The sequence below is a fragment of the Brevibacillus sp. RS1.1 genome (assembly GCF_013284365.1).
GTDB classification, from domain to species: Bacteria; Bacillota; Bacilli; order Brevibacillales; family Brevibacillaceae; genus Brevibacillus; species Brevibacillus brevis_D.
Map to the genome: position 1 here is coordinate 979,348 of NZ_JABSVA010000002.1, position 57,671 is coordinate 1,037,018.

The window sequence follows — 57,671 nt, forward strand, 5'->3', positions numbered from 1 at the left end:
GCAATTCAGACGAGATTGTTTCTGAACAAATCAAGAGCTTTGCCAAGTGGCTGGAGGCGCCTCACTCGGAGTTGCGCAACGGGGCTCTGGCTTATGACGCATCTGAGCTTATTGACATCGTCAAACAGCTTGAACGAGAAAACGGAATACACACCCCTGACGAAGAAACCGTAGCACGGATGAAAAGCAATTTATTCACAACCATGCCACAAGAGCAGTCATCCGGTTCCCGTATCCGCATGAAAAAGATTTTCATGGCCTCTGCTAGCGTTGCGTCCTTCCTGCTTTTCACCCTCCTGACGCTCGGATTTTCCTCACCCACATGGGCAGAAAAGTTGAAGCATGTACCGGTCATCAGCTCTGTCTTTGCACTGTTTCAAGAAGATGCTCTACAAATCGCCAACGAAAAAGGGCTAATTACCGCAGTCAACCAAAGCGCAGTGGTCAATGGCATTACGATAACGGTCAACGAAGTATTTTACGATGGGATACAATTGGGAATTGGCTATTTGATTCAAATGCCCGAAACGACCGAAAAAGCAGCCGCCCAGGAAATCGCAGAAAGAATCGTACTAAAGGATTTTACCTTGGCTGAGCCCATCGTTAGCACCGGAGCTGGCTGGAGCAGTGAGGTCAAACAGATGGAGGATTATTTGTTCGCAGGTGTTACTACCATTACCCTCAATGGAACTTGGCCCGATCAGTTTACGATGCAGGCGCAGTTATATGACTATCAAAATGCACAAAGCACATGGAACCTGAAACTTCCTGTTGTAAAGCAGTTTGCGAAGATTGACAGCAAGACCCTCACGCCTAACATCAGCCAAACCTTGCGGAGTAATTTTGCATTTCAAATCAAAGAGGTTACACTCACGCCGGTATCCACAACGGTTGTATTAAAAGAAATTCCGCCTGACGACAAGCTATATGAGCCTTCGTATACTCTCCTCGATCCCAGCGGAAAGGAAATTCGTATTGAGGAGGAAAGTACGAATTACGACGAGAATGGGATTTCGCGAAAATTTATCGTTTCCTTCAAGGAAAAACCCGCGTACATCCAATTAATCCCGCATATGAGCGGAGAAGCAGAACCGGATAAAGCAGTAAAAATTTCGTTACAGTAAAGGAGATCGACCATGAAAATACAACCTTTTCAAGTAATCGGCAGTTTATTGTTGGCAGCTGTTATCGGTTTGTCAGGAGTCGCGACTGTAAGTTCGGGGCATGCTCCCGCCGCGCAGCCAAGTGATGCAAGCAAGCAGGAATCAATACCTACTCTCGTAGAAGCCAGTTTTCAAAAGCTGCTTGAACTGGAGCCCTCACTGAAAACGTGGAAACTCATGGGGATGCATAAGTCTCCCATATCAATATCAGGAGACATTCGGGGAGTATGGACGTTTACCTTGCACGAGACAGGGAATGCAACGGATAAAGGGAAACGTTTTGCCGAAATGCAATTCGACAGCACGACAGGCATTTTGCTGCACTATCATGGTGGTCCCTTTCCCGCAGCGAAAGTAGCGTCCCGCCAAAAGGATTACTACCAGCAACGTGGACAAGAGCTTATGAATCAAATACTTGGCAGCGAAAATACGAAGCAGTTTAAAACCGTTAGCAACCAATTCATTGAAACAGGAGATACGAACGGATTTACACGAGAGCTAGGCGGGATTACTTTTAAAGCCGAGAAAGAGCAAATTGAACTGTCCATCGACTCAGACGGTCGCCTGGAGCAATACCATCGCGTTCGTCTTCCTACCCAGAAAAAGTAATCCATTTCAAACTCGTTTAGACACCAGCTACAATGGTGTCTGTTTTTTTGCTTCCTGACACCCTCCATGGACGATTGCCATATGCTGTAGGGTTAGCAGTTACCCCACTTACAAGGAGAGGAAATCATGACGAAGCCCTCCTATACCCGCCCCTCGTACTTTTTTGGCGGAATACCAGATGTCTATATGCAGATGGGGTACTATCCGTTTCCCACTCCTTCTGCTACGGAACAGCTGAGCCGGAGTGTTCACATTCCGTATGCGATGTCGATGGCGGATCAATGCAAATACTTCATGGGGCAATCGGATAAAATCACAGTGAGCGATGGAGCTCACGGGATTGCTGCCTTGTCGAACCCATTACGCTCTGGCGTTCATTTATTTGTCAACCATTGGATGATCACCAATCCATCCCCGCACCCGATAGAAGCACATTTCTTGTTTGGCAAAGCCTCCTCAATCACAGGTACGACTCTCTCACGTCAAGTGACTTCTGGTTATGTTCAACTCCCCGCTTGTCCAGCCGCCCAAGGGCAAATTTTGCATGGCACTGGTATGACAGATACCTTTTCCGATCACATTCATACTGCCACACGAATCATTCCGGCATCCTCTACCGTTGAGGCGACCCCTAGCGGACAGTGGATTCTCGGACCTGGCATGTCACTCATCGTTCGCGTTCCAAACGCAGATGAGAAGACATCCTTCTCCTTTTCAATAGACTGGTGGGAACAACCCGTATATGGGTAGCTCTCACTGGAACACTTGACGGACAAGTCTAACCGCAACAAAAAAGGGAACCCCCAAAGGAGTTCCCTGTCATTTCACTTTGTATTTTTCCTATACCATGTTGAAAAGCCAATTTTCACGTGTTAAAATGAGAATTGGTCTGTTCGTCAATCCATCATATGTAACTATTTTATCTCCAATATAATAGTATCACATTCACTTTCGATTGTCAAACCTTCAGGCCAAAAATGGGGAACGAAAAAGGAGCGGTACCATGAGCGTGACTGATCAAGATCGGCAAAACGAACAACAACGTGTTGAACAAGTCATCTCAGAGATAAAGAACCGAATAGATGACCTGAAAGAGCATGTGAATGTCGTGAGCGAGGATATTATCGGCATTCGCAAGCATTTTTGGGACGACGTGACAGTCAACTTCGAGGATGCCATTGAAGCTGTCGAGACTTACGCCAGTATCAAGCAGCAAGCGGAGGTCCTGTCCGAGCGTGAACGCATCCATCGCCATGCCCAAAATCAGTTGCGTACGCTACAGCGATTGTTGCAATCTCCCTATTTTGGCAGGATTGATTTTCAAGAAGAGCTGGAATCGAAGCCAGAAGCCATCTACCTTGGCATTGCTTCTTTGCTGGATAAAAACGACGAGGAATTTCTCGTTTACGACTGGCGCGCTCCGATCTCCAGTCTGTATTATGACTACTCGCCGGGGCCAGCCGAGTACAATACACCAGGCGGTAGCGTAAATGGAGAGATTACGTGCAAAAGACAATACATCATTCGCGACGGCAAATTGCTGCACCTGTTCGATACGGGCGTGACGATTGGCGACGAGCTGCTTCAGGAGGTACTCGGCAAACAGGCTGACTCGCAGATGAAAAGCATCGTGGCCACGATCCAACGGGATCAAAACCGCATCATCCGCAATGAACGCAGCCGACTCGTTATCGTCTCTGGAGCCGCCGGTAGCGGAAAAACGTCTGCGGCACTGCAACGAATCGCTTATTTGTTATACCGTTATCGCAAGACATTGACCGCAGAGCAAATCGTCTTGTTTTCGCCCAACTCTTTGTTTAACAGCTACGTCTCGACCGTTCTTCCTGAGCTCGGCGAGGAAAATATGCAGCAAACGACTTTTCAGGAATACGCGGAGCATCGTCTCGGTGACGGCTTCCAGTTGGAAAATCCGCTTGAACAGATGGAGTATGTACTGACAGCAAGTGATCAGTCTGGATATGAGGCGCGGCTGGAAGGGATCCGTTTCAAGTCAAGCGCCTTGTTTTTGCAGGCCATGGATGAATACGCGAATAGCTTGAAACAAGCTGGAATCATGTTTCTCCCTGTTACATTTAGGGACCAGACGCTAATCAGTGCGGCTCACATCCATGAACTGTTTTATTCTCTCGATACGAATCTGCCGATCCCCAATCGGATGGTACTCGTTGCAAAATCACTGCTGACAGAGCTAAAAAAAATGGAACAGCGCGAACGATCAAAGCCATGGGTAGAAGATGAAATGGAGCTGCTTGACCGAGATTCGTATGTAGCTGCCTATCAATCGCTGCGCCGCAAAAAGCAGTTTCGGGAGGATACCTTCGATGACTTCGAACGCGAGCAGGAGCTCTTAGCCACATGGATCGTCAAAAAACAGTTTCAGCCTCTGCGCGATTTTATCCGGGAGCTCCAATTTATTGATACTCGCGCTATTTACCGCCAGCTCTTTTTATCACCTGACTTGCTCGGGACGCTTGCGCCAAGCACTCTCCAACACGATGTATTAGACAAGTGGCCAGCAGTGTGCGAACAGACAGCAGAGCGTTTAGAGCAACAGTATTTGGCATGTGAAGACATCCCTCCTTATTTGTATTTGCAGGAACGATTGGAGGGCAAGCAGACGAACAACCTCGTCCGTCATGTCTTTCTCGATGAAGCCCAAGACTACTCCGCCTTTCAGTTCGCTCTCATCAAGAGCTTGTTTCCCCGTGCCAAAATGACCGTGCTGGGAGACTGGAATCAGGCGATTTACGCCCATGCGTATCACCAAAATAGCTTTGATGCTGTCACATCCCTGTTTGAGCACGAAGAGACGGAGACCTTCGTCCTGACCAAAAGCTACCGCTCCACCTATCCCATCGTCTTGTTTACGCGGCAACTATTGCGAAACGGGAAGATGATTGAGCCTTTTATGCGCGATGGTCGCTTGCCAACTCTAACCAAAGTGACATCCCCTCAGGCTCATACCGATCAAATCGAAGCACGCATACGTGAGCTCACTGATCGTGGTCATCAGACGATCGCTGTTATCACAAAAACGCTAGAGGAAGCTCAAATCGTTCATGACGCTTTGCAAGAGAGATTGCCGATTCGCTTGATCAAGCCCGCTACTCTTTCCTTTGAGAAAGGAATCTTGATTATTCCCTCTTACTTGGCAAAAGGAGTCGAGTTCGATGCGGTCATCCTTTATGATGCTTCCGCTACATGCTATGGCGAAGAAAGTGAACGCAAGCTTTTTTACACGGCATGTACACGTGCCATGCATGAGCTGCACCTTTACTATTCGGATGAAAAAAGTCCATTTATAGATAACGTTTCTCCTGAGTATTACGAGCTGTTTGTTTAAAAAAAGAGATCCAGCTGACCGCTTACTTGTTCAGCCGGATCTTTTTTTCACTTTTTTAGACCCACACAAATCATGACAAGCAACAGGATCAAATCCATCTCATAACCGCCCACAAAGCCTTTCGCCCATTTCACTGTCACAATCGCACCTGCCATGATCGCAGCTAATCCCCATGCGGCATATCTCGCCCCAACTCCAATGATCAGCGCGAGGCCGCCGAGTAGTTCTACGATCAACACCAGATACGCCAGCCACCCCGGCAAGCCGAGATCACCAAACGTCGTCACAACATTAACCATCCCTTTTTGCAGTTTGGCTATGCCATGGATGAAAAATAAGATTCCCGTCACGATTCGTAATAAAGAAAACGCTTTTTCGTAAGCCATCTTCTCTTATTCTCCCTCCCCTCCACCACTACCATATGCCCACTTGCGTACAATCAGTCTTGTGCTCTTCGGCGGGACAACAGCTCAAAGCTTTGGTGCTTGCAACGAGGGCAGCCGCGTTTTTTCAATTGTTCGATCGTCACTATTTTTGCCTGTGCCCCTACCTGGATCGATCTTTTGCAACGTTTGCATTGATACTCACGCTTGGAAGGAGTCTTTTCACCTGTGTACAGCGACTCCAGAAATGGATGCTTGATCGTCGGAGTCGTCAGCTCTGTTGTGGTAAGCACGATCATCTGTCCCTTGTTTCCAATCATTTGCGCCGCTTCGTATTCATTGAAATGACTGAGCACCTCTCGTACGGTCAAGCCTGCCAGCACGAACTCCCGTTGCATATTTAGCGTAAAATCAGGTGATTTATGCGCGAAGGACAGGAAGATGGACAGTCCTTTTTGCTTTTGCAGCCCACTGATTCCGCGGGATAAAAACAGAGCCATTCCTTGCAGCGTGTAAGGTGGATCAGTAAAAAAGCAATCGTACCCACCCTGTAGCTTCTTCGGCAGCGGCTGCCGCAAATCAGCCTGATGGCAGGCAACGGTCAATGCTTTTTGCTTGGACACCTCCGTAATGTACTGAAGAAAACGTTCATCGATATCGACTACGTCAATTTGCTCTGGACGTTGTTGATTCCCTGGAAACAAGCGCTTGAGCAAAAGTCCCAGCGAGATGCTGACCAAATCATCATCCCCGACACATAATATTTTTTTGCCCACCAAGCTCTGATGCCGCAAGCATAAGATTGCCCTGCGCAGGCTCGTCTCGACTGTGCATTTGGACTGATCGATCTGTACATCGACTTGCGGACGCCCAGCAAAAATCATCTCCATCTCCGCCTGCAAATCAGCCAGCTCGGTTTTCCAAGCTTCGTCGTCTCTCATCAGCTTTTCGTACAGCTCTCGATCCAGTCCACCATACCCAAGCTTTTGCTCAATGAACGCTTCCCCTTCTGCGGTGCATCTCACCCCGCTCCCCTGCTGTATGGCACCTGCCTTAATCAGCTCTTTTTTGATCGCAGTCGCCACAGGTACAGGCAAGAGTACTTTTCTTGCCAACTCTTTCGTAGGCAAATCCGGATGAAAATAACATGCAAGCAGAAACTGTTCGATCACTTGTTGTCCTTCTTGTAAACGCACTTGTTTATAGGTGTCTTCGATATAATTTTTCAAGTAGAATACCTCTTTTCAAAAGGGATGGACCCATCGATGCATGCAAAAAGGCAGAGCATGAACATTCGTTCATCTCCGCCTTGAGGGCATACGTTCGCTACGTGCGCGTGGATAGTCCCGCAAAAAAAACCGTGCGTAAGAGCACGGTTCCCGTAGTCGAGCAAATGGGTAGATGGATGACCGTAAGTTCTTAACTAATCAAGGCCTCCTCTGTTCCATAGCAAATAAACTCACATGACATGAGATTTTTGCCAAAAACAATGGGAGTACCCTATCCAGTTGCTTAGTTAAGAACACACACCGACATCAAAACGTCCCCTTTTGAAAAAGATACTTTCCATTATACGGCAATATCAATCAATCGGCAAGAAGCTACATGGCAGTCTCTACAATCGCATTTCTAGGCTGCTTCCGCTGTTCATGCATTCTGCGTCCCAGCCAATAAAAGATCAAGCTAACCAGCGCCAATACTCCCATGACCCCAAACATCACGGGGCCACCATATGCTGTGAGCACCATACCACCTGCCCATGGACCAAGGAAGCTGCCGAGCATGGTTGCGCTTTGTGCCCCATAGTAAGTCCCTCTCATATTCGCGGGACTGATCTCATCGATTTGCGCATACTCCGCTGGTATGATCAAGATTTCCCCGAGCGTAAAAACGATCATCGCTGTAATAAACCAAACCCAATTTGACGAAAAAGCAAAACCAACTTCTCCTATGGCCATCAATACAGCACCGCCTGCTATCCTCGCAAACAAGGAATAACGCTCAACCAGCCTCGTTACTGGAATTTGCAAAAGCAAGACGGTAAATCCGTTGACGCTCATCAAGGTTCCAAACAAGGCGACACCCTCCGAAAAGTTTTCCCGCAAGTATTGGGAGAGTGTAACAGACATCTGACCGTACACCGTCACTAACAGGATTCCGCCTGTGACAAAGGTAAGAAGGACGACATCCCTTCTGAGCACTTGCCAGATCTCACCTAAACTGGCTCGCTCCACCTCTCCGTTCTCCCCACTGTTATCGGTGACGCCACATCTCCGACATGCCACTACTAAAATGACGGCAAAGCTCACCAAGGATACCCCAGTCAGAACAAACGCCAGATTGCTGCCGGAAATCCCCCAAAAAGCACCGAGCATAGGACCAATCGCGAAGCCCAGATTGCTCGCAAGATAGCGATTCGAGAACACACGAAAACGTTTTTGCTCGGGCGTCAAGTCGCCCATCAACGCTTTTGAAACCGTCGCAAAAATCGATGCCGCCAATCCCATAACCATGCTGATTACCAATAAACCGATCGGATGTGCTAGTGTAATGAAGCCGATCATCGAGCACGCCATAGCAAGCAAAGAAAAAAACATCAGCTTTTGTCTGCCAAACAAATCTGAGAGAATCCCACCAACAAATCCCCCTACTGTTCCAGCCAAAGGACCTGCCCCGATAATTAGTCCAATATAGGCGTGGGAGAGCTTCGTCGTTTCACCGAGATAGATAGCCAAAAAAGGGATACTCATCGATTGGGTGAGCTGAACGAACACCGTCCCTGCCATCAACAGATGAACAATCGGATGATACGCCTCCAACACTTGCCTCATTTTGCTCATACTGATTCAACCTACCCTCTCAACAAAATCATGCTATTTCCGTAAGCAAAATCACTCTGATGCATGGAAGAAGGAACGAAGCAAGACCGGGAGACGCTCGACAAAGGCTTCTCGCAGACTGTAGTAGGAAATCGTCGTACTTCCTGTGTAGTGAGCACGAATCAGCCCCGCTCTGCGCAACGCCGTTACATGATGATGGACGGTGCTTTTTGCCAAAGATACTTGCTTCTGTAATTCACCGAGCGTGCACGTCTTTTTTGCCAGACAGCGCAAAATTTGCAGGCGCTTTTCATCTGCCAGACACTGTGTGATAGGCAACAGCTCCAAGAGTGGCTGTGGTTTGGTCGTTGCCGCATCTTTGACAGGGTACATGCAAGTGGCAAGCCCCCGATAAAAGTCGAGAACAGAAGAATGGGCACAATGATATTGCGGGATCAGTACAACCTCCCGCAAATCTGCCATCGGCTCAATCCAGATACCGTTTGTAACATGATCGACCAAGTCGATTGGAGGCGTTTCTTTGGCGCGGGCCGTCAGCTCATCGGCGCTCCGTTGCAGACTCTCCAAAATGCGTGGGTCCATCTTCGAAAAATAATGCTCATTCCACCGGGTAAGCAACGATAGGCTGCGATCACGGATTTCTCCCAAGTTCAGCGGGATTGTCTCCACCCACGGCGCGAGGCGCTCATAAATTTCACCGGGAGGAATGCTTTCCAGCCACCCAAGAAATTCTTCGACGGATTTGGTCTGGGGCGATTGCGCTACAAGCAGCACCAAGCGGTGGAGTACCTCCCAACGTTCGTCTACGAGTTCATCTGCAAAAGACGCCGGGAGCTTTTGTTTTGTTTCCTCTAACCAAGCCGTACCAAGCAAACTATGCTTGCGGTCTTTCTCGTAAATGTAAGTGTAGAGGCTAATGATACATTCATACGCAGGAGACCATTCCACTCTGATCGAATATAAGTTATTCATTCTATCACCATCGAACGTTTAGTTTTTTTCAGTGTATCATTCTTGTTGGATTTTGCATAGCGCCATTTCGTTAGAATAGCTTTAAAGGTCCTTAATGGGGTCAACATAGTGGAGGAGAAGAAAAAGCACAGTTCTCTTCGACTCTGACACGCCTGCAGGGGGGATTCACTGTCCGTCTCCACTTTCAAAAGGGGACCGTCGAGCCAAAGCCACCCTACGGGCGGATGTATCTCATGGAAGAAGTGTTCGACAAGCGTGGTCCCCTTTTGAAAGTTCCAACTGGGGAGGCGTTGTCAAGGTCTACGATCCCTGTGCTTTTTCTTCTTACCAGCTTTGTTGGTTTATCGATACCACTTAAACCTTTGGCAAAAAAAAACGCTATCTAGGCATTTTCAAGGGGGGAGCAGAAAGTTTTACTGAAACAATGCAAGAAGCAGACGCTGAGGCTCCTTGTTCACACAAAAAAAGTAAGCCCCCAGTTTCACTAACTGACGAGGCTTACCTATACTAGCTTCCCTTATACAAACGGTGGGTCCCACGCTTTTTTTCGCCAACCTAACCGATGATCAACGACGTTCAAATCACGATCCAAGACAACATCTACGCCAAATGGCAGCTTGCGGTTGTACCAAAAGCGCACATCGCTCCACGTGACTTCATAACCGTCGGCAATTTCCTTCCACGTGACGTGGATTCGTTGAGCAAATCCGAGAAAAGCACGAACGCCATCCACACCGACAGTAGCCTGGATGATCGCATCACGCTGTTGCTTCGGATATACATCCTCCAGTATCACACGCGTATACTCGATTCTCCCTGTGTAAAACAGTTCCTCCGTCTCAACGACGAATCTCCAGTGAAATGGATGTATGCTCGGGAACACATGGGATATGCCCTTTGTTTCCAATGCCCTTACTACCCGTTTGACGTTACGGTGATGCTGCCAAGCCCGCACGCCAATATACACGAGCGTCATGGCATATGCAACCGGAAATAACACGCTAGGATCTCCTCTAAAAGCAATCCACCAGATCGCTGCTGCCAGATGAACCGCGAACACCAGTGGCTCAAAAATCGCGAGCACATCCAAATGCACCCAACGCTTGCTAATAGGACGAATACATTGGACTCCATAGGCGTTTAGCATATCGAGAAAAACATGCAGCACAACAGCTAACAGCGTCCAACCGTACAAAATACCGAACTGCCCCATGAGCCCAAACCCCCAGGCAAGAGAAAGGCTGATGATGAGGGGCCACAGAAATAAGGCGGGAATCGAATGCGTAATTCCTCGATGAAAGCGAATGTAAAAAGAAATACCGCGAAGTCTGGCCACAGTGTCGAAATCCGGGGCATGAGAACCCACTACCGTTGCGATCATCAGCGCCTGTGCAAGCGCCGGATCATTCGCCACTGCCGGCGTGATATGAGCTAACCCCGCCAGTGTGACACCCAACAAAAGATGACTGCCAGTGTCCATTACGATGCCTCCCTTTGCAAGTACTCCCTTCCCTTTTACTGTACGAAAAAATAGCGAGGATTCGATAAACCGCAGGTAAATGTTATCCGAAGATTTCTTCTGCAATGTTAACAATCTCTCCACGAAAAAAGCAGCCTGTCAGAATAGTGACAGACTGCTTTGAACTAATTTATTCGTACATTTATGCTTCTTCTGTCAGGCGCAGGAATTCGTCGATGTCTGCCACAGCCAGGTCAACAGCTTTTTGCCAGAACTCAACTGTCGTCATATCCTCGCCGAGATGCTTCTTCGCCAATTCTTCCACCATTAGGCGGCCTGTATCTTGGAGCAGTGCATCGTATTTCGGCGCGAAGCTCTCCCCTTCTTCAAGCGCACGCGCATAGACACTCATGCTGAACAAGTACCCGAATGTGTACGGGAAGTTGTAGAACGGGTACGACGTGATATAGAAATGCAGCTTAGATGCCCAGAAATGCGGCTCGTAATCTGCCAAAGCGCCGTTGTACGCTTGCTTTTGCGCGTCTTCCATGAGTCGGTCGAGATCAGCCGCGCTCACGAGACCTTCTTTGCGCTTCTCATAGAAGTTTTTCTCGAAAATAAAGCGAGCGTGGATGTTCATGAAAAACGCGACGATGGATTGCAGCTTATCTTCCAAGAGCACCAGTTTTTCATCATCATTGGCTGCATTTTTCACAGCAGCGTCAGCGAGGATCATCTCTGCGAAGGTCGATGCTGTTTCCGCTACGTTCATCGCGTAGTTTTGGTTAAGGGCTGGCAAATCCCACATGACTTGCTGATGATATGCATGCCCCAGCTCATGTGCCAATGTGGATACATTACTTGCGCTTCCCGCATACGTCATGAACACGCGCGACTGCTTGCTGACTGGGAAGCTCGTGCAGAATCCGCCTGGGCGCTTGCCAGGACGATCCTCTGCCTCGATCCAGCCCTCATCGAATGCCTTTTGCGCAAACTCAGCCATGCTCGGATTGAAACGGTTGAAGTGCTCAACGATCAGGGCAGCTGCTTCATCGTAGGACACTTCTTTATGTACATTCCCGACCGGAGCTCCTACATCGTACCAGCTCAGCTTGTCTACACCGAGTAGCTTTGCCTTGCGCTCCAGGTAGGTAACCAGACGATCCTTGCGATTGTCGATGGCCTGCCACATCGCGTCGAGAGTTTTTTCCTGCATCCGTCCAATATCCAGTGGTTCACGCAGGACGGAATCCCAGCCGCGATGACGGTACAGAGAGAGACGGAAACCACCCAAGTGATTCAGCGCTTGTGCGCACAGCTCCGTTTCCTTGCCCCAAGCTTCATTCCACTTTTCAAAAACATGGGAACGCACAGCACGGTCAGGACTGCTCATCAGGTTAGAAGCTTGCCCCACGGACAGCTGCTTCGTCTCCCCATTGACCTCAACCTCAATGCTCATACGTCCCACAACCGCATTGTACAAGTCTTGCCAAGCATGATAGCCGTCTACAGCTAAATCGTTTGCCAGCACTTCTTGTTCAGGCGACAGCTTTTCCTGTGCACGGCGGCGGCGCTCATTCAGCACAAAAGCAAGCGATTGCAATTCTTCGTCTGCCAACAAATTCTCCCATGCAGCCTCGTCGATAGCCAGCAGCTGTTCTTCCCATCGCGTCAATACTGCCCCAAACGCAGCCGAGATGCTTTTTACACGCCCACCCATCAGCTTGGCAGGCTCATCCTTTACATTTTGAGCAGTCAGGCAGGAAATGAATGCACCTGCTTGTCTCACTCGCACGGCAATGCTTTGAACTTGAGCGACAACTTCTTTGAAAGCGGCTGTTTCATGCAAACCAGCGCCAGATTGCTCGAAACGCGCTTTCAGGTTCGCAATATCCCCTTCCACTGTCACTAAAAACGCCCGAAAATCCTCTGATTCACTGCCACCAGGAAAAATCACATCCATATCCCAGCGTTGCGGCAATGCTTTTGTCATATGTACCCCTCCTCAAAAAACTCCTTCGATAAAAATATTTCTATAATAAGGTAGCTATTCCCTCCCCATTTATTCATATCGTTAGAAAAGCGACTGCCATGTAAGCAGTCGCTAGCTTTTCACACCTATTGAACAGGGATCGAAAACGTCTCCCCTTGTTTTTCAACAACGATCCTATCCCTCTCGTCCCCCGCTGCTACCAACAGACGCTCGAACGGCTCATCAACTGGCTCACGCGATAGCACAAACGTATTCCAATGAATAGGCACCAGCCACTTGGCTTTGGTCTCCTTGAACATTTGCCACGCTTGCTCAGGCGTACAATGCGCCGCTTGATACGAGTCTGGCTTGTAAGCGCCAATCGGCATGAATACCAGATCGATCAGCCCGAATTGCTTCGGCAAATTTTCCATGGAGATATATGCGGTATCGCCTGGATAGAGGATGCGCACACCATTTTTCTCAATCATATAGCCATTGTAGCCATACTCATGATTCCATGGAAAACGGTTGCCCCAATGTCGGACAGGAATCGCCGTAATCGTCAGTCCTTCTTTGGTTGTAACGGCTTCACCTGGCTGCATTTCCTCATACGAACCAAATGGCATATGCTTGAACAGTTTGCTCGTCTGGTGCGCTGTAATGACATGTGTGGATCGATTCGCTATTTTCTGCAAGGTTGGCAGATCGACATGATCCAAATGGGCATGCGATAGCAAAATGATATCTACCTCGCCAAGTTCAGAAAAGTCGAGGGCAGGAGGTGTAAAGCGCTTGGGACCAAAATGGACACCTGCTAGCTTAATCCCCAGCTTCTCGCCCAAAACCGGATCTGTCAGTATTTTCGTACCAAACATATTCAACAGAATCGTCGAGTGGCCGATCCATGTAAATGTAACCTCATCGTGACTCCAGTCGGCAGGCATTGGTTTTTTCGTATCCAGATGACGAAACTCCGGCTTCGGTAGCTGTCCCATATGGTACCAGTAGCGGTAAACCACATAGCCAATCAATCCGAGTGTGAGTACCCCCACTATGGAGCCTACCCATGTAAAAAAGTTGAGCATCAGACAACTCCCTTTATCCAGCTGTGATTTCCCCATTATAGCAAAAGGCATCATTGCTGTAGCAAGCCTAAAAAAGCGGCAAACTGCTTTTTACGATTGCTTACTTCCTCCTGCCGGGCTTGCTATAATTGCTAGAGAAAAACGTAGAGAATCGAGGAGAAACCCATGATCCTGCACAAGGGAGAAGTCCTGTTTCGACAAGGCGAAGCTGGACCGCTCTACCATCTGAAGAGCGGTCTGTTAAAAATCGTTCGGGTACATGCAGACGGAGCATTGACGCTGGTCAACATCATCGTGCCAGATGAGATCATTCCGCATCATTCGTTGATGAGCCCGAATCCCTATTACGGGACAGCAATCGCTCTCGTGACCTGTGAGATCGAAGTGCTGTCTGCCCCGGATTGGTATCGCCATCTGGATGACCATCCTGAAAAGTGTCGTGATATCGCACTACAGCTGCAAGGGAAGCTTCGGATGATGCAGCAGCGTATCGACCAATTGACCGAAGTCTCTCCTGCTGAAAAGCTTCGCAAGCTCCAGCTTTGGTTTCAGACATTCGTTCCTGTCGCCTCGCTTTCGGAGTTGCTGACTCAGGATGAAATCGGTCAACTCATCGGACTTCGCCGCGAAACGGTAAATCGACTGCTGCGCGCTCAAGCTGCGAATCGCGAGTAAGCTTACGCTTTTTTCGTGGTTGCCTTTATACCAAGGTCGCTGCCGGTCCAAAAAACTCAAAATGAATATCTTCTGCTGGCACTCCCCATTCCAGCAGAGCACCGTTGATCGTCTTCATGAATGGAATTGGACCACAGAAATAGTAGCTCGCCTCTTTTGTATCGATGACCTTTTGCAGCCACGGCAAGTCGATATATCCTTCTTTCTGGAAAGCACCGTTCAATCGATCCTGTTCGGTCGGCTGTGTATAGCACCAGTGAACAGAAAGCTGGGGATGTTTTGCGGCCAACTCCTCTACTGCCTGCTTCATGGCATGCACATTTCCGTTTTTGGATGCGTGAATGAAGGTGATCGGACGGTCTGTTCCCGATTTGATCAGTGTGTTCAGCATGCTGATCATTGGGGTCAATCCAACACCACCACTGAGCAGCACAACCGGACGGCTGTCCTCTTGCTGCAAGGTAAAATCTCCAGCCGGAGCAGACAACTGTAGACTATCTCCTTCCTTCACTTCCTCTGACAAATAAACGGATACTTTTCCTGCTGGCTTATCCTGCATCGCGTCCTCGCGTTTGACAGAAATGCGGTAGTACGCATTCCCAGGTGCATCAGAGAGACTGTACTGGCGAATATGCGTAAATTGCTCGCCCGGTAATTCTACCTTGATGCTGACATACTGTCCTGGCTCATAGCTGGAGATCGGTTGACCATCCGCCGGAACCAGATAAAAGGAAGTGATTACGTCGCTTTCCTTCACCTTGCGTTGGACGATAAACTCTCTGAAATCTACCCATCCTCCAGGCTGTCCGCTCGCCTCTTCATACATTTCGTTCTCTACACCGATGAAGGCATCCGCAATGACCCCGTACGCTTCCGCCCACGCCTGTAAAATCTCGTCCGTAGCCGCATCCCCGAGTACGTCTTTGATTGCAGCTAGGAGATTTTCCCCGACGATCGGGTAGTGTTCGGCCTTCACTCCCAAGCTGCGGTGCTTGTGTCCAATTTGCTTCACAACAGGCAAAATCGTTTCCAGCTTATCAATATATAAAGCCGCAGCATACACCGCATTTGCCAGAGCTGCTTGCTGTCTTCCCTGCTTTTGATTGGCGTGGTTGAAAATATGGAGAAGCTCAGGGTGCTTAGCAAACATCATTTGATAAAAACGTTTTGTAATGGCAGTTCCGTGCACCTCTAGCACAGGAACGGTTGATTTTATGATTTCAATGGTTTTTTGACTTAACATCGTAGAACCTCCTTGAAGTGCTTCGTTCTTTCTATATTTCAAGTGTACGGAAGGTTCACAGATACACATGTGATTCTGGTCACAGGAAATCGAAACGATTTGTGACAATTTCAAAACCCCCTAAGAAAAAGTCGTCCTCCAACCGTCTTGTTGCAAAAAAAATGATGGCCATGATAGCATAGCAACCAATGGATTGTTATTAAATTCCACCAAAAACAGTGAAGGTGAATGAATGCTAACCGTAAACCGAGATGACGAACGTCCAATCTGGCAGCAACTGCTGGACCAAGCGATCCATAATATTACCTCAGGAAAATGGCAGCCAGGTGAATTGCTACTACCCTCCCGCGAACTCGCTTCTTTAATTGGCGTTTCCCGTTCAACCATACAGATTGTTTATGAGGAGTTATTCAGCCGCGGCTACACTGTCACCTCTCGCCGCGGTGGAACGCGAGTTAGCGAATGGATTTATGCAACTCGTCCTTCAGAGGATGCTGCGCCCGAAGGACCTGTCCCTCCCGAATTGCCTTTATTAAACGCTACAATCGGTCATTTGCACGGTTGGTTCGGGGACAGAGATCGTCAAAAGGTTGAGGTCGATTTTAGTCCCCATGAGCCATATTTGGACGAGCATTTTCAAAAGATTTGGAGACGTTCGTTTTTACAGGCTTCCACAGAAACGAATCTGGACAGTTGGGCTTATGGCAATGCCTATGGATACCAACCGCTACGAGAACAGATTCAACGTTATTTGTCACTTGAACGGGGCGTTCATGTAAATATCGATCAAATCATGTTAACCTCAGGTGCACAGCATAGCATCGATTTGATCGCCCAAGCCCTTTTACATGAAGGGGATACCGTTTCTGTAGAAGATCCTGGCTTCCCTGCTGCCTGGATGGCAATGAAGTATCGGCGTATGCAAGTTGTCTCCGTTCCAGTTGACGAGTACGGGTTATACGTAGACCAGATTCATCCGTGCTCCAAGCTTGTATATGTTACGCCATCGCACCAGTGTGCGGTTGGAGTCATTATGTCGGAACCTCGCAGACAACAATTGTTACACATGGCTGCCGAGCAGCAGTTTTGGATTGTTGAGGATGATTACGATAGCGAATTTCGCTATCGCGGCGACCCACTTCCAACCTTGTTCAGTCAGCGACCTCAGAACACATTGTATATGATGAGTTTTTCCAAAATGATTGCACCTGGTATACGAATATCAGCAATCGTTGGCCCCAAAGAGGCCATTCGCCAGCTCGCCCAAGTCCATGAATTAACCTATCGGCATCTTCCGATTATGGAGCAATTAACGCTTACTCATTTTATTGAGCATGGTCATTTCATGCGCCATATGAGACGGGTTCGGAATGTATATCGGCGCAGACACGAAGCCATGACGAAGGCCATCATCACGACAGGACTCGGCGAACACTTCACACTAAGCGGCGTAGAAACGGGATTGCATATCCTTCTTGAAGCTGATCAATCTTTTGATGAAGAAGCCGCGACGATCCTAGCACTCGAAAAAGGAATCCGTGTTTATCCACTTAGCAAGTATTGTTTGAAAAGCGATCGAAAAGGATGGGTGCTGGGTTTTGCTAAAGTAGATGAATCCACCATTGAAGAAGGCATTTTTCGTCTTGCAGAGATTACACGGTTTTACCAGGATTGAACATTTTTTCTTCTTCTATTGGATTTTCTTTCGCAGTGATATGCTGTGGATCTATTCGGTACACCTGAACCGGACCACCGAATACTGCTGAACGGTATTTTTCTACATGCTGCTTGGGCAAAGGCCGATTATAGTAGCCTGGCACATACTTATTCATCATTTCTTGTAACATGTGTGTAGCCTCATCCAGATCAACGATAGGCTCAGCTTTGCCAAAAATCATTACACTCATATATGCTGTGTCCGTCTTAGCTGGCACCGGATCAGTAATCGTTCCATATTCTTCACAAACCGTAAAACAGACCTCTGGATTAGCATCCACAACCTGATTTCTTCTCCCGCCGGTGGCACCATGAAAATAAAGCTTCCCATTTGTCCAAACAAAATTGAGTGGAACAACATACGGCAAATGACCATCGACCATTCCAAGATGTCCGATTCTAGCTTGCTGCAAAAATGTCTCAATCTTGCTCTTATCTAATACTTCTCTCATTTTGTAACGCACTCCATCCATTGCTATCACTCCTATTTTTTTGAAATATGCTGCAAGTTTATCAGCCATTGGAGTGAATATATACATCCAAAACCACCTGATTGAAGCAATCCATAAGCTATCGTCTAATGGATGAGAAAACGAAAAAGCTGCCGGAACATCCCGGCAGCAGGCATTTTCTTATTACTCCGTATGATTGATGAAATGGGCAATTTCTTTCACTCTCTCCATTGTAATTCCTTCTCTTTGCTCAACTGCAAGTGGATGATTCGTTTGTTCTAATTCTATTAAGGGAACCGCACCAACTTTTTGTGTATGTACCCATGTCTTTAAGGATAGGGTGGTTTCTGGATAGATGGAAAGTTCAGTCGATAGCCAGCCAAAATAAGGTACTTCATTTTCTCTTCCTTCTACGTGTAGCAATTCATTCGATCTCAAAAAGTTTTCTTCACTAAGAGAAACCCAAACACTCCATATAAATTTCTCAGTACTATCTATTATTGGTATTTCAATATGTCCTCTCATAAAGAAATGCTGTTCATCAATGACACAAAAGTCCTTTATTAATTCTGTTCGTTTCTCTTCTGGTACCATGTAAAAATAATGTGGCGCTTCTATTCCGTAACAGAAAGGAATTTCATTTAATTCGTTGTGACAGTGAGGGCAGTTCATGTTATTAGCTCCTTATCATTTCTCGCCGATTTTTTATTTACATTACCATATATTTCATGACATGGATCATCTCCCATGCTACAAAAAAAGATCATCCCCTATCAAGCTGGAATGATCTCAATGCTTCTAATCAGTTTTGACAATGCCAAACGGAAACCCGTTCCCTTACAAAATTGGCTATGTTGTCGATGTCATTAATATCAAAAAAGGGTAACCCCGGCTGACGTTTGTCCGTCCAACCTACGATCCCTACTAGATGAGTAACGATCGAGAAAAGCTCCTCATCTTCTGGTCTGCGAAGCAGGACGAGCTTGGGATAGCCTTCACGCTTGAAGCCTTCTACCAAAACGAGCTGGGCCCCGGCATCTGCCAAGCGCTGGATCAGGACGCATAACTCCTGCGGCTTTTGCTCCACGATGGCCGTTTTTGTTTTGGATGTGATCGCAACCAACGAGGCTCCGGCTTCACGATAACGCCAAGTGTCCTTCCCTGGCTGATCCCACTCAAAATCGTGTCCGCCATCATGCTTGATGACCCCAACTCTTATCCCTGCTTTTTCGAGAATGGGAATGAGCTTGGTGAGCAGCGTCGTCTTGCCACTGTTCGAATAACCGACAATCTGCAAAACACAAGGTGGCTTGACCATCTGCTATCCCTCTCTTCGCCAGGTTGGGGTTGCATGCGTGAGCACATCAACCAGCTCTCCTGCTTTTTTCCCGCTTCCCCCGGCTGGTATGATCATAAAGCATTCGCTGTCCTTCAACGTCCCCAGATTCCCTGCCTTTTCATTGAAATCAGGGATTGCGTGCAAAACCCCGTCTTTTTCGAGCAGCTTCCCTCGCAGGTAACGCGGGTATGGGCAAGGCTTCGTATAATCGACCCCGAGTCTCGCCTTAATAACCTGTTGCACGACATAGGCTTCTCCCGAGATGCGACGTATGGCTGCTCGCGCAAATAACTCAAACCCGAGGAAACAGGCACCCGGATTCCCTGATAGGGCAATCAAAGGCTTGCCCTCCATGAGCATGGCTGTCGTCGGACTTCCCGGACGTATTGCGATCCTGTTGAACAAAAGCTCCACCTCAGGCTCATCTACTAAAGCCGCGATCACATCAAAATCCCCAACGGACACACCACCGCTTGAAATGACCAGATCCACGCCCCGCAAGCATTCACTGATTTTCTCCTTCGCCACCGACAGATCATCCGGCAATCTCGAAAACGAAACAGGGATGCCCCCTGCTTCGGCAATCAAGGCAGTTAGCATCACCGTATTACTGTTGCGAATTTTGCCTGGAGCAAGCGGCTGATCAATATCCAAGAGCTCGCTTCCAGTCGAAATCAGACCGACACGCGGCTTACAGAACACCTCGACCTGCGAATAGCCAAACGTAGCCAAGCTGGCGAGAGTACCTGCGTTAATCCGTTCACCCATTTTGGCAATGACCGTTCCTTTGGCCATCTCTTCACCACGACGCGATACATTTTCCCCAAGCTTCATCTCCCGCTTGATCCGTACAGTATCCGCTTCTTCGGCTGGGTTATGCGTTTGCTCAAACATGATGACCGCATCTGCATCCGCAGGCATCATCGCACCTGTCATGATCCGCGTCGCGTAGCCCTTTTTCAGTTCTCTAGTAGGTACTTGCCCGGCCGCAACTGTCTCTAGCACTGTTAGTGTAATCGGGCGGTCAACGGAGGCCCCAATCGTATCCGCAGCTCTCACGGCAAACCCATCCAGCGGCGAGCGGTCAAAGTGCGGCAAATCGTATGTTGCACGTAGATCAGAGGCCAGTATCCGCCCGTATGCCTCCCCGATCTGCACTTGTTCCGTTCTCCCTGTCAGCAGTTTTGCCAAAAGCTTGCTCATCGCTTCCTCAACCGAGATTGTTTGTCGCGAAAAACGCATGGCTTGTTCCCCCTAATCTTGACCACCCATTGCTTCAGCTCGTCAGCCGACGTTTACTTCCAAATCTTCTACTTCTCTCTCCACGTATTTCAAATCTTTATTGGCGTGGAAAGTGTCCGCTTTTTCAACCTTCACGGCTGTATTGTATTCGGGAATACCTGCGTATGTCTCGTATACACCCTTCGGAATGAGTACGTTCCCTTCCGGCCAGTGTACTTGAATATTTCCGCGTCTGGTGTCCTCGAATTTGGCACGTCCTTGGAATGTTCCATATTTATTGTAAACGACGATATTTTCGCCTTCTGCAATGCGCAGTTCTTTTGCATCCTCTGCATTGATCAGGATATCATAACGGTCTGCATTGTTGAACGGGTCTTTCTTGCTATAAATCATCGAGTTGAACTGCTTACCGCGACGAGTTGTTACATAGAAGTGTCCCTCTGGCTTGTTCAAATCCGGAATCTCAATTGGAATCAGATTCGCTCGGCCATCCGGTGTCGGGCATACGCCGCCTTCACACAACCATGCACCGCCCCATTGGAAAACATCTCCGCGGTTTTTCAGATGCTGGATACCATCGTAGTTCGGATTCGCCAGAGCAATCTCTGCACGAATATCAGCTGCGCTTGAGAAATGCATCAGATGCTTTTTCTCTGGATTGACCCGTGCTGCCAGATCTACGTAAATCTCCCATTCCGAACGAGCTTCTTCAATTCGTGGCCCTTCCACTTCAGCACTGAAGTAAACCATACGCTCTGTACTTGTCGATGTACCGCCACCCGGCTGCTCGTAGCGAGTCATTGCTGGCAGTACGATGACTTCTTCCTTCGCATCCACCAGCGTAGATGTGTTGAAAATGATGTCCTGATGTACACGAACTTCTATGTTCTCCAAGCATTTTTGCATGAAGTCCGGATCTGGCATCGTCTCCAGGAAGTTGCCACCACTTGTATAGAACAATCTGGTCTTGCGCTCATGTCCATCTGGCAACACTGCATTTTCCAAAGAAATACCGACGATATCTCCTTGCCATTTCGGGATCGGGAAGTTCCAGAGCTTTTCAATGCGGTTCCAGGATTTCTCTTCAAAATCTCCACCTGGTAAGCTGAACGGATCGGCACCCATTTCACCAGAGCCTTGTACGCCAGAGTGTCCGCGAATCGGCATGAGACCAGTGTGCTTGCGACCCAAGAATCCACGAAGGACGGCCAAATTGGCTACTTGAGAAATATTGTCCGTACCGAATTTGTGCTGGGTCAGACCCATACTCCATACGAATACACCATTTTTAGAGTTAGCGAGCAACTCTGCGAATTCCTTGATACGCTCGCGGCTAAGACCGGAGGATTCTACGATCTTGTCCCACGATTCATTCATCACATGCTTGCGCAGCTCCTCGATTCCGTTCGCATGCTCCTTGATGAATTCATGATTGATCGCAGAACCTGGTTTGGCTTCCTCCATCTCGAACCAAATCTTCATCACGCCGTTCATGAATGCGATGTCGCCGCCAATATTCACTTGATAGAAATCATCCGCAATTTTCGTTCCGAACAAAGCACTATCTGGTACAGATGGAATCCAGTACTTCTCCATCGCTGGCTCTCTGTACGGGTTGATCAGGATGATTTTCGTTCCTGCTTTTTTCGCAGCATACATGTATTTCGTCGATACAGGCTGGTTGTTACCTGGTACAGAGCCCCAGAATACGAGCACATCAGTACCAATCCAATCCTGATAGTTACAGCTCGATGCACCAATCCCAACCGAACGCTTCAGTGCTGTCTTACTCGGCGAGTGGCAAATACGTGATGCATTGTCGATGTTGTTGGTTCCGAGGAAACGAGCCATTTTAGCTGCCGTGTAGTATACCTCGTTCGTAATCCCACGAGCGGTCAAGAAAAAGGCCAGTTGTTTCGGGCTGATGTTTTTGATTTTTCTCGCGATGCGGTTTAACGCTTCATCCCAACTAATGCGAGTGAACTTGTTTTCGCCTGGCTTTCTTGAAAGCGGATACGGAATTCTTCCCAGCTTGCGCAATTCCTCGCTGGACAGCTTACGTAGCGCATTTACGTCTTCAAACCATTTGGCATCCATGGCAGGCATGGTATTGAGACGCAGTACGTTTAGTCTCGTGGTGCACAAATGCGGACCAGTCAACGTCTGATCGTAGAGACCGGATACGCCGAGAGCGCAGCCATCACATACCCCTTGGGTCAAAATGCGATAGGCATAACCCAAATTATCGCGATTGTCATACGCCACCTTCATCGTATCGCGAATGTGATGCGGCTTGATTTTTCCGAGTCCCATCGGCATCAGTGAAGCCCATAAGGAAGGCTTCCACGAAGTATCCAGCTTAATTGGTCCGCCATGCTTGGTCTTGCCCATTTCTTTTATCTCCCCTCTAGTAAACTCCATTGAGACGAAAAAACCACCATGAAACCGTCCCTTGTCCTATAGGAAAAGAGCGTGTTCACGGTGGTTGTCTACGGCAGGTTCGCTACCTAGTCTCAACTTCGTGTTTGCTTTCGCGAATTCCGTTACGTCTAAGCCGGTGAACAGGAACGCTGCTTCGTTTAGACTTACGGTTCGTTTTTCATTTTCTTTTCGATGTCTTGATCAAAAACAAAGATCGACATTCCAAAATCCCGTTCAATGTCAATATCGACGAATAGATCAACGAGTTTTGCTCCAAGAAACGCTTCCATGTCAACTGGCTGGTGTTTCCGATAGATCTCTTTGACCATTTCGGTTCGGGCAGCTCGTAATGTCTGCTTTCCGTCTTCCGAAGTGGCGATGAACTTTTCCACCGGAGAAAGGTTGCCTTCCATCTCGCAGATCGCCCAGTTCTTGCAGAACGTGGTGCTGATCTTGCTCGGTCCCTTTCCCATATGGCGCTTTCGGAAAGCCCTGACCAAATTACTGAATTCTGCTTCGAACTTATTCATCGAGGAAAATCACCTTTACTTCAAATCATTCTCTTCTTAAACTTTACCATTGATTAACTAGCCAATTCAACAGACTTTTCTCTTTGTTTGGCTTCTTCCTTCAGTTTTTTGATATCCAGACGGACTAATAGCGAGATCACCAGAGCGACAACGAACATTCCTGCGAAAACACTCATCGTTCCTGTATAGCTTTCTGTCGTCTTGCGAACCCATGCTGCAAAGATCGGTCCTGCCAAGCCGGCAGCAGCCCATGCTGTCAAAATATAGCCGTGAATCGCGCCCAATTGCTTCGTTCCAAACAAGTCACCGATGTACGCCGGAATGGATGCAAAGCCACCGCCGTAACAGGTCATAATGATGAACATTGCTACCATGAACAGGATCGGATTGGACAAATTCGGCAACAGGAAGAACAGTACCATTTGGATAGCAAAGAAAGCTGTGTACGTATTTGGTCGTCCAATGAAATCAGACAGAGACGCCCAGCCGATTCGTCCCCCACCGTTGAACAAACCGTTTAGCCCTACCATCAGAGCTGCTGTTCCGACAGACATCCCCACCATTTCTTGCGCCATCGGCGATGCTACTGAAATAACGGCGATTCCACAAGTCACATTGATAAACAGCATCAGCCATAGCAGGTAAAAACGGCGTGTCTTGATCGCTTCGTTGGCAGTCAATTGGCACAAGTCTTTTTTGATTTGCTTGCTGCCAACTGTTCCCTCAGCGGAAAATCCAGCCGGTACCCAGCCTTTTGGAGGTGGAGCCAAATATTGAGCCGAAGCCAACATCACAACAAAATAAATAATGCCCAAAATATAAAAGGTGTTCGCGATTCCTACATTGGCAATCAAAGCGTTCATAATCGGACTGGCAATCATGGAAGCAAAGCCGAAGCCCATAATGGCAAGACCTGTCGCTAAACCACGGCGATCCGGAAACCATTTGACCAAGGTCGATACTGGCGTAATATAGCCTACACCAAGACCGATACCACCCAGCACTCCATAACATAAGTACAGCAGAGGCAAGCTGCTCAATTGAATCGCCAAGCCAGCCCCGACAGTTCCTATTCCGAAAAAGATAGATGCGAGAATACCAGCTTTACGCGGGCCGTGCTTTTCGACATAATGACCGAGAAAGGCAGCAGACAGTCCCAAGAACAAGATCGCAATACTGAACGTAAATTGAACGTCTGGCAAGTCCCAGCCAAACTGCTCGGTAATTGGCTTGGTGAATACACTCCAGGCGTATACCGACCCAATCGAGATGTGGATGCCTACCGCAGCCAACGCGATGAGCCAGCGGTTTTTCACTTTTTGTTCCAAATCATTCATCTCCTTTGTAATGGTCTTTAGCATACTGTGGATCCATCAGCAGCCTTCTCGAAAAAAAGAAAAACTGCTGATTTCACCGACTCACCCAAGTCTCCTATAAATGGAAACAAGGGCTACGATGAAACACAGCAGTTAATCATCAGCAGGAACGCTACATCAGCATCAACAAGCATTGTGTTCACTATGTAATTCGCTGCAAGGCTACAAAATAATCGGTGGCAGGGTCGCTGCTCCGTGTCAATCTGTCCTTACGCTATGAATACATGGAAAGACGAAAATTTTATGACACTTTTCATCTCACATAGTATACTACCATGTAAGCGTTCACTCGACAATATTTTCCTCACAAAATAGCCATGAAAACTTCATAATTTCGACAAAAAGGAGGCCCGTATGTCTGAGCTAACCATCACTACCCGATTGCCCGTGTTGAAAATTTCGGCTGACCAACATGGCTGGGAAGACGACGAAATCGTTACAGAGTACCCCCTCACGATTTTCCTCAATGATGAGGAATTCGCTACAATCGTATGCACCCCGGCCGACCTGGAAGAAATGGTCATCGGTTTTCTCGCAGCCGAAGGCGTCATCAAGGGCTACTCGGAAATCAAACAGCTTACGATTAATGAGGCCCAAGGGTTTGCTTACGTTGATTTGCATAAAGAAACGATTTTGTCGCAGAGCTTTTACTCTAAACGCAGAATTACTTCCTGCTGCGGAAAAAGCAGACAATCCTTTTACTTTTTTAGCGATGCGCGCACAGCAAAGCCAGTTGAAAGCACAACAACTGTCACTCCTGCTCAATGCATGCGCCTGATGAAGGAATTGCAAGCATCGTCTGAGATCCACCGCCAAACAGGTGGCGTTCACAATGCAGCCCTCTGTACACCAGATGAAGTTTTGCTTCAGTTCTCCGATATCGGGCGTCACAATGCACTCGATAAAATCTATGGGAAATGCTTGCGAGATAACATTTCCACCACGGACAAAATTCTTGTCTTTAGTGGACGCATCTCGTCTGAAGTGCTGCTCAAGGCTGCCAAGATTGGTGCTGGCATCATTTTGTCCAAGTCCGCTCCAACTGACCTCGCCCTGCAATTGGCAGATGAGCTGAAACTCACCGCAGTCGGTTTTATACGCAATGACAAAATGAACGTGTATACACAAGCAGAGAGAATCCTCCTACCTTAAAGGAGGAATCAAGCAAAAGCGGGACAAGCTTAGTGCCTTCCCGCTTTCCTATGTTTTTCTCATCTGTTTAATCCCAAAGCCCGAGTTGGCCTCTCGGGCTTTTGTTTTTTGTACGTAGAATTTTTATTTGCAGCAGCAATGTTTCTTTTTGTGATACCTGCAGCGGTCGTCATCATCTTCGTCCTCGTCATCTTCTTCATCTTTGTCTTTGTCTTTGTCTTCATCGTCGTCCTCTTCTTCGTCATCATCTATGTCATGCTTCTTGCAACAGTGGTGGTCAAGTTTTTCAAAGCATTTGCAATCATGGCGTTTGAAGCAACAGCAGTGATCGTGGCAATGTTCATGCTTTTTACAGCAGCAATGTGCCTCATCGTAATGATTGTGTTTTTTGCAGCAGCATTGAGGCTCGTAGTAATCATCGTGTTTCTTGCAGCAGCAGTGGTCGTCGTAATATTTGTTGTGCTTTTTGCAACAGTGACGCTCGTCATACTTGTCGTGTTTTTTGCCGCAACAGTGGTGGGCGTGTTTGTCTGGTTTTTTGCAACAACAGTGGTGACCGTGGTGTTTGCCTTGTTTTTTGCATTTTCTTGTCATTGCGCTCTCCCTCCTTTCGTCAGCCATCACTACTATTCATACGGTTTGTCCAGAGAAACGCTTGTATGATAGCCCTCTATGAAAAGCCCCTTTTTTCCAAACAAAAAACAGGACACGTCTCAAGCATGTCCTGTCTTTCTGCGTTTTTCTTCACTTTTTGCCTGTCCGTATTCTTCAGGTGTGTTGACATTAAATACAGCCCAAGGGTCCAACCATTCATCAGGCAAGGGCAACACACGCAGTTCATCTAAAGTCCGCATCACTCTTCGCTGTCCATTCAATAGCGCCTGCTCCCAATTACTCTGTGTTCTCCGATGGTACACTGCACATAATGGATGGATTCGTCCCTCTGATTGGGCGACAATCACATCCCAATCGTTACTCTCCCTGGCAAATTCGATAAGTTTGGCTATTTGTACACGATCCATAAAAGGCAGGTCGCAGGACAACACCAGCAAAGCATCCTCTGAGCTTACGCGAAAAGCAGTAACCAGCCCACTCACAGGACCGCAGGATGGTACCAGATCCGGTGTGATTGTGACGGGCTGTTCATCAATTTGTTCCTTTTGTGTCACTTGAGTGCCCGAAAAATCGTTCGTTACAATGAAGCAAGACAAGCCAACCGCCTGTACTTCCTTTATCAGTTCTGTTAAAAAGGTTCCGTCCCTCCACGGCAATTTTTGCTTTGGCGAGCCCATTCTGCTGCTTTTTCCGCCCGCTAAAATAACCGCACCGATACGCAGCTGCTGCATAAATTTCCTCCCGGGTGTTGACAATAACCCTTATTAGTTTATAATAAGTTTAAACAAATAATAATTATAAATAAGGAGAGATTCTCGATGGAAAACACACTCTACAGCGTTCTAAATAAACAGGTGGCGAACTGGACAGTCCTCTATACGAAACTACACAATTTTCACTGGAATGTAAAAGGACCGCACTTCTTTACACTCCACGCAAAATTTGAGGAATTGTATAACGAAGCAGCAGCGAATCTCGATACCCTCGCTGAACGAGTCCTCTCCATCGGTGGAAAGCCTGTAGCGACTTTGGCTGCATGTCTGAACACAGCAAGCATCACTGAAGCAGAAGGAACCGAAACAGCTGAGCAAATGGTAGAAACGATCGCGAGAGACTTCTCCATTCTCGTAGATGAACTGAAGCTAGCTATGGAAACGGCAGACCAAGCCGACGATGAAGGGACAGCCGATATGCTGTTGGGAATCCGCAGCAGCCTGGAAAAACACATTTGGATGCTCAAGTCCTTCTTACAATAAGCATGTAAATCAATAGACACCAAAAGGCGATTGTGCATAGGCACATCGCCTCTTTTTGGGTCTTCCCGTGAAACTGCCTTTTGCCCCCTAGTTACTAGAGCTAGAGTGAAAAAATCAGTTTCCGCCCGTCCTTTTCTACTTTTACTTGGGGCAAATACTTTAATGACTTCTGTACACCAATGTAGGGACTAGCAAACTCTACCTGGTGCCGTGCTTTCAACACGGAGCAGAGATCAGCCAATGACATTGGAGACATTGCTTCCCGTAACAGGTTTTCGATGTGCTTCGCAACTTCCACATAATCATGACGAATGTGCGCCTTTCTCACTTTCATTCGCTTCATCAAGTCATCTGAAAATTCCTCTGTTGATATAGCTACATCGTCTGGGTTTTCTTCGTCTCCGATCCCGACTTCGTTATCCAGCTCACGAATGCGGCTCAAAAGCTGCTTGATGTCAGCTCCCAACTGCTTGTCCTGATCGACATACTGTCGACGCAGTGCCATACGCTGCTCTAGCATGGCCTGCAATGTCATTTGTAACGCTTTCCGTTCGTTAAACATTGCGTTATGTATTCCCCTTTTCGCAAAAAGTAGAATGATGGAATTATATCCAATGATAATATAATTCTCACTAATTGGAAACGGGGTAATTTAAGTGGCAAAATCCTCAACGTAAAGACGGGACTATTTTCCCATTCATCTTTCCAGCCGATTTTAAGCTGCCTTTTCCTCACTCAATCGATCCGTAATCACCGCAATCGCACCGTCACCCGTTACGTTACAAGCGGTACCAAAGCTATCCTGCGCGATGTACAGAGCAATCATCAACGAAGTCAACGTGGTAGTAAATCCAAGCATGGTCTCCATCAATCCGAGTGCTGCCATTACAGCCCCGCCCGGCACACCTGGTGCGGCGATCATTGTTACACCCAGCATCAAGATGAATGGAAACATCACACTAAAGGATGTCGTCATGTCATTTAGCATCATGACTGCCATGGAACAGCTGACAAGCGTAATCGTGCTTCCGGAAAGATGGATCGTTGCACAGAGTGGAACGACGAAGTCCGCGATTTTTTCGCTCACACCGTTTTTCTTGGTCTGATTGAGTGTCACAGGAATGGTGGCCGCAGATGATTGTGTTCCAATCGCTGTGAAGTAAGCGGGAAGCATATTTTTTATCAGCGTGAATGGGTTTTTGCGTCCCATCTGGCCTGCTATCATGTACTGCACGAACAAATAGAATAGATGCAAGACGATAATCATGACGAAAACTTTCACGAATACGGACAAAATCATGGTGACTTGTCCACCATAGGTCAGATTGGAAAATACAGACAGGATATGTAAGGGAAGCAACGGGATAATGACGGAAGCGATCAGCTTCTCGACGATATCTCTCAAGTCTACCATCACATTTTGCAAGGCATTCCCTTTGATGACAGTCGCTCCAAGACCAAGGGTAAAGGCGAGCAACAATGCTGTCATCACACCTACAATCGGCGGCATGTCCACGGTAAAGAATGGCTTCACCAGTGCTTCCTCCGGGTTGGCATACTGATTCACCAGCCCACCTACCTCAAGAATGTGTGGAAAAATACTCACACTGACCCAATAAGCAAGCGTTCCTGCAAGGATCGTCGAGAGGTAAGCAACCCCTGTGGTTACCCCAAGCAACCGCCCTGCCCCTTTGCCCAGCTCACCGATGCCTGGCGCGATAAATCCAATGATAATCAACGGAATCGCAAATCCGAGGAAATTTCCAAACAGGCCACTAAATGTAGCCAATCCTTTCACGACCCAAATCGGCGAAATAGAGCCAATCCCGACCCCAAGGACAATGGCGACAAGGATTTTGGGTAGTAAACCTAGATTTTTCATTAATATTGAACCTCCGTTAAGTATTAATAAATCACGTCCACACGGAATGGACTTTGTCTCTTTTACGCGGACTAATGAATAACAAGGTAACACATTCGGGATGAGATTGTCATGAATCATAAAAAAGTAATAATATTCAAACGAAAGAAAAACCCCCAATGAGCGTTCCTTACTCACTTGGGGGAACGATTTTATTTGGGGCAAAGCACCTGGCGAAATTCCTCTTCGATGTCTGCCAATACGCGCATAGCATTCGCTAGCTCCTGCTCATTCTTTTCCACGATCAGCGTGTGACAACGTCCAAATTGCTTCGCCTGCCTCTCTTTAATTGCCGCCGGCTCTGGCGCATGCTTCGAGAAAAACACAGCGAAATCCATGGCTCGCCTCGCCCCTAATTGGAAAGCAAAATAGGAGAGATGACCAGTTTCTGCTGGGGTGAGCCCGCCCTCCTCTTCGATCCGTTTCACTACCCGCAAGATCGCTTCCTTTCCGTATAAGACCGAAGCGTTTGGTTTAGCCGATGCACTTTCCTGATAAATCCCTTGGAATAAACGAAGGGCATTCGCAGCTTGTTCCTCCTCTGACGGACTGCCTACACGCTTTGGTGCTGTCCAGTAGTGATAAGAAAAGAGGCGATCGAAGATTTTTTCGGCTTTCCATGCCAAAACAAACTGGGACAATGGCAAGCTCACAAAAGGAAATCCTGCCGGATCATGCAAGTAGATTTCTTGCTCATCCATCCTGTACGCGAGAACAAAATGGTCAGCTCCTCCCAAATAAGCAGCATTGGGATTATACGTCAAATAGCCCATATCAAGTGGTCCGAGCAAAACCGGTCCATGTTCCACGTCACGCCGTAATTCTTCCAATGGTGGCTCTCCCTCAGCATCCGCTGACTTTTCCGTCCAGCGAAATCCTAGTAGCTCCAACGCATGACTTACACCACGATCTGGAATCTCTTGTCCGAAATAAATGACTTTCTGCTCCTCATGCCACATCGCCCCGATACCTACGCCAGAGAGTACTTCAAGTACAGCAGGCGATACCTTCTCCCCAATTGTCTCCAAAAGCATAGCTGAAGAATTTGCGTAGCAGTACGCGCCACTTCCGATGTACGGTAACATGCTTTTCTCCCTCTTTCTCGTCAATGTATGACTTACCTATCATTGACTTCGGGACACATGCTTTTCTGACAACGCTTTGCAAAACGCTTCTAGTTGTGACCTTTTCTCGACTCCGTATGCCGACCGACAATACTGGACCACCTGCTGTTCAATGCGCATGTTTGGAAGAACTCTCTCTTACGCGAAATATTTTTTAAAAAACTCCATCTTCTCACTCACGAAAGCATCATCCGAATCGATGCTACCCATGATATGAGGATCATGCATGCACAGACCCATTAGCCACAATTGGCGAATGCCTGTCATGAGCGACACCGCTTCCTGATCGTTTTCAGATAAGGGACGAACCTCGGTATATCCTTTTAGAAAAGCATTCCATAGCGACTCCACCAGTTCGTCATCTTCCTCGATCAATCTTCGGCTCAGCTTGAAAGCGGCCAGATCATACGCCCGCCAGCCATATCCGCATAGGTCGAAATCAAAGTGGGTATAGGTGTTGTCCTCACAAAAGTTCGTATTAAAATTCCCTTGAAGGTCTCCGTGGCAAATCCCCCAGTCGAGTCCGGCACGGATATGCTCGTTTAGCTTGGCTTCCAGCTCCATCGCCAGCCTTTGGAGAAATTGAAAATCTTCCTTCCGATGCTGCAGACATGGCTCGATGATGGCTAACGGGCGATGAATCAGCGTCTTGGCGTCCCATACCTCGCGGGCTTGCTGTGTGGAAAAGCCTTCTGCTTTGACATGCAGCTCCGCAACGGCTCTGCCGAATCGTTCGCTCAGTTCCTCGGTATCCATTTCTTGCTCCTTGCCCTCAGCAAAAGTGAACAACGCACCAAAGCGATTGCCCTCTGCTGCTTGCAGTCTCAAGACATGCTTTCCTGAGCCGTCTGCAATTGGCACAGATACAGGTACTCCTTGTCTATTCAAATGGAGCAACAGCTCCATCTCGAACGCAACTGCTGCTTCCTCTGTTCGCCAATCACCGCGATACAGTCTGAAAATTCGTTTTTGATTCATCGTCTTCACGAGATACGTATCGTTCATGCCTCGAAGCATGTAGTGAACGGATTGTATTTGTTCGGTTGGATATGCTTCCTGAAGTACTTTCTGTAATGCTTTTTCACAGATGGTTGAGTAGACGACGGGTACATGCATAGTCATGCTGCTCCTTTTTTGCCAAGTATTGGTGAGTTATTATGGAAGACGTGTGAATCGGGAAAAGGACACAACAAAAAAAGGACCTTGAAGGGCTAATGGCCGATCAAGGTCTGGTACAGGCTGCAACGATTTGTCCCCCTTGCTGAATAAGCTCTTCCAGGAATCGGGCAACATAAGTAATGGATTTGTATTCGTCACGCTCATCAGAAGGTTTGATGTCAAAAAGAGTTATTTCCTCACTTTTCCCTTGATCTCTCGCAATTCTTCGAGGATCAGATCGTACTTGTCGCTGTATTTGTCCAGCAAATCCTGTAGTCGCCCCTCGCGCTCGCGATTTGCCTTCATAATATAAAACAACAACCAGACAAACAAAGCAGCAAATGGCCCTTGCTGAAGTAATACGGTTGTTACTTGATCTTCCATGTTTGATCTCCCCTTTTGTCACAGTACAGAACGAGTGTCCCCGCATCGTTCTTATCTGTATTTTGTACAAAGGGCTTGTACATAATTCGTTGGGGGCAAAATTTTTATCCATACTTTTCTTTTTCCCTCTCATTTAGTACAATAAGTTTGTACATCCTCACAGGAAGGACTGGCACGCTCATGCTATCTCAGCGCTTACGCACAGCTCGTAAGACAAAAGGTCTGACCCAGGAAGAGTTGGCAGAGCATGTCTGCACGACCAAGGGGACGATCAGTAACTACGAGAATAACCACAGCACACCACCGAATGACATGCTGCGGCAATTGGCTGATGTGCTGGACGTCACGACCGATTGGTTGTTGGGCCGCACAGATGAAGTCACAGCTTATATTCTCCCAGCAACAGGAGAAACAAATCATCGTTCGTTGGACGAGCTCTTGCAGGAAAAGATCGATGACCCCGACGACTACTATTTCCTAGACGGGTATCTGGACGCCTCAGAAGAGGAGAAAAAAGAAATTCGCCGCTACTGGTACGACTTGAAGAAACAGTGGAAAGTCCGTAAAGTACGCGAGGAACGCCCTCCTTCTTTGTTTGACATCACAGAAGACATCAAAAAAAAATAACCCCAGTACGGGGTTTTCTTTTCAACCCAAAACAGAACGTACGTTCTTTACCATTCATCTAGGAGGTCCTTGATGCTTCACTCCCTTTTGCAAGAAATCTGCGAACCGCAAACATGGCTCGAGAGTCGCGTGTACTTGTTGCTTCAACATCACGGCATCGATTCGCCCGAACAAATCGATCTGCATCTGCTATGCGAGACGTACGGCATCGAGATCCATCACATTTGCGGCAGGAGTCGTACACACGCGCACCCCTTTTCGCCGGGACGTTATGTCATTGCGGTGGACGAGCGACTCGACCTGGCAACCCAGCGGGTAAAAATCGCGCATGAACTGGGACATTTGCTTCTTCATGAAGGCATTCAGCCCCAGAGCAGCGAATGGATGATTGACTGGCAAGAATCGCAGGCAAATCATTTTGCCGAGCATTTGCTGCTTCCCATTTACATGATGAGCACCCTTTTGGCCGATTGCTCGCGATACAACGCACCGGCTGTGTTGGCTCAGCGCTTTCAGGTGCCGATGCCTCTTGCCCGTGCCCGTTTTGAGCGCATACTGAGCCGTATGTATGCCAAAGGTTTTCCTGTCTATGGGTAAATGACGACATTATTTTTATGCAGGAGGCGATACCTGATGAAACGAGTCTTTATTGCTGGTGATGCATACACGACTCATTTTTTTGATCTCGCCTTGGAACAAGACGAGGAGTTGTCGCTGTTACCCTCTTTGCAGGTAGCCAGCTATCACGTGGCCCGCTTTGCTCTCATCATGCGAGATGACGGCCTTAGTGGTCTCGGTATTTTTCCTGGAGACGCCCTCTTGATCTCAGACTTTTCGATGGAGCCTGTAAAAGACAGACCTGTGTTGATCCGACAGGAGGGGCAGTTCCTTGTGCGCATCGCAGCAGACGTCAATCCATTGGAATGTCTGTTTACAACCACACGCGAGCAAGACACGCCCATGCTACTCCCCTCAGAAAATATTCGCATTACAGGTGTTGTATCCGGGATTATTCCACGTTCATCATCGTGACATCATTAAGCAGCCAATCCTTGATTGCTGCCACCGTTTGCTGCCACTGCTCCTGCGGAGTAATGGCAGCAGGCTTGTCACCCTCCTGCGATCCATAGCTTCCGAACTGGGAGTGGTTTCCCCCTTCTATCGTCATGTACACCGTACGCTCCGGCAAATATTGCTTGCTCTCCTCAAACCTTTCCATATTAATCACACCGTCGCGAGACCCGAGCAAAGACAGCACAGGCAAATTCACCTTCTCTAGGTTCCCCTGACTGTTCGGATACGCTCCCAGTAAAAACACGCCGTTGATTCGGTCCGGGTGGTTTGCTGCGAATTGAGCTGCCATAGTACCACCGAGCGAATGTCCTCCGATGACAAACGTTTTATTCGGGTACGCCTTTAATACTTGTGTGGCTCTCGTCATATCACTTACAGCCAAATTCAGCGGCATTCGTGCGAGAAAAACATGGTAGCCGGAGCCTGCCAAGGAACGGGCAATCGGTGCATAGCTCTCCGGTTTGACGAGTGCTCCCGGATATAAGATGAGTCCCGGTTCGCGTGACTCCCCGCCTTGGAAGATAATCCAGTCATTCGTATCCATGACTGTTATCCCTTCACCGCCTTGCATGGCCGTTAGTGCTGCCTGATCGGGCTGATATGGCTGCAAATACCATATAGCCAGACAAATCGCTGCAAGTGTCACCAATACGAGTGCCTGGAACCATTTTTTACGCGCTTGACTCATCCTGCCCACCTCGTTTCCGCCCCTATGTATGATGCTACTTATTATGTCTCAAACACGCTGCACATGTGCATAAATTGTGAATCTCGATATTTCCGTGGTGTTGACGAGCTGATTTTTACGTAGTAGTATTCAAACATACTACCTTATTTTCACCAAAAAGAGAAGGGATGGGAATTGTTATGAATCTACAAGATGTGCAATTTTGCGAGGAACTGGTAAGAAGTGCTGGAATGGAGCTGCTAGTGGAATTTGAAAAAGGAGCGCCCTGCCACAGCAAGGAAGCAATGGCTAAACGCTTTGAAGAGGTGAATCCCGTGGTTGAAGCTCGATTAAAGCGCACATTATCCGAGCGGTTCCCCACCTATCAATTCTCTGACGCCGAATTCGATCTGGCTGCACAGGAAAAGCCTGAATTCACAAGTCCTTATTGGGTGATGGATGCAATCGATGGAGCCGTTCACTTTCTACAAAAAATGCCGATGTGGGCTACTTCCCTCTGCCTGATTGACGGTGGACGCACGGTTGTTTCTTTTGTCTATGATCCATGCCGTGATGAACTGTTTACAGCAATTGGCGGGCGTGGAGCTTTTTTAAACGGACAAAAAATCAGTACCTCATCCAAATCGCTGCTGAGTGAGTGCATTCTAGGGACGATCTTTGCTTCCTCCGAGCCGATGAACCTCTTGGTCGGAAAGTATACAGCGAATTCCTTGACGCGAGTGATGCCAGAAGCTTTTGCCATCCGCATGCAAGGCGCGGTATCACTCCATCTGGCCTATGTGGCGTGCGGACGACTCGACGGTTACTGGGAATACGGTGAAGGGGTGTATGATTGGCTGGCTGGTGCCCTTCTGGTCCAGGAAGCCGGAGGCAAAATTACGGATACACAGGGGAATGATTTTTGCTGGAAAAGCACAGGCATCGTAGCAGCGGGCTCGACCATCTACCCTCAGCTGATCCAATTGACCCCAGCTTCATAACGAACAGATAAAAAGGGTGAGCCTATGCGCATCACCCTTTCTCCTTTTTCCGCTCACGAAAACGGCGCACCTTCATCAGGTTTCCGCACATTTTGTCATCGCACCAGCGGCGCACCCGGTTGCGGCTTTCATCATAAAACACCCAGCGGCAATCCTCGTTGTCACATATTTTGATTCGCTCCAGATGCTGCGGGGCAAGCAGCTCCGCGAAAGAAGCCGCAATTTGTGCCATGACGAGGGGCCATCCCTCTGCTTGACTGGATTGCTTTTGCCTGTAGCCGCCCTCCTCATCCACATACAACACCTGTATATGAAAAGGGGCGAGAGCCAACACTTTGTTCAATTCCGCAAGGTCCTCCTCTTGGAATCGGTCTCCACGGACAACGGCTTCCAGCATACGTCTCAAACGCTCCCGTAATTGCAAAAGAGACGCGGCATACGCCTCATTCATCGGCAGCGGAGCGGTTAGGTTGTATGTTTGCAAAAAGGATGACAGCCATTCCTGGTTCTCTAGGCGATTTTCCCAACGACCAGAACCGCGCCAATCCCGCCAATCACTATTTAAAAAATCGATACAAAGCCAGTCCATGTCATCCACTCTCCTGACGAAACCCTTCATTTTTCTCTCTTGTATGACCATACAGGATATGGTAATCTTTATTCGTAACCACCGTAACTAGATTAACCAGTTACAACTTCATTTCTTATTGCTATTATAGCGTTTCATCAATCTGTTTCACAGACGAGGAGGAAGCGTATGAATCGGAAGGAATTGCTTTTGCACGGATGGGAATGTGCGTATGACAAGGAAGACTGGTATCCACCCCTAAAAGAAGCGCTTTCCGGGATATCAGCAGCGGAGGCTAGCTGGCGCCCTGTGGGAGAAGCAGCCAACACCATCTGGGAAAACGTCAGCCACCTTCTTTATTACAAAGAACGCCTCTTGCATCGTCTTTTGGGCACCGAATTCCCTGGCTCCGCGGAGACGAACGATGATACCTTCACCCCATCCGGTGGTCCCGCTGACGAAGACGCTTGGCAAGCTACCCTCTTGAAAATGGAAAGCGTCCACCGCCACATTCATGAACAGCTTTCCTTGCTGACGGATGAAGAGTTAAACCAGATGGCTACCTATACACCCATTTACCAAAACGTAATGAGTCTTGTCTTGCATGATGCGTTTCATACGGGACAAGTCGTCCAAGTTCGCAAGCTGCAAGGCTCCTGGCCCGCCAGACGCTCATTTGAATAACAAAATTTCACATTGATTAATCCCGAACAATCCTTTATAGTTGTTAAATCACATAATTTCATACATGTTATCCTCATCTTTCACGGTGGGGATAGAGGTCGCGGCTTTTATATCATCCTGTACGAGATTCAGAGAAAATCAATGACTCCAGGTAAGGAAAATCCGCCGAAGCTCATATCGCGTCTCTGTGCGATTGGGTTGGGGCTGTACTCGAAAGGGGCAGAACTGTCACGTTTGCATGCCAAGCAAACGTGGTGAGCTATCTTCAGTGAAGGCTTGGTGGGGATTGGATGATACCGCCCTATGCCATTTTTTTTGGCTATGGCGGTTTTTTAATTTCCGACCTTCCTTCTCAAAAATCAAGAAAGGTCGTGCAAGCAGCTTATGTCACAAAATCAATTGCAACGTGGTTTGAAAGCCCGACACCTGACGATGATCGCCATCGGCGGCTCGATTGGGACGGGATTGTTTCTCGCGAGTGGAGGCTCGATTCATTCCGCCGGACCAGGTGGAGCTTTAGTCGCCTATCTCGCTATTAGTATCATGGTTTACTTTTTAATGACCAGCTTGGGGGAAATGGCAGCCTTTATGCCTGTTTCCGGTTCGTTTTCGACGTATGCCACACGGTTCGTCGATCCATCTCTCGGCTTTGCTCTCGGTTGGAACTACTGGTACAACTGGGCGATTACCATTGCCGTCGAGCTGTCAGCTTCTGCACTCATTATGAAATATTGGTTCCCGGATACCCCAGCGATAGTGTGGAGCGCTTTGTTCCTCGGATTGCTGTTTGCCTTGAATCTCCTGTCTGTGAAAGCCTATGGAGAATCTGAATATTGGTTCGCCTTGATTAAAGTAGTAACGGTTATCATCTTTATTATTGTCGGTGTGTTGATGATTTTTGGCATTATGGGTGGTCAAGCAGTTGGCTTCCAAAACTTCACCAAAGGCGACGCGCCATTCAATGGCGGCTTCATGGCCCTGCTCGGTGTCTTTATGATTGCCGGATTCTCTTTCCAAGGAACAGAGCTGGTTGGTGTAGCAGCTGGGGAAAGCGAAGACCCTGCCCGCAATATTCCGAAGGCCATCCGTCAAATTTTTTGGCGCATCCTGCTCTTCTACATCCTCGCTATTTTGATCATTGGGTTGCTGGTTCCATACGATAATCCAAATCTGATCAGTGGCGACCTTACGGATATTGCGATCAGTCCGTTTACGATAGTATTTGAAAATGCCGGTTTTGCTTTTGCAGCATCCGTCATGAACGCGGTTATTCTCACGTCTGTATTGTCTGCTGGTAACTCTGGCATGTACGCATCTACACGCATGCTGTGGAACTTGGCGAAAGAAGGAAAAGCACCAAAATGGTTCGCAAAAGTAACAAGTAACGGTGTACCAATCAATGCATTGATCTTGACTGCGCTCATCGGCGCCCTTGCTTTTCTGTCCTCTCTGTTTGGGGATGGCGAAGTGTACGTATGGCTTTTGAATGCGTCCGGTATGTCAGGCTTCATCGCTTGGCTGGGAATTGCCATTAGTCACTACCGCTTCCGCAAAGCGTTTATCGCTCAGGGCCGAGACTTAAGCGAATTGCCTTATCGGGCAAAGTGGTTCCCGTTTGGACCGATTTTTGCCTTCATCATTTGCTGTATCGTTATTTTTGGGCAAAACTACTCCGCATTCATCGGGGGAACGGTTGACTGGTATGGCGTCCTGGTCTCTTACATTGGCCTGCCACTCTTCTTACTCATTTGGCTCGCTTATAAAATCAGCCAGAAGACCAAGGTCGTCCCTCTTGAACAAGTTGACTTCAGCATGGATGAATACACGAAATAATCGAAGAAAAATTTCGGATTCCCGTGATCTAAACGGGAGTCCTTTTTCATGTTTGCCAACCTATTAAAAACCGCCCCACAATAGCCGATAGTATAGAAAAGAAGCAATTGAGATCCGTTTCCTTCCGTTCTCACAACTCATACTAGTCATCTGATAAAAGGTAAACATGATCTCCTGCCTTCACGACTGAACATGAATCCATGTGAGGAGAGTAGAACATGCAAATCCAATCGTATTCCCGCTACCTAACCCCCCAGCTCCCAACTAGCCAAACTGCACCTAAAATGGTGACGGGAACTAGTCTGGGATTGCCCAAGCCCGATACGGTAGACCTTCGTTCACACAAGGCACGCGAGCTACCTGCTGATGCCATCGAACATCACAGCGTCCAATTTTTCTTTAGCACTGAGATTAATGAGCGTTTGGATAAAATTTTCGCAGATAAGCCACCCGAGGCTCGCAAAGCCTTTGACCACATCCTGGAGCAAAACTTTTTCAACTCCCAATCCACCTACACCGATGAAGAAAGAGCTGCTTTGGTAGAAGTCGGTTTAACCCAAGGCAAATATTTGGCAGACCAATACATGGCTGATGAGAAAAATGCTGCTGAATTTTTGGATACCCTCCATCTGCTCGCAGGTGTTGCCAAAACACGAAAGGTTGACCCTGCAACTGGCAGTGTCAGCTACGTAGAGCTTCCGCAAAAACCACAAGGGGCGCCGAACGACTATGTTAATCCATCCAAGCTGATGGAGCGGTATGACCCAGAAGCCTACAAAAAAATGCAAGCGGCCACAACCAATCCAACAGAGAAAGTAAGCATGCTGATTCAATTCGTCAAAAAGCTGCAACATCGTCCAGACTGGATCACACAATACCGGAACGAACAAGCTACGCTTCTCTCCGATTTAAAAAACACAAAAATCACTAACCGCTTCGAGAATGTAAATACAAAGGACACCACTGAATTTGTTCGTCAAATGAATAAGCTCACTGAAAATGCTTCCTTTTCTGCGATCACACCATTGCTACAAACGAATCTTGCTTCTTTTATGAAGAGCCTGGCCAAGAAAACGAGTTAACTGCACAAAGATGATCGGCACAGCCCCTCCCGAACTTTCTGGGACTGGGGCTGTTTTTTTCTGGTGTAGTCCGGGTCCCGTTGCTTTTCCATTTAAGGAAATGTACAGGCAGGTGGTGGATATACTAACCCGTAAAGGAGGAGACGAACATGGTTGACAATCGCGAAAACGACCTGCCTGATTTCAAGCAACTGGATGACAGACTGATCGCTCAACCTCCCACGAGTCCAATACTCGCAATCCGTACCAATCTGGACAAGGAACCAAATGACGTCGACAATCCGTATGTGCAGCAAGACTCTACATCCACTGGACAAAATAAGGGGGAAGCAAATGACTGATCGTACCTCACAGGAAAAGCCCGACATGGGTTATAACGGAAGCAATATGCATGGTTACTCCCTTACGCCAAAGGAAGGGACATTGAACCAAACTGCCAAGTCGGCTACGGAAAACAAAGAAAACAGGGACAAAGAATAGTACTTTTCCCATTATGAAAAACAAATCCCCTTTGGGGAAACAGGCAGTTGCTCACTTTGCCTTTTTCCGGAAGGGGATTTCTTTTGGGGTTCTGGCCAAGAACGTGGTGAAAAACATTTTTTTATTGACGAAATTGTATTGGAAATATATACTTTTCATGGATTTGATAATGAGAATCGTTATCAAATCCTTTTATATATAATCAGGAGGTTTCCCCATGAAATCCAGGCTCTTCAAACACATTTATAGTACAACTTTAGTCACTTCACTCCTTACAGGTGGTGCCCATTTTGCTCTGGCTGCTCCACTCGTGGCCACTGCGGAACAGACGGATGTTTCCCCTTTGTCGCTAGATTTCGCAGTCGAACAGGCAATAAAGAACAGCGTTGATCTGGAGCTGCTTCGAATTGAATTAGATATAACGAAGTACGAAACATCCATCACACTAAGAGAAAAGGAAGAAATCAAAAAATCCGACGTCATAACTCTGGCTGATGCAAAAAAGAAATTCGAAGACGCCGCCAAAGCGATCAAAGAAGTGGTTGCCGATGAAGTCGCCCTGAATACGCAAAAAAACACCGTTCAATTGCAAGTACATAAAGCTTTCTTCGAAGTCCAATCATTAGACGCCAAAATCAAAGCGCAAAAGAAGAGCTTGCAAAGACAGTACTGGCTGAACTCCCAAGAAACAGAAGCTCACAAAAATCTTGCTGCCCTTGAAGCCAGCTACAAGCAAGCGTTAGCCAAGCTCAACGATTTATTGAATGAAAAAGCAGACAGACAATGGAGAATGATCGCGACTGATCTGACCCAGCACGAGCTGCTTTCCCTGGAGCAATTGCAAGCAAAAGCTTTTGAAAAGCGTCCTGAGATGATCAAAGCGCAAGCAGAAATAGATTTTACCCAAGTAAGAATTGATTACACGGCAGAGTATTCCGCACTAAGCACACATAAAGGAATAATTGCAAAAAATGAGCACAAAAAAGCGGAACTGCAAAAACAAAAAACGCAAAAGAAAATCAGTCAAGAAGTAAGTGACAACTATACGAAGGTACTCACAGCGAAAAAGGCATTAGAAGAAAGTACAACAAAGAAAGAAACCGCATTGGAGCGCTATCAGGCAACAATCGATCAATATAGATTGGGGAAGGCATCGATGAAAGAATTGATGGAAGACGAAGCAAGCCTGTTTGACTCTGAAACAAAAGCAATTGAATCGGTTTATCAATACAATCTCGCTGCTACCACCTTGAACCAGTCAATTGGCTATTAATATTCCGCATTACGAAGGATCTCATTTATTCATATAAAATAAAGAAGGCTTCATCCCAAAGGGTGAAGCCCTTACTCATTTAACAGTCTCTCAAAAACTCCCGGCATCACCAGACGACCACCGTCTATCCCAAAATCCTCTATGAACCACCAAGCTGATAGCACACTATGGCAATACGCCCACGCCAACACTCTCTCTTTTTGCAAAGACAGCGCCTTCGTCAGCCCATCGACCCGCTGCTTCATTACCTCTTCTACTCCATCCTCTGGCAAATGGTTCAGCAAAAACGGAATCACCTCGTATTCCGTCTCCCCGATCAGCCCTTTTGGATCAATTGCCAACCACGGCTCTCTTTCTGCCCGCAAAATATTTTCATGATGAAGATCACCATGCAGCAGGTACAATTCTTTTTGTGTGGGAAGAAGCTTTTTGTACCATTGCATAGCCCGCTCCACCATTTGCTCAGGAATCGGTCCTGTCTCCCCTTGGAAATGAGGGCGAATCTTTTTCAGTCCCACAGCCCAGTCTGCTATCGTTGGAAACGTAGGAGCAAGCTTGCCACCTTTCGAAACGGGTGTATGCATTCTTTTGATCACGTCCGCCAAGTATTTTATTCGCTCATCTTCGCTACTCAGCTTGTCCAGTGTCTCTCCTGGCATGATGCGCTCCAAAAGCATGATCCCTTTTTCCTCGTCAGCATCGAGCAGCTGCACCATTCCCCTGCCTGCAAAAGCCCGAATCGCTGCCAGCTCTCTCTGCCAATCCAGTCCAGGCACTCCCAGCTTCAGCACTGCGCTTCTCCCATCCTGCAACACAACTGGTGCTACAAAGTTATAAGAGAGTGGAAACGGCTCAAGCACTTTTAATAACCACCGTGCTTCGCATTCGGCAATCAACTCATGAAAGGAATCCAGCCAGAGACGCCCCGCTTCTTTATGTACGCCCATAATGGTTTGGGTAAAATGGGTTGGCAGTGAAATCATTAGGAATCTCCTCCTCGAACTACTTGCAAAACATCCTCTTGCATTAGCTTTCAAGCTGTTCCCTTCCCCAGCTGCGTAAGAAGAAGCGCATTTCCAGTCAAGCGCCTCTGGAGCCCAACCCAGCTCAGGAAAAAATGGCGGGGGTTTTCAGCTTCACTCATGGAATCCTTCTTCGAAACTTCAACGTTTGAAGCGCTCCCGCCATTTTTTCCTGAGCAGACAGTCAATCCCCTTGCGGGGCGTAGGCCGAAGCGCAGACTGGAAATGCGCTTCTTCCCCACCACAACCACTCGTAAAAAAAGGGAGCAGCTTGAAAGCCGCCCCCCTTTATTTCCCGGAAAATGTTAGGACAGTCGTCCCATCAAGCGCTCCATACGTTCCAGCGCCTTCTTCAACTGCTCCATCGATGTTGCATAAGAACAACGAATATGTCCCTTTCCGCTTTCGCCGAACACATCTCCAGGTACGACTGCTACCTTTTCCTCCATCAGCAGCTTCTCAGCAAACTCAGCAGAGCTGAGACCTGTAGAGGCTACAGATGGGAATGCGTAGAATGCTCCGTCCGGCTCATGGCAAGTCAATCCGATATGACGGAATCCATCTACCACATAATTGCGGCGCTGACGGTAGCTCTCGATCATTCGTTCCATATCCGAACGTCCATGGCGTAGTGCTTCCAATGCAGCCATCTGAGCCATTGTCGGTGCACACAGCATGGTGTACTGATGGATTTTCAGCATGCCTGCGAGCAAATCAGGTGACGCGCAGACATATCCCAGACGCCAGCCGGTCATCGCGAATGCTTTGGAAAAACCGGAGATCAGGATCGTCCGATCTTTCATCCCTGGCAGAGCCGCGATACTCTCGTGCATGCGACCGTAGGTAAGCTCCGCATAAATCTCATCAGAGATCACCATAAGGTCGTGCTTTTCAATGATCGGCAAAAGTGTTTTCCACTCCTCAGCCGTCATCGTCCCCCCGGTCGGGTTATTGGGATAGCAGAAAATGATTGCTTTTGTACGCTCGGTGATGTGCGTCTCCAACTCTTGCGGTGTCAGCTTGAACTGGTTTTCCATCGTTGTTTTCAGGAAAACCGGCACCCCGCCAGCCAAGCGAATGACTGGTTCATAGGAGACATAGCAAGGCTCTACGACCAATACTTCATCACCTGGATCGAGAATGGCACGCAGTGCGATATCAATCGCTTCGCTGGCGCCAACCGTCACGAGAATTTCTGTCTCTGGATGATAGCTGACCGAAAAACGTTCTTCCAAGTATTTCTGAATTTCCACACGCAATGGCAGCATACCTGCATTGGATGTATAAGCTGTATGTCCACGCTCCAGCGAAGAAATCGAAGCTTCTCTCATGCGCCAAGGAGTGACGAAATCAGGCTCCCCTACACCTAAGGAAATGACTCCCTCCATCGATGCTGCCAAATCGAAAAAGCGGCGAATTCCTGATGGCTTCAACGATTGAACTGTACTGGATAAACGGTTTTTGACTTTGACTTGTGTACTCACGGCGTAACCACCATTCTGTGATCTTCGTCACGATCTTCCAGCTCAATGCCATCGTGCTTGTAGCGTTTCAAAATAAAATGTGTAGCTGTTGAGACAACTGAATCGAGAGTGGACAGCTTTTGCGAAACAAAAGTGGCTACCTCTTTCATCGTTTTGCCTTCCAAAATAATCGACAAGTCATAGCTTGCACCAGACATCAAGTAAACAGCCTTCACTTCTGGGAAACGGCAAATTCGCTCTGCCACTTCATCAAAGCCGACATCGCGCTTCGGCGTCACTTTCACATCAATCATCGCGTTCACGTACGGATGATCGTCCACACGCTCCCAGTTGACCAGCGCTGGATATTTGACAATGACCTTCTCGGCTTCCAATGCTGCAATCGTCTGCTCAACGACCTCGGTTGGCTCTCCGATCATTTTTCCGATTTGCTCAGCGCTCATGCGACTGTCTTCTTCCAACAGGTGTAACAGCTCTCTTTGCTTCAAGCGATCCATGCCCCACCACTCCAGTTTTCTCTTTATTTTTTCCATAAGTACGTGTTCAAGTAGTCGACTTTTTGAACGACGTCAGAAAGCAAAAAGCCCCAGCAACCAGGCTCATGATTTCCATGAATCCGGTTGCTGAGGCGAAGGTATCGCGGTACCACTCAGCTTTTATGCCTCTCTCACAAAAGGCAAACTCGTGCTGTCTACGTAGACATGCGCCCCATAACGTGGGCCATCCGCTGCTTTCTACTTGGCATTTTCAAAAGCAGAGCTCCAAGGTGGCTTTCAAAAAGAGTTCGCGGCTGCCCTCTCAGCTAACAGGCAACTCTCTGGACGTCAAAATCCCTTTTTTACTTTCCTTTTCACGGCTGTGTTGGTTGTTTTATTGAATGTCTCAGATTATAAATGACGGTTTCTCTCATTGTCAACCAACAACTTCTGTCTGCTGAACCTCTTTCAAACCGTTAGGCAACCAGACGCGAAACACCGTCCCTTTTCCCAAGCTGCTTTGTACGTCAATTTTTCCACGATGATTTTCTACGATGGATTGGGTGATCGACAGCCCCAGTCCAGCCCCTCCGCTTTTGCGTGCCCGTGAGGATTCAATCCGATAGAAACGGTCGAATACATGCGGGACATGCTCCGGTGCGATTCCAGCTCCATTATCTCTGATCGTCAGTTCAATCCCATTGGCAATCTTGCTTACTATAAGCTCGATCTCACCATTCACAGGGTCAGTATGCTGCACCGCATTTTGAAACAGATTGAGGATAACTTGCTTCATTCCGTCACAGTCGAAAGCAACCGTAACATTCTGTTCTACGCGGAAATGAACGTTTCGGTCGCCGGCCAGCACCAAGAGCTGCGACTCCATACTGTGCACGACTGCGTCCAACTGCCCTTCTAGCAAAAGGAAAGCCGGTTCCCGATCCATCCGAGCCAGGTACAGCAAATCGTTGACGAGTTTGTTCAGCCGCTCTGTCTCGCCGTGCATGCTTTTCAATGCTTTCTGTAAATGTTCGGGATTTGCCGCCGCACCGCGCAACAGCACCTCCAAAAAACCATGGATGGATGTCAGCGGTGTTCGCAACTCGTGCGAAGCGTCCGCTACAAAACGTCTCATCCGCTCCCCAGCTTCCTGCTCAGTTTTAAAGGAGGTTTCCAAGCGTTCCAGCATTCCGTTAAAGACCGCCGATAATTGATCTATCTCCATTTGGCCTTGATCCATCGGCAGTCGCTCATCCAAATTACCTGCATTAATCCGCTCGACTGTAACCTCAATACGCGAAAGTGGGTTCAGCGTACGGCGGAGAACAGGCACATAAGTTAACAAACCGATAAGCAAGGCGAGTGCAGATGCAGAAAAGAAAATGATCAACTGTGGAAACAGCACTTCTCGCATCGAGCCGACAGGGGTGCTCAGCTGTACAATTCCTTGCAGCTGATCAGGTGAACGGATGGGTGCCAGTACGACCAAATAATCCGTACCAGTACTACCCTCCAAAATTTTGTATTTGAAAGTACATACGCCACTAGCCAAGATCTCGCGGTATAGACTCTCCGGAAAGCGCGGGGAATACCCTTCGCTCGGATTCGCAAACAACTCCGTCACGTTAGCGTCGTTGTCAATAAAGGCATACTTGATATCGGGTGTATGCAAGGAAAGCAACGCACTGACATACTGATCGTTCTTTGGGAGCGTTTCCGTGTCCTCCAAGACCTGATACGGAAGAGTGACTGCCAGATTTAACAAGCTTTCCGCTTTGCTGCGATACAAGAATTGCTCCATCAAGAAGTATTGAATCATGCCGATTAGAAGCAGCAACCCGGATAAGATAAATAACGAACGAGACAGTAGTTGATAACGCAAAGAGTTCGGTTCTAGAAAAGGGGCCCATTGATTGTTTCGATTCTTCTTCATACAAAATCAACCCGATAGCCCGCACCGCGCAATGTGCGAATAATCCGATGCTGACGATCGTTCAATTTATCACGCAGGGAACGAATGTACACCTCGACAATATTCTCCTCCCCACCGAAATCATAGCCCCACACGTTATCCAGAATCATTGGTTTACTCAGCACCAAGCCGTGATTTGTCACCAAATATTTCAGCAAAGAGTATTCCGTTGGCGATAGCTCCAGAAGCGTGCCCTCGTAGGTAATTTCTTTTCGCCTGTCATCGATCTGAAATGGGCCGAGGTGTAGCTTGGAGAGCAGATGTGGGTAATGATTACGAATGCGCGCATGGATACGGGCAAGCAGCTCTTCAAAGCTAAACGGCTTGATCATATAATCATCGGCACCGAGCGTCAGCCCTTTTACCCGATCCTCCACGTCTTCTCTGGCTGTCAGCATAATCGTCGCTACATTCTGTATCTTTTTCAGCATCCGGCATACCTCGAATCCATCCATGCCAGGCATCATCACATCGAGAATAACGACATGCGGCTGATACTCCTTCACCATGGTCACGGCCGTCATCCCATCTTGTGCCGTCAATACTTGGAAGCCTTCATTCTCAAGACCCATCTCCAAAAATTGCAGGATGGTCGGCTCATCATCGACAAGCAATATTTTAATGCCTTTGTTTAGGCTCATTTCTTTCACCTCACCTCTATTTTACCTGAACAGGATAAGCGTAGCTGAATGTTTGCTGAATATCCCCTGAGTACGAGCTGAAAGCTTTATGAAAAATAATAAACCAAAAAATGTAAATTTAACAGAAAAACGCTGATCATTCTCTAACCATTGCACGTTCAACAAACTTTCAGCTAGCTTTCAAGCCCCACTCAGCTTCCTCTCTCATAATGATTCCTGCGAAGCCAAATACATACGACCCAAGTCTGAACACTTCAAAAACATGGAGGTTATTCAATAATGAAAAAGAATTCGGTTATCCTGACTGCCTCAGTTGCCACACTCATGGTTGGTATCGGGGGTTACATGCTCTATGACTATTTTGTAGGAAACCATGTGGAGATCCGGCCCGCAGCTGCGGTAGCCGTAGCCTCATCTACCGCTTCCTCTACGCCTCTGACAGCAGATCAACTGAATAAAAAATGGACGATCAATGACCAGTCCAAAGTCTATTTCTCCGTAACGACGTCGAAAGAAACGGTAAACTTTGAAATGGACGGCATTACTGGCAGTTGGGATGTGAACCTCTCTGCACCGGACCAAATGAAAGCAACAGCTTCCGCTGACTTGAATAAGCTGAACTCCGGTAATGAAAAACGCGACACCCATATCAAATCTCCTGATTACTTTGATACAGCCGTCCATCCAGCTGCTACTTTTGAAGCAAAATCCTTTGAGAACTGGCCATCCACATGGACAGAAGGACAAAAGGCTTCGTTCACCATCAATGGCGTCCTGACTGTAAAAGGAATTGCCAAAGATGTGAAAATTGATGCTGACGCGATTTATTCCCAAGGCAAGCTGCAATTGGAGGGGACTTCCGTCGTAACGTTTGGTGACTTCGGATTGACTAGCCCTCATACGATCGTGGCCAAAACAGAGGAAAACATTACGATTACACTGCGACTCGCGTTGGATGCTGTTTAATCAGTCCTTTTCGCGCGAACTGCTTACGGAGACGTCTGGCCTTCACAGACGTCTTTTTTCACAGTTTTTTACATTGTAATATTGACATTGTTAAAATGATATCATAACATGAAAGTATAAGAACAGATTCAAGCAAACGGAAAGGATGATCTTGTGAATACGTCTCCCCTTCGAGCCAAACGCATCCACTTTCGGACCAAAAAGTACCGCTCGCCGGATGGACTTCCTACAGATATTTGCCTCTTTACGCTCCTTTCCATCCCGCGCCAAACGAAAACCAAATCATTGCCACTCAAGCAATTGGCCGTTCTTCTGATCAAGCGAAAAAGCAATACATTTGGAGAGCAATGGGCTTTGCCTGGCGGTTTTTCCCATGAATCGGAGACACTGGACGAATGCGCCTATCGTGAGTTAAAAGAAGAGACGAATATTGACCGCGATGTACACATCGAACAGCTGAAGACATACTACAAGCCAGGAAGAGATCCTCGTGGTTGGATCCCAAGCGTTGCCTATGTCTCCCTCGTTCATGAAGACTTATTGAAGCACGCACAGGCAAACGACGATGCATCAGACGCGCAGCTGTTTCCAATTGAGGAAGCCTTTGCCCTCAACCTCGCTTTTGATCATCGTGAAATTTTGACTGACGCCTTACAGCGCGTTCGTGAGCAGATGCTGCAAACGACTATTGCCAAAGCATTTTTGCCAGATGAGTTTACCTTGAGTGAATTACTGCAAGTGATCGAGACCGTCGTTCCATCCTTTTCGGCAAAAGATCGGGGCAATTTTGAGCGGCGCTTGCTTGCGACAACCAGACGGCAAGGACTTCTCGAGCCAGTTCTATCTGCTGACGGACAACCTGTCTACTCGACCGAGTTTTCGAATTCGCCAGCCAAGCTCTATCGCTTTACTGGCTTTACGCCAACTGCCATGATTTACTAGAAAAGTCCACATTCAGGAGGTTTTTTCTATGAAAGCTTTGATTGTGATCGACTACACGAATGATTTTGTTGCGACAGATGGTGCATTGACTTGTGGAGAGCCTGGTCAGGCTATTGAAGGACGCATTGGAGAGCTGATCCGCGACTTCCTCGCAGAAGGCGACTTTGTCGTCATGGCAGTCGACGCTCATCGCGAGCAGGACCCGTACCACCCTGAGACTGGACTCTACCCTCCGCACAATATTATCGGTACGGCTGGCCGGAATTTGTATGGCAGCATTCAGGAGATTTACGAGGAATTCGAAGATACGATTCACTGGATGGATAAGACGCGCTACAGTGCTTTTCAAGGCACCGACCTTGCGCTATTGTTGCGCACGAGAGGTATCACTGAGATTCATCTAGTAGGTGTCTGCACAGACATTTGCGTGCTGCATACAGCGATTGAAGGCTTCTATAACGGCTTTTCTGTCGTCATCCACGAGGATGCAGTAGCGAGCTTTCTTCCCGAAGGTCACAAATGGGCTCTCGGTCATTTTCAAAACCAGCTTGGCATGACTGTTCGAAAAAAGTAACTGGCTCATGACGATAGGAGGCAATTTTTATGCGAATCGGTATTTATGGCAGCAGCTTTGACCCCATCACGTACAGCCATTTGTTCACGGCTGCGACCGTCGCTCACCGCAGACGACTGGACAAAGTCATTTTCGTACCCTGCTCTTCAAAGCGTCATGATAAAAAATTGCAGACAGAGGACGCCCATCGCTTGCACATGCTCAAACTGGCTTTGGCTGGCAGTACACACAAAACAAACAAAGATGGCGAACCTCTTTTCGAGATTTCAACAGTCGAAATGGATGCCTTGCCAGGTGAAACCTATACGTACGATACGATGATGCACATGAAAAGGAAGTACCCGAACGACGAGCTCTTTTTCATCATGGGATCGGATTTGTTAGAGGGACTATCGAACTGGGGCAACGCTGAAAAGCTAGTCGCAGGCTTCAACTTCATCGTGATGTCGCGCGAAGGCTATCCGACCGCTGACCTGATTGCGGATGACGCGCTACTGCGCAATCATGACGAGCATTTCCTCATTATGAGCAAGGGCATCAACATGGGAATCAGCTCTACCTACATCCGGGACGAAATCCGCAAGGGCGGCGATCCCAGCTTCCTGTTGCCCGATGCGTGCCTTCAGTACATTTATGAAAATGGAATCTACAAAGAACCCTCCATATAATCTCCATAAGAAAAACAGCCGAACCTGTGAAGTGTCGGCTGTTTTCTTTGTCGTCTCCATCAACGATTGAGATGATTGGCAATTGCAGGTTGTCGCATTTTTTTCTGATAGTTCACTAAGCATATACTGCACACGATCAATACCAGACCGGCGATGAGCGAATACGTTACCGGTTCGTCCATGAAAATGGTGCCAGTGATGACTGCGATGAGCGGCACGAGAAACGTAAAGGCGGCCACCTTGCTCGCTTCGCCTGCATTCACAAGCCCAAAGTAAATGACAATAGCAATCGGCACACCAAATGTAGCGCCATAACTGAGACCGATCAGATATGGAGCATTCCAGACAATGTCGGACCAGCTTTCTACGCCTGTCCCCAAAAGAGTTAAGGCCGCGCCACCGATGATGCATTGCATGGCAACCATCCACAGCGAATCTACCTTGGCACTGACTTTTTTCACATAGATCACGCCCATCGCCCATGTCAGAGCCGTCAACAAGCCTAAAATGACGCCCACGATGGAAACCTGTCCAGTCAGTCCATCTGCACTAACCGCAAGTATCCCGAGGAATCCCATGATCAGCCCAATGATTTTGAGCACTGTCATGCTCTCACCCAGCCACAACCAGGCAAAGAGTCCAATCAAGATTGGCTGGAAGTACACCAACACAGAGAATAATCCACCTGGCAAATACACGAGTCCAACCGTCTGAATGCCGTAAAAGCACAATGTATTCAGAAAGGCAGATATACAATAACACAACCAGTTTTCACGCCAGTTGATCTTTTTCCATTTCGGTAAAATGAATAAAGCAAGCAGAAGTCCACCAATCAGCGAACGCATTCCTGCGAATAAAATCGGTGGCGTATAGGCGAGTGACATTTTGTAGATCGACCAGCTTAATCCCCACATCAACACCAAACTTGCAATAGCGACAACAGTCTTACCCGAAAACTTTCCCACGAGGGGCCTCCCTTTCTAGCTGCACACTTGCACTTATGTTTTTGTCCGCCTCCTATAGTACCACACAAAAGAAACAGCCGGATGTTCTCACCCGGCTTTACTTCCTGCCATATTATTGCAGTTCTTGACGCAATAACTGATCGAAATCATCTGTCGGAAGCGGTTTGCTGAACAAATAGCCTTGACCGTGGTCACAGCCATTTTCCTTCAAAGCCGCTACTTGATCATGGAGCTCAATTCCCTCAGCGATGACATTCATATTCAGACTTTGTGCGATGGTAACAATCGCTTTTACAATCGCCTGACTCTCTTGGTTGTGGTGAATGTCGCGAATAAACGAGGCGTCAATTTTGATCGTATCGACTGGCAAGCTTTTAATATAACTAAACGAGCTATAGCCTGTCCCAAAATCATCAATCGAAATTTGGATTCCAATGTCCCGAATCTGTTGCAAAACTGCCGTCGCCTCTTCCATTTTGACAAAAATGCTCTCCGTAATCTCGAGCTCCAGCCAATGAGGAGACAGGTTTGTTTCCTGAAGAATATCCTTGATCATCTCGACCAGATCTTTTTGATAGATCTGTCTCGCTGACAAATTCACAGAGACCTTCAGCGTATATCCTTGATCGTGCCAGTTTTTGTTTTGTTTACACGCCTGTTTCAAAATCCATTCCCCAAGCGCCAGGATCATCCCCGTCTCTTCAGCGATTGGAATAAAGCGATTCGGCGGAATGATGCCCAGCTCTGGATGCACCCATCTGACGAGCGCCTCCATGCCCGTCATCGCACTTGTCGCGATATCGATTTTGGGCTGGTAGTAAATTTGGAACTGCTCTTGTTCAATGGCTTTCCGCATCTCATTTTCCATCAAGATACGCTCCAGCGACTTCGCCTCCATCGACGGATCGAAAAAGTCATAGCCATTCTTCCCGCGCGATTTTACGGTATACAAGGCTGTATCGGCCCGTTTCAACAAATCTTCGGGATTGTCCCCATCCTGCGGGTACAAGGCGATGCCGATGCTGCACGACACATTGAATACATGGCCGTCCAATTCAAACGGCCGCTGCAGCTGATACATGATCTGCTCTGCCAACGCAGTCGCTTCGTTGCGATCTTGCAGTTGGTTCTGCATAATCGTAAATTCATCTCCACCCAACCTGGCCACAACATCTCCTGGCTTAAGACATGCCTGTAGACGCTTGGATGCTTCGATCAGTAACATATCCCCTACATCATGACCGAATGAATCGTTCACATCCTTGAAGCGGTCCAAATCCAAAAACAGCACAGCCAGACTCGATTGGAAACGCTTAGCCTGCATCATTTCCTTGCTGAGCTGTTGGACATACATTCGTCGATTCGGCAGATCTGTCAACGCATCGTGATAAGCCAAGTGGTGAATCGTCTCTTCGGACTGTTTCCGGTCTGTGACGTCACGGGTAATGAGAAGCAGCCTGGTTACATTTCCTTCTTCGTCCATAATCGGATTGATTTTGCTTTCCGTCCAGATAACATCGTTTCTTTGGGTATTAATTCGGCATTCTACCATGTACTCCTTACGCGTAGAGAAGGCATGCTGAATCGCATAAGCAAAAATATCTCGGTCATCCTCCACAATCCACTCGAACAGGTTATGGATTTCCTCATCAGGAACGGTATGCTCCCACACACGCTTGTGAGACGGAGACAAATAGAGAAACTCCCCATCCAGGTTGATGATGCTGATGATATCCGACGTGTTTTCTGCGATGATGCGATACTTTTCTTCACTCCGTTTGAGCTCGTCTTCCATCTGCTTGCGAGCTGTGATATCACTGCGAATGGAAAGGTATTGATAGATTTCGCCCGCTTGGTTCTTAAATGGGACAATGGTTGTATCGACCCAATAATAGCTGCCATCTTTTGCGCAATTGCGAATTTCTCCCCGCCAGACCTGGCCAGATCGAATACAAGACCACATTTCTTTAAAAAAGCTTTTCGGATGGTAACCCGAATTAAGAATCCGATGGTCATTTCCAATCAGTTCGCTTCGTTCGTATTTCGATATGCGGCAAAATTGCTCATTTGCCCGCAAAATAATCCCCTTATGGTCCGTAATTGCCAAGATCGTGGATTGGTCCAAAGCGTATTTGACATCTGCCAGCTCATTCACAACCATGTTCAGCTCACCATCTTTTTCACGTAGTAGCCCCGCCCAATCTTGGGGTGTCAGTGAAGATATCATTTGGTTTTTCATTTCAATCTCCTGTTTATACTTTCGGATATAGTCAAAAAAAATAATCCTTACAGAAGGATCGTAACGTTCTGAATACAAGATCGCTCCATTTTACCATGTTTTTCCGAAAGTTCAACGAGAACAACTTTGGTAGAAATAACTTTTTTGATAAAAAAAAAAGAACCAGTGCATGTAGACTGGCTCATTTCTTTCAACAATGGGTATGAACGGGCTGCTTCCCCTTACAATCGTGCAAGAATGCTGCGATTAAGGTCTGCGATAGAATTGCTGCCAGACAGCGCCATCGCAACGTCAAATTCATGGATAAGTGTATCTAACACACTCGCTACGCCTTGCTCGCCGGCAACAGCCAGTCCATACAAGAATGGGCGACCAATCAGGATGGCATTCGCCCCTAAAGCAATCGCTTTAACGACATCTGCTCCTGTACGCACGCCACTGTCGAGCAAGACCGGTATTTTTCCAGCTACCACCTCGGCAATTGCCGGCAACGCATCCAGCGTAGAAATAGCCCCATCCATCTGCCTCCCACCGTGATTGGAGACGATGATTCCATCTACACCATGCTCTAGGGCAAGGCGCGCATCATCCGGATGCAAAATGCCTTTTACCAAAATCGGCAGACGGGTATGCTCACGCAAAAAGGCGATATCGTTCCAATTCAGCGCTGGATGATAAATGTTTTTCAACACTTCCTCCACTGCATTCTCCGGCGTTACCTCAGGGAGTCGCGAGCAAAATACAGGGTCTGTCAAGTAATTCGCCAGTCCTTTTCCTTCGCGCAGTGGCGAATACCCGTTGCGGAAGTCTCTGCGCTTCCACCCTAGCATGACGGTATCTACCGTGAGGACAATAGCAGAATAGCCTGACTTTTCCGCTCGTCTGACCATGCTCGCAGAAACCTCTCGATCGTTCGACCAATAGAGCTGGAACCAGCGATAGGCATCGCCCATCACTTCAGCAATCTGCTCGAGTGAGTGGGCGGAAACTGTACTGGCTACGAACGGCACTCCAGCTGCTGCTGCCGCCTTTGCAGACGCCAGCTCTCCATCGGGATGTGAAATCGTCTGCATGCCTACAGGTGCCAAAAAGATCGGTGTGCGCAACGCTTGATTGTACATCGAAATACCAAGCGTACGATTCGTCACATCCCGCATCATCCGCGGAATGATTGCCCAACGGGAAAAAGCTGTCCGGTTTTCTACCAGTGTTTCCTCTGCCCCTGATCCCCCGGCAACATAATCAAATGGCCCATCCGGCAAAACCTCTCGCGCCTTTTTCTCCCAATCCTCAATAGAAATCGGCAATGCCTGCGTGTCCTTGTTCACACGGGTAAATAAGAGTGAATCCTCATTTGTTTTCGTCATCTGGTTTGCTTCCTTTCTGCGACGTCTTTCATCTTTTTTATCTCAATTCACACAAATTCGCAATAGTCTTAATCTAAACGCTATTATCGAGCTTGTCCACTTTCACACACGCCTTTTTCAAGGCTACTTTTTCTTTTTGCACTTTCGAGCTGCGCGACGGACCCGTTTCTTTTCTTTCACTGTCTTCATTCCAGCGGCTCCTGAACCCACCCATGTATTCGTTTGGCTATTTTCATTGATGACCTTTACTACGTTGCCGCTATTGTTTCCACCCGAACCGGAAAACGATTTGATTACACTTTTCGGAGAGTTGTTTGCCGTATCGCCAAAGTTGATATTCCCGACATTATTGGTAATGGTCACCTTGCCTATAAAAGTTGGCAAAACTCCTCCCTCCCCTTGCGTAATCGCTTATTCCCATCCTATTCGAACGGTTTTGCGCCCGCTTGGACGATAGTCGAGGGCATTTGTCCGATGAGTCTTAGCAAAAAAAATCTCCACGAGTAGACAAAAATCTACGCGAGGAGAAAGAACATCTTATTGCGCTGTATAACCGCCATCAACCAGCAGGCTTGTCCCAGTGACGAAGGAGGCATCGTCGCTGGCAAGGAACAGAACGGCCTTAGCGACTTCTTCCGGTTTACCCAAGCGTCCCATCGGATGTAACCCGATCAAGTGCTCATTCAAAGCCTCATTGCGCCCAGCAATCAGTGGTGTATCAATATAGCCTGGGCAGACCGCATTTACGCGAATCCCTTGCTTGGCATACGTAAGTCCCAGTGTCTGGGTCAGGAGCTTCACGCCACCTTTGGCGGAAGAGTAAGCTGTCACACCTGCTTTTCCGGCATGGCTATGGATCGAGCCGCAGTTGACAATCGCGCCGCCAGTCCCCTGTGCCAGCATTTGCTCGATGACATATTTATCGCACAAGAATACGCCAGTCAGATTGATATCAATCGTTCTTTGCCAGTCATCCAAGCTCAACAGATGACCAGGTGCGTCTTTCGCGATACCCGCATTGGCAAACAAAATATCTACCTTTCCGTACTTTACTACAGTGGCGCTCACCATATTTTTTACTTCATCTTCTTTCGTTACGTCCGTTTTCACGAACAACGCATCGAAGCCCGCTAGATTCAGCTCTTCCGCCAATTCATTTCCACGTGGGGAGAAGTCAGCAATCACGACTTTCGCCCCTTCTTTTGCGAAGAGACGGACGGTCGTTTCTCCGATTCCACTTGCTCCACCTGTTACGATCGCTACTTTCCCTTCGAGTCTCGCCATGGTAAACGCCTCCATCTATTATGTCTCTTGTAACTGATCTCTTGCCTTGCTTTCATTATAGGACTCTTTTATATTTAAAAATATGTAAACATACTTACCTTTCCTTAAGTACCACTAAAGGATGTGATCTTACCAAATGCATCTGGAACAACTGGAATATATCGTAGAAATAGCGAAGGCAGGCTCCTTGACCAAAGCCGCTCAGAACAAGCATATCACCCTCTCCGCCATCAGCCAGTCGCTCTCCAGTTTGGAAGCTGAGCTGGGCGTTACTCTTTTTTCACGTTCGCGTCTCGGAGCTGTACCGACCTCTGAAGGACGCATCATCATCAAAAAAGCGTTTGAAGCATTGGGAAAGATCCAGGAGATTTGGGAAGAAGCACAAAACTATACGAACACGTTGAGCGGAGAGCTCAGACTGGCGACCATTCCCGGTCCCATGAATCTTCTGGTCGATGCCGTCGCGAGCTTTAAAAAAGATTATCCTTACATCCGTACCGAAATTGCCGAAAAAGGCACACAGGAAATATTAGAGGATATTCTCCAGGACAAGCTGGACATTGGTCTGGTCATTATCCATGAGAATCTTCTCAAAAAGAGCGAAGGCCTCGGCTTGGTGTTCGAACAGTTGCTAGAGGGAAAAATGGTCGTTGGTGTAGGCAAAAACTCGTCACTTGCCTACCAGGATTCCGTCACACCTGAAGAGCTTCGCAAGCACTCCTTCGTCCTGTACAACGACGACTACGTCAAATGGTTCGTAGAGGATTTTGCCGCGACTTACGGTCCTGTCGACATTTTGTTTACGTCGAACAACACAGAAGCGCTCCGCAATGCAATCCGGCAAAATCTCGCGGTAACCATCGGGCTGGACTATTCTTTTGTTCATGAGCCTCATTTGCAAGACTCCGATTCAATTACGCTTGATTTGGATATTCCTTATCAACAACCCGTCTATTATGGGTGGGTACGCTCGGAGGAACGGCATTATTCCCGTATTTCCATGAACTTCATTAATCGACTCCAATACGATTTGAAAAGCAAGAAATACCCACCCACTCCTTAGCAGAAAAAAGCTGCCGCTTCATTTTCGCGGACAGCCTTTTTCAAATCGTTCTTACTGCGCTGGAGCAAAGAAGGTTTGTTTATCGTTCCCGTTCATAATCAGAGCTGATCTGGCCTTCACCACTTGCCCCTCGTACGTGAAATCTTGCTCAGAGAAGTTGGCGATCACTTGCAGATCCTCCCCATAAACCGACTTCTGCACGAGCCTGTCCTCGGACAAGACGCGATAATCGGTCATTTCTTGCTGCACCGCTTTTTTATGGAAA

59 protein-coding genes, 1 riboswitch and 1 other annotated feature (3 of these 61 cut by a window edge) are annotated in these 57,671 nt (G+C 47.7%); of the genes, 25 read left to right on the top strand and 34 right to left on the bottom strand.

Features of this window, described 5'->3' with window-relative positions:
• Positions 1–25, top strand: the 3' end of a protein-coding gene (locus tag HP570_RS10160) for an RNA polymerase sigma factor (protein WP_173625641.1). It extends 545 nt beyond the left edge of the window; only the last 25 of its 570 coding nucleotides appear in the window; its start codon lies beyond the left edge, outside the window; it ends in the stop codon at positions 23–25.
• Positions 1–1,124: the 3' portion of a DUF4179 domain-containing protein gene (locus HP570_RS10165; RefSeq protein ID WP_173625642.1), read on the top strand. 7 nt of this gene lie to the left of the window's left edge; only the last 1,124 of its 1,131 coding nucleotides appear in the window; the start codon falls outside the window, past its left edge; it ends in the stop codon at positions 1,122–1,124. Before HP570_RS10160 ends, HP570_RS10165 begins: the two co-directional genes overlap by 32 nt.
• 12 nt (positions 1,125–1,136) lie before the next feature.
• Positions 1,137–1,772 carry a hypothetical protein gene (locus tag HP570_RS10170; RefSeq protein ID WP_173625643.1) on the top strand — a complete coding sequence of 212 codons (636 nt, stop codon included), beginning with the start codon at positions 1,137–1,139 and terminating at the stop codon, positions 1,770–1,772.
• A gap of 126 nt (positions 1,773–1,898) precedes the next feature.
• Positions 1,899–2,522, top strand: coding sequence for a DUF6143 family protein (locus HP570_RS10175; protein WP_173625644.1), 624 nt, complete (start codon positions 1,899–1,901; stop codon positions 2,520–2,522).
• 253 nt (positions 2,523–2,775) lie between these two features.
• Positions 2,776–5,136 (top strand): RNA polymerase recycling motor HelD, encoded by a 2,361-nt coding sequence (helD, locus tag HP570_RS10180; RefSeq protein WP_173625645.1) that lies wholly within the window; start codon positions 2,776–2,778, stop codon positions 5,134–5,136.
• Positions 5,137–5,183: 47 nt separating this feature from the next.
• On the opposite strand, the gene HP570_RS10185 is transcribed toward helD, so the two are convergent.
• The 7 genes from HP570_RS10185 to HP570_RS10215 form a co-directional block, all read right to left on the bottom strand.
• Positions 5,184–5,522, bottom strand: a complete 339-nt coding sequence (locus HP570_RS10185) for a DoxX family protein (protein WP_173625646.1) — start codon at positions 5,520–5,522, stop codon at positions 5,184–5,186.
• Positions 5,523–5,575: 53 nt separating this feature from the next.
• The gene (locus HP570_RS10190) at positions 5,576–6,748 is read right to left on the bottom strand and encodes a bis-aminopropyl spermidine synthase family protein (protein ID WP_012684879.1); all 1,173 of its coding nucleotides are present in this window, start codon (positions 6,746–6,748) and stop codon (positions 5,576–5,578) included.
• Between the two features lie 372 nt (positions 6,749–7,120).
• Positions 7,121–8,359 carry an MDR family MFS transporter gene (locus HP570_RS10195; protein ID WP_012684878.1) on the bottom strand — a complete coding sequence of 413 codons (1,239 nt, stop codon included), beginning with the start codon at positions 8,357–8,359 and terminating at the stop codon, positions 7,121–7,123.
• Positions 8,360–8,410: 51 nt separating this feature from the next.
• Positions 8,411–9,331 (bottom strand): ArsR/SmtB family transcription factor, encoded by a 921-nt coding sequence (locus HP570_RS10200; RefSeq protein WP_173625647.1) that lies wholly within the window; start codon positions 9,329–9,331, stop codon positions 8,411–8,413.
• Between the two features lie 517 nt (positions 9,332–9,848).
• Positions 9,849–10,811 (bottom strand): metal-dependent hydrolase, encoded by a 963-nt coding sequence (locus tag HP570_RS10205; protein WP_173625648.1) that lies wholly within the window; start codon positions 10,809–10,811, stop codon positions 9,849–9,851.
• Positions 10,812–10,992: 181 nt separating this feature from the next.
• Positions 10,993–12,783: a M3 family oligoendopeptidase gene (locus HP570_RS10210; protein WP_173625649.1), complete on the bottom strand. Its 1,791-nt coding sequence runs from the start codon at positions 12,781–12,783 to the stop codon at positions 10,993–10,995.
• Positions 12,784–12,908: 125 nt separating this feature from the next.
• Positions 12,909–13,850, bottom strand: coding sequence for an MBL fold metallo-hydrolase (locus HP570_RS10215; protein WP_173625650.1), 942 nt, complete (start codon positions 13,848–13,850; stop codon positions 12,909–12,911).
• Positions 13,851–14,015: 165 nt separating this feature from the next.
• On the opposite strand from HP570_RS10215, the gene HP570_RS10220 reads away from it, so the two are divergent.
• Positions 14,016–14,525 carry a Crp/Fnr family transcriptional regulator gene (locus HP570_RS10220; RefSeq protein WP_173625651.1) on the top strand — a complete coding sequence of 170 codons (510 nt, stop codon included), beginning with the start codon at positions 14,016–14,018 and terminating at the stop codon, positions 14,523–14,525.
• Between the two features lie 25 nt (positions 14,526–14,550).
• Here the strand turns inward: HP570_RS10220 and hmpA are convergent, their stop codons facing one another.
• Complete coding sequence (gene hmpA / locus HP570_RS10225) at positions 14,551–15,768, bottom strand: NO-inducible flavohemoprotein (protein ID WP_173625652.1); 1,218 nt, start codon at positions 15,766–15,768, stop codon at positions 14,551–14,553.
• Positions 15,769–16,000: 232 nt separating this feature from the next.
• Between hmpA and pdxR the strand changes: the two genes are divergently transcribed.
• Complete coding sequence (gene pdxR / locus HP570_RS10230) at positions 16,001–17,443, top strand: MocR-like pyridoxine biosynthesis transcription factor PdxR (RefSeq protein ID WP_173625653.1); 1,443 nt, start codon at positions 16,001–16,003, stop codon at positions 17,441–17,443.
• On the opposite strand, the gene HP570_RS10235 is transcribed toward pdxR, so the two are convergent.
• From HP570_RS10235 to HP570_RS10265, 7 genes are all read right to left on the bottom strand, one after another.
• Positions 17,421–17,957, bottom strand: a complete 537-nt coding sequence (locus HP570_RS10235; RefSeq protein WP_012684869.1) for a pyridoxamine 5'-phosphate oxidase family protein — start codon at positions 17,955–17,957, stop codon at positions 17,421–17,423. The two genes, pdxR and HP570_RS10235, sit on opposite strands and share 23 nt — an antisense overlap.
• Positions 17,958–18,119: 162 nt before the next feature.
• Complete coding sequence (locus tag HP570_RS10240; protein WP_173625654.1) at positions 18,120–18,608, bottom strand: DUF2199 domain-containing protein; 489 nt, start codon at positions 18,606–18,608, stop codon at positions 18,120–18,122.
• Positions 18,609–18,738: 130 nt separating this feature from the next.
• Entirely contained in the window at positions 18,739–19,254 is a 516-nt protein-coding gene (mobB, locus tag HP570_RS10245) for a molybdopterin-guanine dinucleotide biosynthesis protein B (RefSeq protein ID WP_173625655.1), read from the bottom strand.
• Positions 19,255–19,257: 3 nt separating this feature from the next.
• On the bottom strand, positions 19,258–20,517 hold the full coding sequence (locus HP570_RS10250; RefSeq protein WP_173625656.1) for a molybdopterin molybdotransferase MoeA: 1,260 nt from the start codon (positions 20,515–20,517) through the stop codon (positions 19,258–19,260).
• A gap of 42 nt (positions 20,518–20,559) precedes the next feature.
• Positions 20,560–22,908 carry an FdhF/YdeP family oxidoreductase gene (locus HP570_RS10255; protein ID WP_173625657.1) on the bottom strand — a complete coding sequence of 783 codons (2,349 nt, stop codon included), beginning with the start codon at positions 22,906–22,908 and terminating at the stop codon, positions 20,560–20,562.
• A gap of 194 nt (positions 22,909–23,102) precedes the next feature.
• A complete protein-coding gene (locus HP570_RS10260; protein WP_012684864.1) occupies positions 23,103–23,468 on the bottom strand; it encodes a Na-translocating system protein MpsC family protein in 366 nt (121 codons plus the stop codon).
• A gap of 53 nt (positions 23,469–23,521) precedes the next feature.
• Positions 23,522–24,796, bottom strand: coding sequence for an L-lactate MFS transporter (locus HP570_RS10265; protein ID WP_305852626.1), 1,275 nt, complete (start codon positions 24,794–24,796; stop codon positions 23,522–23,524).
• Positions 24,797–25,198: 402 nt separating this feature from the next.
• Between HP570_RS10265 and fdhD the strand changes: the two genes are divergently transcribed.
• Together fdhD and HP570_RS10275 are read left to right on the top strand one after the other, a co-directional pair.
• The gene (fdhD, locus tag HP570_RS10270; protein WP_087344227.1) at positions 25,199–25,996 is read left to right on the top strand and encodes a formate dehydrogenase accessory sulfurtransferase FdhD; all 798 of its coding nucleotides are present in this window, start codon (positions 25,199–25,201) and stop codon (positions 25,994–25,996) included.
• Between the two features lie 108 nt (positions 25,997–26,104).
• Positions 26,105–26,659, top strand: coding sequence for a hypothetical protein (locus tag HP570_RS10275; protein WP_173625659.1), 555 nt, complete (start codon positions 26,105–26,107; stop codon positions 26,657–26,659).
• Between the two features lie 50 nt (positions 26,660–26,709).
• Here HP570_RS10275 and HP570_RS10280 read toward each other — a convergent pair whose 3' ends face one another.
• Positions 26,710–27,342 carry a molybdenum cofactor guanylyltransferase gene (locus tag HP570_RS10280; RefSeq protein WP_173625660.1) on the bottom strand — a complete coding sequence of 211 codons (633 nt, stop codon included), beginning with the start codon at positions 27,340–27,342 and terminating at the stop codon, positions 26,710–26,712.
• 87 nt (positions 27,343–27,429) lie between these two features.
• Between HP570_RS10280 and HP570_RS10285 the strand changes: the two genes are divergently transcribed.
• Entirely contained in the window at positions 27,430–27,867 is a 438-nt protein-coding gene (locus tag HP570_RS10285; protein WP_012684860.1) for a Dps family protein, read from the top strand.
• A 100-nt stretch (positions 27,868–27,967) separates the two neighbouring features.
• On the opposite strand, the gene HP570_RS10290 is transcribed toward HP570_RS10285, so the two are convergent.
• The 5 genes from HP570_RS10290 to HP570_RS10310 all read right to left on the bottom strand — a co-directional run bounded on the left by HP570_RS10290 (position 27,968) and on the right by HP570_RS10310 (position 32,454).
• Entirely contained in the window at positions 27,968–28,429 is a 462-nt protein-coding gene (locus tag HP570_RS10290; protein WP_012684859.1) for a hypothetical protein, read from the bottom strand.
• A 153-nt stretch (positions 28,430–28,582) separates the two neighbouring features.
• Positions 28,583–29,749 (bottom strand): dicarboxylate/amino acid:cation symporter, encoded by a 1,167-nt coding sequence (locus HP570_RS10295; protein WP_087344212.1) that lies wholly within the window; start codon positions 29,747–29,749, stop codon positions 28,583–28,585.
• A gap of 191 nt (positions 29,750–29,940) precedes the next feature.
• A complete protein-coding gene (locus HP570_RS10300) occupies positions 29,941–30,873 on the bottom strand; it encodes a hypothetical protein (RefSeq protein WP_173625661.1) in 933 nt (310 codons plus the stop codon).
• A gap of 177 nt (positions 30,874–31,050) precedes the next feature.
• The gene (locus tag HP570_RS10305) at positions 31,051–32,028 is read right to left on the bottom strand and encodes a homoserine kinase (protein ID WP_173625662.1); all 978 of its coding nucleotides are present in this window, start codon (positions 32,026–32,028) and stop codon (positions 31,051–31,053) included.
• A 231-nt stretch (positions 32,029–32,259) separates the two neighbouring features.
• Positions 32,260–32,454 carry a BhlA/UviB family holin-like peptide gene (locus tag HP570_RS10310; protein WP_012684855.1) on the bottom strand — a complete coding sequence of 65 codons (195 nt, stop codon included), beginning with the start codon at positions 32,452–32,454 and terminating at the stop codon, positions 32,260–32,262.
• Positions 32,455–32,634: 180 nt separating this feature from the next.
• On the opposite strand from HP570_RS10310, the gene HP570_RS10315 reads away from it, so the two are divergent.
• The 3 genes from HP570_RS10315 to HP570_RS10325 all read left to right on the top strand — a co-directional run bounded on the left by HP570_RS10315 (position 32,635) and on the right by HP570_RS10325 (position 34,113).
• Positions 32,635–33,081 (top strand): helix-turn-helix domain-containing protein, encoded by a 447-nt coding sequence (locus tag HP570_RS10315; protein WP_041749275.1) that lies wholly within the window; start codon positions 32,635–32,637, stop codon positions 33,079–33,081.
• A 72-nt stretch (positions 33,082–33,153) separates the two neighbouring features.
• A complete protein-coding gene (locus HP570_RS10320) occupies positions 33,154–33,678 on the top strand; it encodes an ImmA/IrrE family metallo-endopeptidase (protein WP_173606441.1) in 525 nt (174 codons plus the stop codon).
• Between the two features lie 36 nt (positions 33,679–33,714).
• Complete coding sequence (locus HP570_RS10325; protein WP_026134137.1) at positions 33,715–34,113, top strand: hypothetical protein; 399 nt, start codon at positions 33,715–33,717, stop codon at positions 34,111–34,113.
• Here HP570_RS10325 and HP570_RS10330 read toward each other — a convergent pair.
• On the bottom strand, positions 34,091–34,843 hold the full coding sequence (locus tag HP570_RS10330) for an alpha/beta fold hydrolase (protein WP_173625663.1): 753 nt from the start codon (positions 34,841–34,843) through the stop codon (positions 34,091–34,093). The two genes, HP570_RS10325 and HP570_RS10330, sit on opposite strands and share 23 nt — an antisense overlap.
• A gap of 179 nt (positions 34,844–35,022) precedes the next feature.
• Between HP570_RS10330 and HP570_RS10335 the strand changes: the two genes are divergently transcribed.
• Positions 35,023–35,823, top strand: coding sequence for an inositol monophosphatase family protein (locus HP570_RS10335; RefSeq protein WP_173625664.1), 801 nt, complete (start codon positions 35,023–35,025; stop codon positions 35,821–35,823).
• A gap of 31 nt (positions 35,824–35,854) precedes the next feature.
• Here the strand turns inward: HP570_RS10335 and HP570_RS10340 are convergent, their stop codons facing one another.
• Positions 35,855–36,412, bottom strand: coding sequence for a CGNR zinc finger domain-containing protein (locus HP570_RS10340; protein ID WP_012684849.1), 558 nt, complete (start codon positions 36,410–36,412; stop codon positions 35,855–35,857).
• Positions 36,413–36,580: 168 nt separating this feature from the next.
• Between HP570_RS10340 and HP570_RS10345 the strand changes: the two genes are divergently transcribed.
• The 6 genes from HP570_RS10345 to HP570_RS10370 all read left to right on the top strand — a co-directional run bounded on the left by HP570_RS10345 (position 36,581) and on the right by HP570_RS10370 (position 41,743).
• Positions 36,581–37,075 (top strand): DinB family protein, encoded by a 495-nt coding sequence (locus HP570_RS10345; RefSeq protein WP_173625665.1) that lies wholly within the window; start codon positions 36,581–36,583, stop codon positions 37,073–37,075.
• Between the two features lie 84 nt (positions 37,076–37,159).
• Positions 37,160–37,345: riboswitch (Lysine riboswitch) on the top strand.
• 114 nt (positions 37,346–37,459) lie between these two features.
• A complete protein-coding gene (locus tag HP570_RS10350) occupies positions 37,460–38,908 on the top strand; it encodes an amino acid permease (protein WP_173625666.1) in 1,449 nt (482 codons plus the stop codon).
• A gap of 218 nt (positions 38,909–39,126) precedes the next feature.
• Positions 39,127–39,990 (top strand): hypothetical protein, encoded by an 864-nt coding sequence (locus HP570_RS10355; protein WP_173625667.1) that lies wholly within the window; start codon positions 39,127–39,129, stop codon positions 39,988–39,990.
• Positions 39,991–40,139: 149 nt separating this feature from the next.
• A complete protein-coding gene (locus HP570_RS10360) occupies positions 40,140–40,331 on the top strand; it encodes a hypothetical protein (protein ID WP_173625668.1) in 192 nt (63 codons plus the stop codon).
• Positions 40,324–40,470: a hypothetical protein gene (locus tag HP570_RS10365; RefSeq protein WP_012684844.1), complete on the top strand. Its 147-nt coding sequence runs from the start codon at positions 40,324–40,326 to the stop codon at positions 40,468–40,470. Before HP570_RS10360 ends, HP570_RS10365 begins: the two co-directional genes overlap by 8 nt.
• 217 nt (positions 40,471–40,687) lie before the next feature.
• Positions 40,688–41,743, top strand: coding sequence for a TolC family protein (locus tag HP570_RS10370; protein ID WP_173625669.1), 1,056 nt, complete (start codon positions 40,688–40,690; stop codon positions 41,741–41,743).
• Between the two features lie 71 nt (positions 41,744–41,814).
• Here HP570_RS10370 and HP570_RS10375 read toward each other — a convergent pair whose 3' ends face one another.
• From HP570_RS10375 to HP570_RS10395, 5 genes are all read right to left on the bottom strand, one after another.
• The gene (locus tag HP570_RS10375) at positions 41,815–42,726 is read right to left on the bottom strand and encodes an aminoglycoside phosphotransferase family protein (RefSeq protein WP_173625670.1); all 912 of its coding nucleotides are present in this window, start codon (positions 42,724–42,726) and stop codon (positions 41,815–41,817) included.
• Positions 42,727–43,070: 344 nt separating this feature from the next.
• Positions 43,071–44,249, bottom strand: a complete 1,179-nt coding sequence (locus HP570_RS10380) for an aminotransferase (RefSeq protein WP_173625671.1) — start codon at positions 44,247–44,249, stop codon at positions 43,071–43,073.
• Positions 44,246–44,746, bottom strand: a complete 501-nt coding sequence (locus tag HP570_RS10385) for an Lrp/AsnC family transcriptional regulator (protein ID WP_007722565.1) — start codon at positions 44,744–44,746, stop codon at positions 44,246–44,248. Before HP570_RS10385 ends, HP570_RS10380 begins: the two co-directional genes overlap by 4 nt.
• A 124-nt stretch (positions 44,747–44,870) precedes the next feature.
• Positions 44,871–45,112: a binding site (T-box leader), on the bottom strand.
• A 49-nt stretch (positions 45,113–45,161) separates the two neighbouring features.
• Positions 45,162–46,658 carry a sensor histidine kinase gene (locus tag HP570_RS10390; RefSeq protein ID WP_173625672.1) on the bottom strand — a complete coding sequence of 499 codons (1,497 nt, stop codon included), beginning with the start codon at positions 46,656–46,658 and terminating at the stop codon, positions 45,162–45,164.
• Entirely contained in the window at positions 46,655–47,338 is a 684-nt protein-coding gene (locus HP570_RS10395) for a response regulator transcription factor (protein WP_173625673.1), read from the bottom strand. The genes HP570_RS10390 and HP570_RS10395 overlap by 4 nt, the downstream gene beginning before the upstream one ends.
• A gap of 279 nt (positions 47,339–47,617) precedes the next feature.
• On the opposite strand from HP570_RS10395, the gene HP570_RS10400 reads away from it, so the two are divergent.
• From HP570_RS10400 to nadD, 4 genes are all read left to right on the top strand, one after another.
• A complete protein-coding gene (locus tag HP570_RS10400; protein ID WP_173625674.1) occupies positions 47,618–48,304 on the top strand; it encodes a YceI family protein in 687 nt (228 codons plus the stop codon).
• Between the two features lie 153 nt (positions 48,305–48,457).
• Positions 48,458–49,246, top strand: coding sequence for an NUDIX hydrolase (locus HP570_RS10405; protein WP_012684832.1), 789 nt, complete (start codon positions 48,458–48,460; stop codon positions 49,244–49,246).
• Between the two features lie 28 nt (positions 49,247–49,274).
• Positions 49,275–49,820 (top strand): cysteine hydrolase family protein, encoded by a 546-nt coding sequence (locus tag HP570_RS10410; RefSeq protein ID WP_007729905.1) that lies wholly within the window; start codon positions 49,275–49,277, stop codon positions 49,818–49,820.
• A 29-nt stretch (positions 49,821–49,849) separates the two neighbouring features.
• Positions 49,850–50,488, top strand: coding sequence for a nicotinate-nucleotide adenylyltransferase (gene nadD / locus HP570_RS10415; protein WP_064201671.1), 639 nt, complete (start codon positions 49,850–49,852; stop codon positions 50,486–50,488).
• A 59-nt stretch (positions 50,489–50,547) separates the two neighbouring features.
• On the opposite strand, the gene HP570_RS10420 is transcribed toward nadD, so the two are convergent.
• From HP570_RS10420 to HP570_RS10440, 5 genes are all read right to left on the bottom strand, one after another.
• Positions 50,548–51,453 (bottom strand): DMT family transporter, encoded by a 906-nt coding sequence (locus tag HP570_RS10420; protein WP_173625675.1) that lies wholly within the window; start codon positions 51,451–51,453, stop codon positions 50,548–50,550.
• A 112-nt stretch (positions 51,454–51,565) separates the two neighbouring features.
• Entirely contained in the window at positions 51,566–53,692 is a 2,127-nt protein-coding gene (locus HP570_RS10425; RefSeq protein WP_173625676.1) for a bifunctional diguanylate cyclase/phosphodiesterase, read from the bottom strand.
• Between the two features lie 221 nt (positions 53,693–53,913).
• Complete coding sequence (locus tag HP570_RS10430) at positions 53,914–55,059, bottom strand: alpha-hydroxy-acid oxidizing protein (RefSeq protein WP_173625677.1); 1,146 nt, start codon at positions 55,057–55,059, stop codon at positions 53,914–53,916.
• A 123-nt stretch (positions 55,060–55,182) separates the two neighbouring features.
• Positions 55,183–55,443 carry a spore germination protein gene (locus HP570_RS10435; protein ID WP_012684827.1) on the bottom strand — a complete coding sequence of 87 codons (261 nt, stop codon included), beginning with the start codon at positions 55,441–55,443 and terminating at the stop codon, positions 55,183–55,185.
• 153 nt (positions 55,444–55,596) lie between these two features.
• Positions 55,597–56,343: an SDR family NAD(P)-dependent oxidoreductase gene (locus tag HP570_RS10440; RefSeq protein WP_012684826.1), complete on the bottom strand. Its 747-nt coding sequence runs from the start codon at positions 56,341–56,343 to the stop codon at positions 55,597–55,599.
• Positions 56,344–56,479: 136 nt separating this feature from the next.
• Here HP570_RS10440 and HP570_RS10445 point away from each other — a divergent pair, with 136 nt between their 5' ends.
• Positions 56,480–57,406 carry a LysR family transcriptional regulator gene (locus HP570_RS10445; protein ID WP_012684825.1) on the top strand — a complete coding sequence of 309 codons (927 nt, stop codon included), beginning with the start codon at positions 56,480–56,482 and terminating at the stop codon, positions 57,404–57,406.
• 51 nt (positions 57,407–57,457) lie between these two features.
• Here HP570_RS10445 and HP570_RS10450 read toward each other — a convergent pair whose 3' ends face one another.
• Positions 57,458–57,671, bottom strand: partial view of a glycoside hydrolase gene (locus HP570_RS10450; RefSeq protein WP_173625678.1) — the 3' end only. It continues 2,081 nt past the right edge of the window; the window shows 214 of its 2,295 coding nt (coding positions 2,082–2,295); the start codon falls outside the window, past its right edge; the stop codon is at positions 57,458–57,460.

Excerpts from the sequence above, each read along its gene's own strand:
- HP570_RS10170 (WP_173625643.1), top strand. The coding sequence starts at position 1,137 with ATGAAAATACAACCTTTTCAAGTAATCGGCAGTTTATTGTTGGCAGCT.
- HP570_RS10175 (WP_173625644.1), top strand. The coding sequence starts at position 1,899 with ATGACGAAGCCCTCCTATACCCGCCCCTCGTACTTTTTTGGCGGAATA.
- helD (WP_173625645.1), top strand. The coding sequence starts at position 2,776 with ATGAGCGTGACTGATCAAGATCGGCAAAACGAACAACAACGTGTTGAA.
- HP570_RS10185 (WP_173625646.1), bottom strand. The coding sequence starts at position 5,522 with ATGGCTTACGAAAAAGCGTTTTCTTTATTACGAATCGTGACGGGAATC.
- HP570_RS10195 (WP_012684878.1), bottom strand. The coding sequence starts at position 8,359 with ATGAGCAAAATGAGGCAAGTGTTGGAGGCGTATCATCCGATTGTTCAT.
- HP570_RS10200 (WP_173625647.1), bottom strand. The coding sequence starts at position 9,331 with ATGAATAACTTATATTCGATCAGAGTGGAATGGTCTCCTGCGTATGAA.
- HP570_RS10205 (WP_173625648.1), bottom strand. The coding sequence starts at position 10,811 with ATGGACACTGGCAGTCATCTTTTGTTGGGTGTCACACTGGCGGGGTTA.
- HP570_RS10210 (WP_173625649.1), bottom strand. The coding sequence starts at position 12,783 with ATGACAAAAGCATTGCCGCAACGCTGGGATATGGATGTGATTTTTCCT.
- HP570_RS10215 (WP_173625650.1), bottom strand. The coding sequence starts at position 13,850 with ATGCTCAACTTTTTTACATGGGTAGGCTCCATAGTGGGGGTACTCACA.
- HP570_RS10220 (WP_173625651.1), top strand. The coding sequence starts at position 14,016 with ATGATCCTGCACAAGGGAGAAGTCCTGTTTCGACAAGGCGAAGCTGGA.
- hmpA (WP_173625652.1), bottom strand. The coding sequence starts at position 15,768 with ATGTTAAGTCAAAAAACCATTGAAATCATAAAATCAACCGTTCCTGTG.
- pdxR (WP_173625653.1), top strand. The coding sequence starts at position 16,001 with ATGCTAACCGTAAACCGAGATGACGAACGTCCAATCTGGCAGCAACTG.
- HP570_RS10235 (WP_012684869.1), bottom strand. The coding sequence starts at position 17,957 with ATGGATGGAGTGCGTTACAAAATGAGAGAAGTATTAGATAAGAGCAAG.
- HP570_RS10240 (WP_173625654.1), bottom strand. The coding sequence starts at position 18,608 with ATGAACTGCCCTCACTGTCACAACGAATTAAATGAAATTCCTTTCTGT.
- mobB (WP_173625655.1), bottom strand. The coding sequence starts at position 19,254 with ATGGTCAAGCCACCTTGTGTTTTGCAGATTGTCGGTTATTCGAACAGT.
- HP570_RS10250 (WP_173625656.1), bottom strand. The coding sequence starts at position 20,517 with ATGCGTTTTTCGCGACAAACAATCTCGGTTGAGGAAGCGATGAGCAAG.
- HP570_RS10255 (WP_173625657.1), bottom strand. The coding sequence starts at position 22,908 with ATGGGCAAGACCAAGCATGGCGGACCAATTAAGCTGGATACTTCGTGG.
- HP570_RS10260 (WP_012684864.1), bottom strand. The coding sequence starts at position 23,468 with ATGAATAAGTTCGAAGCAGAATTCAGTAATTTGGTCAGGGCTTTCCGA.
- fdhD (WP_087344227.1), top strand. The coding sequence starts at position 25,199 with ATGTCTGAGCTAACCATCACTACCCGATTGCCCGTGTTGAAAATTTCG.
- HP570_RS10280 (WP_173625660.1), bottom strand. The coding sequence starts at position 27,342 with ATGCAGCAGCTGCGTATCGGTGCGGTTATTTTAGCGGGCGGAAAAAGC.
- HP570_RS10285 (WP_012684860.1), top strand. The coding sequence starts at position 27,430 with ATGGAAAACACACTCTACAGCGTTCTAAATAAACAGGTGGCGAACTGG.
- HP570_RS10290 (WP_012684859.1), bottom strand. The coding sequence starts at position 28,429 with ATGTTTAACGAACGGAAAGCGTTACAAATGACATTGCAGGCCATGCTA.
- HP570_RS10295 (WP_087344212.1), bottom strand. The coding sequence starts at position 29,749 with ATGAAAAATCTAGGTTTACTACCCAAAATCCTTGTCGCCATTGTCCTT.
- HP570_RS10300 (WP_173625661.1), bottom strand. The coding sequence starts at position 30,873 with ATGTTACCGTACATCGGAAGTGGCGCGTACTGCTACGCAAATTCTTCA.
- HP570_RS10305 (WP_173625662.1), bottom strand. The coding sequence starts at position 32,028 with ATGCATGTACCCGTCGTCTACTCAACCATCTGTGAAAAAGCATTACAG.
- HP570_RS10310 (WP_012684855.1), bottom strand. The coding sequence starts at position 32,454 with ATGGAAGATCAAGTAACAACCGTATTACTTCAGCAAGGGCCATTTGCT.
- HP570_RS10315 (WP_041749275.1), top strand. The coding sequence starts at position 32,635 with ATGCTATCTCAGCGCTTACGCACAGCTCGTAAGACAAAAGGTCTGACC.
- HP570_RS10320 (WP_173606441.1), top strand. The coding sequence starts at position 33,154 with ATGCTTCACTCCCTTTTGCAAGAAATCTGCGAACCGCAAACATGGCTC.
- HP570_RS10325 (WP_026134137.1), top strand. The coding sequence starts at position 33,715 with ATGAAACGAGTCTTTATTGCTGGTGATGCATACACGACTCATTTTTTT.
- HP570_RS10330 (WP_173625663.1), bottom strand. The coding sequence starts at position 34,843 with ATGAGTCAAGCGCGTAAAAAATGGTTCCAGGCACTCGTATTGGTGACA.
- HP570_RS10335 (WP_173625664.1), top strand. The coding sequence starts at position 35,023 with ATGAATCTACAAGATGTGCAATTTTGCGAGGAACTGGTAAGAAGTGCT.
- HP570_RS10340 (WP_012684849.1), bottom strand. The coding sequence starts at position 36,412 with ATGGACTGGCTTTGTATCGATTTTTTAAATAGTGATTGGCGGGATTGG.
- HP570_RS10345 (WP_173625665.1), top strand. The coding sequence starts at position 36,581 with ATGAATCGGAAGGAATTGCTTTTGCACGGATGGGAATGTGCGTATGAC.
- HP570_RS10350 (WP_173625666.1), top strand. The coding sequence starts at position 37,460 with ATGTCACAAAATCAATTGCAACGTGGTTTGAAAGCCCGACACCTGACG.
- HP570_RS10355 (WP_173625667.1), top strand. The coding sequence starts at position 39,127 with ATGCAAATCCAATCGTATTCCCGCTACCTAACCCCCCAGCTCCCAACT.
- HP570_RS10360 (WP_173625668.1), top strand. The coding sequence starts at position 40,140 with ATGGTTGACAATCGCGAAAACGACCTGCCTGATTTCAAGCAACTGGAT.
- HP570_RS10365 (WP_012684844.1), top strand. The coding sequence starts at position 40,324 with ATGACTGATCGTACCTCACAGGAAAAGCCCGACATGGGTTATAACGGA.
- HP570_RS10370 (WP_173625669.1), top strand. The coding sequence starts at position 40,688 with ATGAAATCCAGGCTCTTCAAACACATTTATAGTACAACTTTAGTCACT.
- HP570_RS10375 (WP_173625670.1), bottom strand. The coding sequence starts at position 42,726 with ATGATTTCACTGCCAACCCATTTTACCCAAACCATTATGGGCGTACAT.
- HP570_RS10385 (WP_007722565.1), bottom strand. The coding sequence starts at position 44,746 with ATGGATCGCTTGAAGCAAAGAGAGCTGTTACACCTGTTGGAAGAAGAC.
- HP570_RS10390 (WP_173625672.1), bottom strand. The coding sequence starts at position 46,658 with ATGAAGAAGAATCGAAACAATCAATGGGCCCCTTTTCTAGAACCGAAC.
- HP570_RS10395 (WP_173625673.1), bottom strand. The coding sequence starts at position 47,338 with ATGAGCCTAAACAAAGGCATTAAAATATTGCTTGTCGATGATGAGCCG.
- HP570_RS10400 (WP_173625674.1), top strand. The coding sequence starts at position 47,618 with ATGAAAAAGAATTCGGTTATCCTGACTGCCTCAGTTGCCACACTCATG.
- HP570_RS10410 (WP_007729905.1), top strand. The coding sequence starts at position 49,275 with ATGAAAGCTTTGATTGTGATCGACTACACGAATGATTTTGTTGCGACA.
- nadD (WP_064201671.1), top strand. The coding sequence starts at position 49,850 with ATGCGAATCGGTATTTATGGCAGCAGCTTTGACCCCATCACGTACAGC.
- HP570_RS10425 (WP_173625676.1), bottom strand. The coding sequence starts at position 53,692 with ATGAAAAACCAAATGATATCTTCACTGACACCCCAAGATTGGGCGGGG.
- HP570_RS10430 (WP_173625677.1), bottom strand. The coding sequence starts at position 55,059 with ATGACGAAAACAAATGAGGATTCACTCTTATTTACCCGTGTGAACAAG.
- HP570_RS10440 (WP_012684826.1), bottom strand. The coding sequence starts at position 56,343 with ATGGCGAGACTCGAAGGGAAAGTAGCGATCGTAACAGGTGGAGCAAGT.
- HP570_RS10445 (WP_012684825.1), top strand. The coding sequence starts at position 56,480 with ATGCATCTGGAACAACTGGAATATATCGTAGAAATAGCGAAGGCAGGC.